At 72.9% G+C, this 57,671-nt stretch carries 40 protein-coding genes (1 of these 40 running past the window's edge); 16 read left to right on the top strand and 24 right to left on the bottom strand.

Annotated features, from left to right (window positions below; genetic code table 11):
- The 3 genes from ACZ58X_RS26005 to ACZ58X_RS25995 all read left to right on the top strand — a co-directional run.
- A protein-coding gene (locus ACZ58X_RS26005; protein ID WP_470336004.1) for a SigE family RNA polymerase sigma factor crosses the window boundary here: on the top strand, positions 1–202 show its 3' end. It extends 329 nt beyond the left edge of the window; 202 of the gene's 531 nt are visible here — the last part of the coding sequence; its start codon lies beyond the left edge, outside the window; the stop codon is at positions 200–202.
- Positions 199–1,002, top strand: a complete 804-nt coding sequence (locus ACZ58X_RS26000) for a hypothetical protein (RefSeq protein ID WP_470336003.1) — start codon at positions 199–201, stop codon at positions 1,000–1,002. Before ACZ58X_RS26005 ends, ACZ58X_RS26000 begins: the two co-directional genes overlap by 4 nt.
- A gap of 365 nt (positions 1,003–1,367) precedes the next feature.
- Positions 1,368–1,841 carry a hypothetical protein gene (locus ACZ58X_RS25995; RefSeq protein ID WP_470336002.1) on the top strand — a complete coding sequence of 158 codons (474 nt, stop codon included), beginning with the start codon at positions 1,368–1,370 and terminating at the stop codon, positions 1,839–1,841.
- Between the two features lie 139 nt (positions 1,842–1,980).
- Here the strand turns inward: ACZ58X_RS25995 and ACZ58X_RS25990 are convergent, their stop codons facing one another.
- The gene (locus tag ACZ58X_RS25990; protein WP_470336001.1) at positions 1,981–2,433 is read right to left on the bottom strand and encodes a MarR family winged helix-turn-helix transcriptional regulator; all 453 of its coding nucleotides are present in this window, start codon (positions 2,431–2,433) and stop codon (positions 1,981–1,983) included.
- On the bottom strand, positions 2,433–3,896 hold the full coding sequence (locus ACZ58X_RS25985) for an MFS transporter (RefSeq protein ID WP_470336000.1): 1,464 nt from the start codon (positions 3,894–3,896) through the stop codon (positions 2,433–2,435). The genes ACZ58X_RS25990 and ACZ58X_RS25985 overlap by 1 nt, the downstream gene beginning before the upstream one ends.
- Before the next feature lie 184 nt (positions 3,897–4,080).
- On the opposite strand from ACZ58X_RS25985, the gene ACZ58X_RS25980 reads away from it, so the two are divergent.
- Complete coding sequence (locus ACZ58X_RS25980) at positions 4,081–5,355, top strand: hypothetical protein (protein WP_470335999.1); 1,275 nt, start codon at positions 4,081–4,083, stop codon at positions 5,353–5,355.
- A gap of 242 nt (positions 5,356–5,597) precedes the next feature.
- Here the strand turns inward: ACZ58X_RS25980 and ACZ58X_RS25975 are convergent, their stop codons facing one another.
- The 5 genes from ACZ58X_RS25975 to ACZ58X_RS25955 form a co-directional block, all read right to left on the bottom strand.
- Entirely contained in the window at positions 5,598–6,209 is a 612-nt protein-coding gene (locus ACZ58X_RS25975) for an HAD family hydrolase (RefSeq protein WP_470335998.1), read from the bottom strand.
- Positions 6,210–6,259: 50 nt separating this feature from the next.
- Positions 6,260–7,459: a cytochrome P450 gene (locus ACZ58X_RS25970; RefSeq protein ID WP_470335997.1), complete on the bottom strand. Its 1,200-nt coding sequence runs from the start codon at positions 7,457–7,459 to the stop codon at positions 6,260–6,262.
- Positions 7,460–7,497: 38 nt separating this feature from the next.
- On the bottom strand, positions 7,498–9,102 hold the full coding sequence (locus tag ACZ58X_RS25965; RefSeq protein ID WP_470335996.1) for a prenyltransferase/squalene oxidase repeat-containing protein: 1,605 nt from the start codon (positions 9,100–9,102) through the stop codon (positions 7,498–7,500).
- A gap of 61 nt (positions 9,103–9,163) precedes the next feature.
- The gene (locus ACZ58X_RS25960; protein WP_470335995.1) at positions 9,164–9,394 is read right to left on the bottom strand and encodes a hypothetical protein; all 231 of its coding nucleotides are present in this window, start codon (positions 9,392–9,394) and stop codon (positions 9,164–9,166) included.
- 5 nt (positions 9,395–9,399) lie between these two features.
- Positions 9,400–10,674: a wax ester/triacylglycerol synthase domain-containing protein gene (locus ACZ58X_RS25955; protein ID WP_470335994.1), complete on the bottom strand. Its 1,275-nt coding sequence runs from the start codon at positions 10,672–10,674 to the stop codon at positions 9,400–9,402.
- Between the two features lie 347 nt (positions 10,675–11,021).
- Here ACZ58X_RS25955 and ACZ58X_RS25950 point away from each other — a divergent pair, with 347 nt between their 5' ends.
- Positions 11,022–13,208 (top strand): MMPL family transporter, encoded by a 2,187-nt coding sequence (locus tag ACZ58X_RS25950; protein WP_470335993.1) that lies wholly within the window; start codon positions 11,022–11,024, stop codon positions 13,206–13,208.
- A gap of 72 nt (positions 13,209–13,280) precedes the next feature.
- On the opposite strand, the gene ACZ58X_RS25945 is transcribed toward ACZ58X_RS25950, so the two are convergent.
- Positions 13,281–13,952 (bottom strand): hypothetical protein, encoded by a 672-nt coding sequence (locus tag ACZ58X_RS25945; protein WP_470335992.1) that lies wholly within the window; start codon positions 13,950–13,952, stop codon positions 13,281–13,283.
- A gap of 304 nt (positions 13,953–14,256) precedes the next feature.
- Between ACZ58X_RS25945 and ACZ58X_RS25940 the strand changes: the two genes are divergently transcribed.
- A complete protein-coding gene (locus tag ACZ58X_RS25940; protein WP_470335991.1) occupies positions 14,257–14,388 on the top strand; it encodes a hypothetical protein in 132 nt (43 codons plus the stop codon).
- Positions 14,389–14,633: 245 nt separating this feature from the next.
- Here the strand turns inward: ACZ58X_RS25940 and ACZ58X_RS25935 are convergent, their stop codons facing one another.
- Positions 14,634–15,203: a TetR/AcrR family transcriptional regulator gene (locus ACZ58X_RS25935; RefSeq protein ID WP_470335990.1), complete on the bottom strand. Its 570-nt coding sequence runs from the start codon at positions 15,201–15,203 to the stop codon at positions 14,634–14,636.
- A gap of 71 nt (positions 15,204–15,274) precedes the next feature.
- Here ACZ58X_RS25935 and ACZ58X_RS25930 point away from each other — a divergent pair, with 71 nt between their 5' ends.
- The 3 genes from ACZ58X_RS25930 to ACZ58X_RS25920 all read left to right on the top strand — a co-directional run bounded on the left by ACZ58X_RS25930 (position 15,275) and on the right by ACZ58X_RS25920 (position 18,393).
- Positions 15,275–15,760 (top strand): FBP domain-containing protein, encoded by a 486-nt coding sequence (locus ACZ58X_RS25930; protein ID WP_470335989.1) that lies wholly within the window; start codon positions 15,275–15,277, stop codon positions 15,758–15,760.
- A gap of 99 nt (positions 15,761–15,859) precedes the next feature.
- Positions 15,860–16,510: a hypothetical protein gene (locus tag ACZ58X_RS25925; RefSeq protein WP_470335988.1), complete on the top strand. Its 651-nt coding sequence runs from the start codon at positions 15,860–15,862 to the stop codon at positions 16,508–16,510.
- Between the two features lie 356 nt (positions 16,511–16,866).
- The gene (locus ACZ58X_RS25920; RefSeq protein WP_470335987.1) at positions 16,867–18,393 is read left to right on the top strand and encodes an FMN-binding glutamate synthase family protein; all 1,527 of its coding nucleotides are present in this window, start codon (positions 16,867–16,869) and stop codon (positions 18,391–18,393) included.
- 76 nt (positions 18,394–18,469) lie between these two features.
- Here ACZ58X_RS25920 and galT read toward each other — a convergent pair whose 3' ends face one another.
- Complete coding sequence (gene galT, locus ACZ58X_RS25915; RefSeq protein ID WP_470335986.1) at positions 18,470–19,573, bottom strand: galactose-1-phosphate uridylyltransferase; 1,104 nt, start codon at positions 19,571–19,573, stop codon at positions 18,470–18,472.
- Between the two features lie 255 nt (positions 19,574–19,828).
- Between galT and galK the strand changes: the two genes are divergently transcribed.
- Positions 19,829–20,971, top strand: coding sequence for a galactokinase (galK, locus tag ACZ58X_RS25910; RefSeq protein ID WP_470335985.1), 1,143 nt, complete (start codon positions 19,829–19,831; stop codon positions 20,969–20,971).
- Positions 20,972–21,051: 80 nt separating this feature from the next.
- On the opposite strand, the gene ACZ58X_RS25905 is transcribed toward galK, so the two are convergent.
- From ACZ58X_RS25905 to ACZ58X_RS25890, 4 genes are all read right to left on the bottom strand, one after another.
- Positions 21,052–21,858, bottom strand: coding sequence for a DeoR/GlpR family DNA-binding transcription regulator (locus ACZ58X_RS25905; protein WP_470335984.1), 807 nt, complete (start codon positions 21,856–21,858; stop codon positions 21,052–21,054).
- 235 nt (positions 21,859–22,093) lie between these two features.
- Complete coding sequence (locus tag ACZ58X_RS25900; protein WP_470335983.1) at positions 22,094–23,134, bottom strand: ABC transporter permease; 1,041 nt, start codon at positions 23,132–23,134, stop codon at positions 22,094–22,096.
- Positions 23,131–24,789, bottom strand: coding sequence for a sugar ABC transporter ATP-binding protein (locus ACZ58X_RS25895; protein ID WP_470335982.1), 1,659 nt, complete (start codon positions 24,787–24,789; stop codon positions 23,131–23,133). Before ACZ58X_RS25895 ends, ACZ58X_RS25900 begins: the two co-directional genes overlap by 4 nt.
- 124 nt (positions 24,790–24,913) lie before the next feature.
- Positions 24,914–25,963, bottom strand: coding sequence for a substrate-binding domain-containing protein (locus ACZ58X_RS25890; RefSeq protein WP_470335981.1), 1,050 nt, complete (start codon positions 25,961–25,963; stop codon positions 24,914–24,916).
- A 607-nt stretch (positions 25,964–26,570) separates the two neighbouring features.
- Between ACZ58X_RS25890 and ACZ58X_RS25885 the strand changes: the two genes are divergently transcribed.
- Positions 26,571–29,003 carry an RICIN domain-containing protein gene (locus tag ACZ58X_RS25885; protein WP_470335980.1) on the top strand — a complete coding sequence of 811 codons (2,433 nt, stop codon included), beginning with the start codon at positions 26,571–26,573 and terminating at the stop codon, positions 29,001–29,003.
- Between the two features lie 240 nt (positions 29,004–29,243).
- Entirely contained in the window at positions 29,244–31,418 is a 2,175-nt protein-coding gene (locus tag ACZ58X_RS25880; RefSeq protein WP_470335979.1) for an NEW3 domain-containing protein, read from the top strand.
- Positions 31,419–31,481: 63 nt separating this feature from the next.
- Here the strand turns inward: ACZ58X_RS25880 and ACZ58X_RS25875 are convergent, their stop codons facing one another.
- The 3 genes from ACZ58X_RS25875 to ACZ58X_RS25865 form a co-directional block, all read right to left on the bottom strand.
- Positions 31,482–44,870 carry a DUF7927 domain-containing protein gene (locus ACZ58X_RS25875; protein WP_470335978.1) on the bottom strand — a complete coding sequence of 4,463 codons (13,389 nt, stop codon included), beginning with the start codon at positions 44,868–44,870 and terminating at the stop codon, positions 31,482–31,484.
- 342 nt (positions 44,871–45,212) lie between these two features.
- Entirely contained in the window at positions 45,213–45,806 is a 594-nt protein-coding gene (locus ACZ58X_RS25870) for a fasciclin domain-containing protein (RefSeq protein ID WP_470335977.1), read from the bottom strand.
- A gap of 159 nt (positions 45,807–45,965) precedes the next feature.
- Positions 45,966–46,607, bottom strand: coding sequence for a TetR-like C-terminal domain-containing protein (locus ACZ58X_RS25865; RefSeq protein ID WP_470335976.1), 642 nt, complete (start codon positions 46,605–46,607; stop codon positions 45,966–45,968).
- Positions 46,608–46,719: 112 nt separating this feature from the next.
- Here ACZ58X_RS25865 and ACZ58X_RS25860 point away from each other — a divergent pair, with 112 nt between their 5' ends.
- Both ACZ58X_RS25860 and ACZ58X_RS25855 read left to right on the top strand, forming a co-directional pair.
- Positions 46,720–47,955, top strand: a complete 1,236-nt coding sequence (locus tag ACZ58X_RS25860; RefSeq protein ID WP_470335975.1) for an alpha/beta hydrolase family protein — start codon at positions 46,720–46,722, stop codon at positions 47,953–47,955.
- Positions 47,956–48,048: 93 nt separating this feature from the next.
- Entirely contained in the window at positions 48,049–49,254 is a 1,206-nt protein-coding gene (locus tag ACZ58X_RS25855) for an erythromycin esterase family protein (RefSeq protein WP_470335974.1), read from the top strand.
- A 34-nt stretch (positions 49,255–49,288) separates the two neighbouring features.
- Here the strand turns inward: ACZ58X_RS25855 and ACZ58X_RS25850 are convergent, their stop codons facing one another.
- Positions 49,289–50,047, bottom strand: coding sequence for a hypothetical protein (locus ACZ58X_RS25850; RefSeq protein WP_470335973.1), 759 nt, complete (start codon positions 50,045–50,047; stop codon positions 49,289–49,291).
- 55 nt (positions 50,048–50,102) lie between these two features.
- Positions 50,103–50,597 carry a suppressor of fused domain protein gene (locus ACZ58X_RS25845; protein ID WP_470335972.1) on the bottom strand — a complete coding sequence of 165 codons (495 nt, stop codon included), beginning with the start codon at positions 50,595–50,597 and terminating at the stop codon, positions 50,103–50,105.
- Between the two features lie 330 nt (positions 50,598–50,927).
- Here ACZ58X_RS25845 and ACZ58X_RS25840 point away from each other — a divergent pair, with 330 nt between their 5' ends.
- Entirely contained in the window at positions 50,928–52,232 is a 1,305-nt protein-coding gene (locus tag ACZ58X_RS25840; RefSeq protein ID WP_470335971.1) for a helix-turn-helix domain-containing protein, read from the top strand.
- 125 nt (positions 52,233–52,357) lie between these two features.
- On the top strand, positions 52,358–53,254 hold the full coding sequence (locus ACZ58X_RS25835) for a YhjD/YihY/BrkB family envelope integrity protein (protein ID WP_470335970.1): 897 nt from the start codon (positions 52,358–52,360) through the stop codon (positions 53,252–53,254).
- A gap of 30 nt (positions 53,255–53,284) precedes the next feature.
- Here ACZ58X_RS25835 and ACZ58X_RS25830 read toward each other — a convergent pair whose 3' ends face one another.
- The 5 genes from ACZ58X_RS25830 to ACZ58X_RS25810 all read right to left on the bottom strand — a co-directional run bounded on the left by ACZ58X_RS25830 (position 53,285) and on the right by ACZ58X_RS25810 (position 57,520).
- Positions 53,285–53,722 (bottom strand): DUF7144 family membrane protein, encoded by a 438-nt coding sequence (locus ACZ58X_RS25830; RefSeq protein ID WP_470335969.1) that lies wholly within the window; start codon positions 53,720–53,722, stop codon positions 53,285–53,287.
- A 107-nt stretch (positions 53,723–53,829) separates the two neighbouring features.
- Complete coding sequence (locus tag ACZ58X_RS25825; protein ID WP_470335968.1) at positions 53,830–55,047, bottom strand: hypothetical protein; 1,218 nt, start codon at positions 55,045–55,047, stop codon at positions 53,830–53,832.
- A gap of 250 nt (positions 55,048–55,297) precedes the next feature.
- Positions 55,298–56,104 carry a ferritin-like domain-containing protein gene (locus tag ACZ58X_RS25820; protein ID WP_470335967.1) on the bottom strand — a complete coding sequence of 269 codons (807 nt, stop codon included), beginning with the start codon at positions 56,102–56,104 and terminating at the stop codon, positions 55,298–55,300.
- Positions 56,101–56,907: a ferritin-like domain-containing protein gene (locus ACZ58X_RS25815; protein WP_470335966.1), complete on the bottom strand. Its 807-nt coding sequence runs from the start codon at positions 56,905–56,907 to the stop codon at positions 56,101–56,103. The genes ACZ58X_RS25820 and ACZ58X_RS25815 overlap by 4 nt, the downstream gene beginning before the upstream one ends.
- A gap of 196 nt (positions 56,908–57,103) precedes the next feature.
- Positions 57,104–57,520, bottom strand: coding sequence for a hypothetical protein (locus ACZ58X_RS25810; RefSeq protein WP_470335965.1), 417 nt, complete (start codon positions 57,518–57,520; stop codon positions 57,104–57,106).
- Positions 57,521–57,671 lie beyond the last annotated feature (151 nt).

Raw genomic sequence — 57,671 nt, 5'->3', positions numbered from 1 at the left:
ACTGGCCCGGCTGCCGTTCCGCAAGCGGGCCTGCGTGGTCATGCGGCACGCCTTCGACCTCTCGGAGAAGGACACCGCGGCGGCGCTGGGCATATCGGTCGGTACGGTGAAGAGCCAGACCTCGAAGGCCATGGCCGAGTTGAAGCAGCTGCTCGGCGAACGAGCCGTCGGCGAACTGACGACAGGAAGGAGGAACCGGTGAACGAGGAACCGGTGAACGAGCACATCTCCCGGCAGCTGCACGAGGCGGCCGAGGCCCATCTGCCCGACCGCGCCAGGATGCTGGCCCGCGTCCAGCGCGGCACGGCCGGTCCCGCCGTCCGTCACCGCACCCGGTCGGGCCTGAGGTCCTGGCCCAGGGCCGCCCTCGCCGGGCTGGTCACCGCCGGCGTCCTGGCCACCGGCAGCCTCGCCATGGCGGAGCTCTCCCACTCCCCGCTGTCGTCGGAGCCCACGGTCGCCCCGGCCGCGCCCTCCTCCCCCACCGTCCCGCCGGCACCGGAGCCCTCGACTCCCCCTCCCGGCGGGCTCCCGGCCCCGGCCACCGCCGCCCCGGCCACCGCCGCCCCGACCAGCCCGCACCCGAGCCCCTCGGCGAGCGCCCGGGCCCAGAGCGGCCCGCTCTGGTCGGCGGGATCGATCAACCCGCACAGCACCATCTACTGGAACGAGAACGACCTGCTCCTCAGGACCGGCCAGCCGCTCACCTCGCTCACCGTCGAACTACGCATCGTGCAGACCGGCGGCGTCCGGGACACCGGCAACTGGCGGACGATGTCGCCCGACGACTTCACGGTCACCGTCCATGAGTCCGGAGGCGCGCTGCTCTACCGCTGGGTCCTCAAGCCCGGCCGTACCGTACCGGCGGGACAGCACGAGTTCGCCGGGCAGTACAACCACGCCACCGGTGTGCGCGCGACCGCCGGCGACAGCTACCGCGTCGAGGCCCAGTCGGCGGGAGGCGCCGCCTCCGTCTGGGGAGGCTTCGCCCCGCCGGGCTGACGGCCTGAACGGCGGCCACCTGCTGATCACCACCGCCCGCCACGGCCTCGACCACCCGGGTGGCCCGGACGGATCCGTGCTCCGCTCGACCGTGCGAGCCCGGACAGCGTCCGCGCTGGTTCCGGCTGGTGGACGCGACGTGGACTGGTGGCGATCACCGTGCGGCGCCGGGCGGCCGTCGCCCGGCGGATGTGAGGCAACCTCAGACGGCGGGTCGGCTCGATCGCCTCGTCGAACGCGGCGCCGGAGGTCGCGACGACGGCCGAGGCGGGTGCGGCCAGCCGGGGCCGGGCCGGTGCGGCGGCCGACGGAGTCGTGGCCGTGGGTCGTGTCCTCGTGTCGGAGCGGTTGGATAGGTTGCGGTCATGGAGGAGACGGCAGATGAGGACGAGCGGGCCACCTTCGAGCGGCTGGCCCGGCGGGTCCGTGACGAGCTCGCCGCAGCCGGGCTGCCGGTGGTCGCGAATGATCTGGCACCCGAGCTGGCTGTCGGCGCAGAGGTCCATATCGACTGGCTGAACCGCATCTTCCCCGACGCGGAGCCCGAGGTGGTTGTGACCTGGAGGGTCGGCCCCCAACTGCGGCGCAACCTGATGGAGGACGCCTGGCAGCGGCGAGGAGTCACCGCGGCGATCCGGCAGTCGGGTGCGGTCCAGGCCGCGATGGCCGGCGCGGTGATCGCGATCCTGTCGGCGGCCGGGTTCACCGCCCGAGACCACCAGAACGACCTGAGCCCGTTCGATGTTCAGGTTCTCGCAGGCCCGGAGCCCGGCCGCAGGCCCGCCTGGGCCTTCCCGGAGGAAGACCTGACCCCGCCCGCCGGGTCCGCGACCGTTTGACCGGCGGGTTCAGTGGCGAATCCGGACCAGGCAGAGGTGCCCGGCTGCAAGTTGTCCTCCAGCACCCAAGAGGTCCGGCAGGTCGTCGGCTGGCTCACCCGTCACCCCAGAGCGAAGCCACCCGAGCCGGCCACCGCGCTCAGCCCAGGAGCTTCGTCACCACCCGGTCGAGCGCCCGGAGGTCCTCCGGCGGGAGGGCGAGCAGGGCGTCCGGCGGGGTGGTGAGGATGCCGGTGGCGAGCGCGGCCTTCGCCTCGCCCTCCTCCGTGAGGTGGACGAGCTTGGAGCGCCGGTCGGCGGGGTTGGTGATGCGCTCGGCGAGGCCGCGCCGCACCAGGTCGTCGACGATCACGGTGGTGTACGGCGGGTCGGCGGTCAGCCGTTCGGCCAGTTCCCGCAGGGTGATCGGGCCGCCGGCGAGGCGGCGCAGCGCCCGGACCCGGCCGAAGCTCATCCCGAGGGCCTCGGCGACGGCCTTGCGCCGGTTGTAGCGCTCCAGGACGAGCGCGCTCATCCCCTGCCAGACCCGGCCCGCCGTCCCGGGGTCGACCTCGTCCGCCTCCGGATGTCCGCCGGTGTCACTGCGCCCCATCAGGCGTCCACCCTCTCCTTCGCCGTTCTGTTCTCCCCGCCGACCTCCTCGGCGGCGAGCCGCTCCGCCGTGCGCTCGGCCGTCGCCCGGGCCCAGCGGCCGGAAGTGAGCGTACCGGCGATCAGCACGACGGCTCCGCAGCCGGCGATGATCCACCACGCCGTCCGCGCCGTCCCGGTGAAGGCCGCGGGGTCGGCGTGCGCGGCGCCCGCCATCAGGGCGCCGATCACGGCCACGCCCAGCGACTGGCCGACCTGTCGGCTGGTGGAGGCGACGGCCGCCGCCACCCCGGCCTGGGAGCGGGGCATCCCGGACACGGCGGTGTTGGTGATGGGCGCGTTGACCAGGCCGAAGCCGATGCCGAACAGCAGGAAGGCGAGCACCAGCAGACCGGTCGACAGGTGCTCGGAGTAGCTGACCGCCTGGATCACGGCGCTCGCGCTCAGGGCCGCACCGGCCAGCAGCAGCGGCGTCCGCGGGCCTCGCGCGGCCACCATCCGGCCGGACAGCGGGCCGGTCACCAGCGCCATGACGGCCATCGGCAGCATGTACAGCCCGGCGTGCAGCGGCTCCAGCCCGCGGACGTCCTGGAGGTAGAGGGAGCTGACGAACAGGAAGCCGCCGAGACCGGCGAAGGCGGCGACCGCGATCACGGTGGCGCCCGCGAACGGCGCGGAGCGGAAGAACCGGAGGTCGATCAGGGGGTCCGTGCGCCGGGGCTCGTACCGGAGCAGGCCCAGCAGGGCGGCCAGCGCCGCCGCCGTGCAGCCCAGCACCACGGGCGAGGTCCAGCCGCGCTGCGGCGACTCGATGATCGCGTACGTGAGTCCGGCGAGCAGTACGACGACCAGGGTCTGGCCGACCGGGTCCACCCGGCGGGGCCGGGCGGCCCGCGACTCCGGGACGTACCGGCCCGTCAGGAAGAAGGCGGCGAGGGCGATCGGGACGTTGATCCAGAAGATCGCCCGCCAGCCGGCCGACTCCACCAGCGCCCCGCCGAGGATCGGCCCGGCGGCCATGCTGATGCCCACGACGCCGCCCCACACGCCTATCGCCCGGGCGCGCTGGCGGGAGTCGGTGAAGGTGTTGCTGATGATCGACATCGCGACGGGGTTGAGCATCGAGCCGCCGACTGCCTGGAGCATCCGCGCCACGATCAGCCAGCCGAGCCCGGGGGCCAGGCTGCACAGCAGGGAGGCCGCGCCGAACACCACCAGCCCGATCCGGAAGACCCGGCGCCGCCCGATCCGGTCGGCGGTCGATCCGGAGAGCATCAGCAGGCTGGCCAGGACCAGGGTGTAGGCGTCGACCGTCCATTGCAGCCCGGACACCGAGGTGTGCAGGTCGCTCCGGATGGCGGGCAGGGCCACGTTCAGGATGGTGACGTCGAGACTGACCATCAGCAGGCTCATGCAGCAGATGGCCAGCACGAGCCAGGGCCGTGGACGGGCGGCGTCGGGCATGGGGTCACTCCCAGAGTTAATTGTGTTGGTGTAATCATTGTGCTCACACAACTATCCCGGAGGCAACTCCGCCCGCGATCAGCGCCCGGAGCCCAACTCCCGGGCGAGCACGTCCGGATGCGGTCTCCTCCTACGCCCCGACTCCCGATATAACGGGGACGAAGGGGACCGAGGAGGTTGCAGCATGCAGGCGAGGAAGCAGCAGGAGCAGGCCGGGCACGCCCAGCACGACCCGGGCACGACCCGCCGGGCCGACCCCCGGACCGGACGGGCCGGACAGGCGGGACGGGCAGGGCGGACGGGACAGCACGGCGGCGCCGTGCCCCCGCAGTCCGTCGCCGACCTCCAGCGCACTGTCGGCAACGCCGCGACCACCCGCGCGCTCCAGCGCGCGGCGGACGGCCGGGGCGGCGGCCGGCCGGTGGTGCAGCGGATGCTGGACGAGAACACCGTGGAGACCACGTGCGCGGCCGGCAGCTTCGACGGACGCACCGTCACCCCGGGCCGGCGGGCGGGCGAACTCCGGAAGATCGTGTGGCAGGACCACCTGGACGCCATCTCGGAGATCTGCAAGCGGCACAAGTACACCATCGCCATCCGGGAGACGGGCGAGTTCTCGATCCGGCGGATCGCGGAGGGCGCCAAGGCCAAGCCGCACACCATCCTGGAGAAGTCGATCAAGCCCGCCTCCGTCGGCAAGAAGTACGGGACCGGCCCGGGACAGGTCCAGGGCGACCCGGCGACGATCCTGGCCTGGCTGGAAGCCAACGACCTGAGCGGCTTCGTCGGCCACTGGAACGACCAGGGCCTGGCCGGCGTGCGGATCGACAACCCGCCCCCGACACTCGCCGCCGGAATCGTGCACACCGGCGCCAACGGCGAGCCGTACGTCCCGCTCGACATGCAACAGGCGGGCGGCGGACCGGCGTTGACGGCCCTCAAGGCCGATCCGAACTGGAAGCAGTACCTCTACACCGGGGACTACGACCTGCACGAGGTGTACTCCGCCCAGGGCGGTACGGGCGGCGGCCAGATCCCGGAGGCGACCATGGAGAAGGTCAAGCTGCTGAACCGGCTCAACGCGGGGATCGCCAGGAACACCCAGCAGGAGCCGGTGGCCCGGCACGGCACGGTGGCCCTGGAGCACGGCCGGCTGCACACCCAGCCCGGCTCCGACTACGCCATGTTCCAGCACGGCGACCAGGCCACCTACCGGATGAACCAGTACCTGGAGTCGACGGTGGCCCGGTTCGCCCAGCAACTGGTGCGGGCCGTCGCCACCGAGGCCGACGAACCGCTCGCCTGGTGCCGGATGGGCACCTGGTACGTCACCCGCAACCGCGAGGAGCACAAGGCGCTGCGCAAGCGCTGGGGCTTGAAGGTCCCCCACACCTGGGAGGACGAGAACGTGGACCGCACCGCCGAGGGCGGCTACCGCACGGCCCACTACACGGCCTGACCCCACCGCCCCCGCAGCCCGTACCCCCTGACCGCAGACCGGCCGGGGCCCCGATCGGCCTCGCCTCGCTGCGACGCCGAGACCGAGGGCCCTGCGGGTCACAGAGCCCCACCTCGCCGCACCGAGCCCCGGCCGGGGGTGTGCACCACGCGCAGCCGGGACGACGGAACGGCCGCCCTGCGGGGGCGGCCGTCCTTCTGTGTCTGCCCGCCGTCCCGGCGGGCAGGGGGCGGCTGTGTGCGTCACCGCCAGGGTCGGTGCCGGATGTCGATGACGTGCATGCCGGCGGCCGTGGCGGCGGTGACGCCCTCGTCGCTGTCCTCGTGGGCGAGGCAGCGGGCGGGCTCGGTGCCCAGCAGGTGGGCGGCGCGCAGGTAGGCATCGGGGGCCGGTTTGGGCTCGGCCACGTTGTCGCGGCCGACGATGGTCCAGGGGAGGTCGTCGAGTCCGACGACGGTGAGACCGTGGTGGACGATGTCGCTGTAGTTGGCGGAGACGACGGCGAGGGCGGCGTGTTCGGCGGCGGCGCGTGCGGCGGTGGCGGCCGCGGTGATCGGTTTGATCCGGTCGGTGTTCTCGAACCAGTAGGCGCGGGCTGCCTGGACGAAGGTGTCCTCGGGCAGGGCGGCCGGCGGGATTCCGAGGCGTCGGCGCAGTTGTCCGGCGGTGAAGGCGGGTTCGGCGGTGATCCAGGCGAGGGTGACGGTGATGCCGTGGGCGGCGAGTGAGGCCTGTACCGCGCCGTGGTTGATGTCGGCGGTGTCGGCGAGGGTGCCGTCGAAGTCGAAGGCGTAGACGGCGTACGTGCCATACGGGCCGTCCGCGCAGTGGTCCTCGGGTGCGGTGGTCGCCACCGATGATGTGGTCCCTTCCTGCTGGGGTGGCCGGCTGGGCGGGTGGCGGGTCATGGGGTGAAGTCCACGGGGAGGCGGGCAGGGCCGTGGACGACCCGGCGCGTGTGGGTCGGGATCTCGTCCGGATCGGTGGCCAGTCGCAGGTCGGGGAAGCGGTGCAGCATGGTGGTGAGCAGGGTGCGCAGTTCGATGCGGGCGAGTTGGTCGCCGATGCAGTGGTGGGGGCCGTGGCCGAAGCTGAGGTGCTTGGCGGCGTCCGGGCGCTGCGGGACGAAGTCGTCGGGGTCGGTGAACCGGGCGGGGTCACGGTTGGCGGCGGGCAGGTGGAGGACGACTCGCTCGCCCGCCTGGATGGGTTGTCCGGCGAGGGTGAGGGGTTCGCGGGCGACCCGGAGCAGGCCGAACTGCAGGACGGTGGCGTAGCGCAGGGTTTCCTCGATGACGCCGTCGATGAGTTCGGGACGGTGGCGCACGGTGTCCCACAGGCGGGGCGGGCGCAGCAGGAGGAGGGCGGCGAGGCCGATGACGTTGGCGGTGGTCTCGTGTCCGGCGATGAGGATGAGTTGGGCGAGGGCGGCGATCTCGTCGTCGGTCAGCGTGGTGTCGGCAGCCTGGGCCTGGAGGAGGCCGGAGATCAGGTCGTCGGCGGGTTCGGCGCGTCTGGTGCGGATGAGGTGGAGCAGGTAGTCCTTCATCTCGGCTTTGCTGGCGAGGAGTTGGTCGCGGGTGCGGTTGAGGGAGAGCAGTTCGGCGGTGAGGCGCTGGTACCGGTCGCGGTCGGTGTAGGGGACGCCGAGGAGTTCGCTGATCACCAGGGAGGGGACGGGCAGGGCGACGGTGGTCATCAGGTCGGCCGGGCGGGGTGCGGCGGCCAGGGCGTCGAGGTGCTGGTCGACGATGGCCTGGATCCGCGGGGCGAGCAGGTTGATGCGGCGGGCGGTGAACTGGCCGTTCACCAGGCGGCGCAGCCGGGTGTGTTCGGGCGGGTCGCTGGTGAGCAGGTCGCTCGGGCGTAGTGCGGCCATTTCCTCGGTGGTGATGAGGCTGGCTCGGATGTGGGAGTTGAGGTGGGGGCGGCGCGAGCTGAGCCGGGGGTCGGCGAGGGCGGCGCGGACGTCGTCGTAGCGGGTGGCCAGCCAACCGGGCGGGCCGTCGGGGAAGGCCAGCGGTGCCACGGGCAAGTCGGCGCGCAGGTGCTGGAGTTCGGCGGGTGGGTCCAGCGGGCAGGTTCGGTCGACGGGCAGGGGCATCGGTGCCCGGTCGGTGCTCGTCGGCGCCGGGCGCCCGGTCACCGCGTCTCGTCGCCGTCGAAGCCGGTCAGGGCGAGCAGGACCCAGGTGTCGGTGAAGACGGGCGCGTCGAACAGCAGGGGGCGGGGTGCGACCTGGTCGGGCAGCGCGGTGAAAGCGCCGTCGCTATCCTGCCGGGACAGCAGGTGGGCCAGGCCCGCCCGCACGACGGCGTCGTCCTGGGGGCGGCGGCCCATCGCGGCGAGGGCCATCAGCGAGTAGCAGGTGCTGGTGGTGTCGCTGGCATCGCCGGGCCGGTAGCCCCAACCGCCGTCGGCGTTCTGCGCCTGGGCGAGGAACCGGTGGGACGCGGCGTCGGCGTCGGCGATGCGCGCCTTGAGGGTGGTGCGGGTCGGCTCGGGCATGGAGTGCAGCGCCCACATCGCCCGCCAGATCGTGTTCGCCTCGCTCAGGCTCCAACTGCGCTCGAACGTGCCGTCCTCGTGCTGGGCGTCCAGCAGCCAGCGGGCCGCGCCGTCCAGTAGGTCGCCATGGCCGGTGCCGTTCCACACCAGCGCGCTGACCGCACCGGCGGTCATGCCGACCTCGGACGGGTCGCCCTGCATGTAGGTCGGGAAGCCGCCGTCGCGCCCGGCGATGCCCCGGAAGTACTGACCGGCGCGCAGCAGGGCTTCGTGGTGGCGCACGGGGTCGACGGCGGCGAGGCACGCGGCGGCGTAGGAGCTGGCGTCGACGTCGCTGTGCCGCATGTCCTCGCCGAACGCCCAGCCGCCGTCCGGCATCTGCCGGCCGATCAGGTAGTCGCACATGCGGTGCAGCGTCTCGCGGTCCGCGCCCGCCCGGGCCAGTGCCAGCCCTGCGGGGCCGGTGCTGAACACGTCCAGGTTCGACATGCTCGGCACGCCCCCGTCCGGGTTGCGGCACGCCAGCACTGCCGCCGTACCGGTCTCGACCAACGGGTGGCCGGGGGCGAACTCCTGGACGGCCAGCAGCGCCAGCAGGTGGGCCGCGGTGTAGTTCTCCCACACCGGCGCCCGGCTGGAGCCCAGCAGCTCCAGCAACCGCTCGCGCTCCCCGTCGTCGATCCGGGCGCCCGCACCGAGGCCGTGCGCGACCAGGACCCGCACGCTCAGCATGATCATCTCGATCCAGGTGACCGTGTTGTCCCCGCCGTCGCCGCCCCGGTCCGCCGCGCGGGGCGGGCGCAGCATCGACGCGTCGAACGGAACCGCACCTGCCACGGCCAGGTACACGTCGAACAGCAGCCGCTTGCGCGCCAGCGAGAAGTGGTCGAACCCGGCCAGCAGCTCGCCACCGACCACATCGGTACCGACCGTCCGGCCGTGCAGGACCGCCTGCGCCAGCGCCGTGTCGAACCCGCCCACCTGCGCCTGCGGGGCGGCCAGGTAGTCCGCGAGTTCCCGCTCCTGGCCCGGACGGCCGCCGCGCCGGCGCAGCAGCACGAGCAGCAGCGCCGACTCCAGCGTCCGGCTGGTGCACGGCCTTCGCACCGCGCCGTCCGGGCCGACGGCCGCGCTCAGGCTCGCCCGCACCCGCTTTCGGGCGGCCACGAACCCGTCGGCCATCGGCTCCAGCTCGCGGGCCGCGCCCGGGACGGTCATCTCGATCTCGCTTGTCGTCACCGTCAGCTCCTCGCTCTCCTCGGTCCACGCGGCCCGGCCCGTGCCGGACCTCGCCGCTCTCTCACAACCGCACACCGGCGGCTGTCAGGACCACGCCATTGAGAGCGAGCGAAACCCACACCGCCACCGGCAGCCTCTGGATCTTCGGAACTGGTCCGAAGAAGACCGACATTCGCACCTGATTGCGCGACCGCGACCATCCACTGCCCAAAGTCGCACCACGGCGCCGGGCCGGGCTCTCGATCGGCAACCCCCGCTCCTCGGTCGTACGCACGGCGGTCGTCACCGTCATCGGCCTCACGCTGTCACCCCCGTCTCACGAGCGAGCAGCAGTACTTCCTCGGCCCACAGTCGGCCGAGCCGCTCGGCGCCGGGAAGGGCCCGGTCCGCGACGAAGGCGATCCGGGCGGTGTCCCGATAGGTGCAGAGGCACACGGACAGGGGGTGGCGGTCGGGCAGGTGCATGTGCGGGATCAGCGCGGCGGCCTCGCTGTCCCCCAGGACCAGCTGGTGGGGAAAGGGTACGTGGGAGGCGATCAGCGGCGCGTACCACGGGCTGCTGAGAAGCTTCATCATCCCGAGCATGGCGCTGGGGCCCAGCCGGTCGAACAGCGCACGGCTCGTGCGGCGTCCGCGGACCGTGAGCACTTCACTGTCGTGGTCCGCGATCTGCTGAAGACGTCGTAGCGGTGACGCCTCGTGCCAGGGCAGGGGGATGCGCGCCAGGCCGAACTGGTTGCGCGCCGCACCGGGTTCGCCGAGCGCGCGGGTGCTGACCGGGACCATGGCGTGCAACGCTCGACGCGGCGGAGCCGGGGCGGGGCCGACGGGTGCCCAGCCTCGCAAGGTGGCAGCCAGGGCAGCCAGGTACACATCGTTGACGCCGCCGCCGACAGCCGATCCGACGTCTGCCATGAGCCGGCGCGGGACGTGGCCGGTCGACAGGACCTGCTGTCCGCCGCGTGGATGGCGCGCCGCCCACCACGGTGACGTGGGAAGCAGATCGGCTCCCACGGCGGCAGCCAGTCTCAGCATGTCGCGCGGCGGTACCCGCCCGACCCCCCGCACGGGCCCGCTCGCCGAGGGAGCGGTCACCAGTGGTCGGGGGCTGAACAGGGCAGCGATGGTGCGAATCGCGGCAAGGCCGTCCTGTGCGGCGTGGTGGACCCGGTAGCACAGCAGGTACTCGTCCTCGGCATAGCCGTCGACGAGCCAGAGATCCCACGGCGGGGCGCCGGCCGGCAGCGGCAGCGTACGCAGGAGGTCGACCGCCCCACTCGCTGCGCGCGGGCCCGGGACGACTCTCAACTGCCGTACGTGGCGGGTGAGATCGAAGCCGGGATCGGCCTCCCAGGTCGCACCTGGCCCGCTCCCGGCGATGCGTTGACCCAGGACGGGAAGCTGCTCCAGGCGGCCGCTCACATGCTCACGCAGAAAGGCCAGCCCGGGCGAGGCGCCGGACATGTGCGCGGCACCACCGATCTGCAAGTACGCGGTCGGCCGGTCGAGTTCGTAGGCGAGGAAGCACCGATCGATCGTCGCGAGCGGGTGGCTTCGAGCAGCAGCAGTCATTGGCACCTCGATCGGTCGTGGGGCCCACGGGCATGTCGGTGGTCGCCGTGATGTGGTTCGTCATGCTCGCATTCGTCGATGCGCGCAGGAGCGGGACGCCGTCGGCAAGGACGGGCTGTCACCCGCGCGGGGCAATCACGGGCCCGCGCCACGACGCGGGCGGTCGTGGTGATCCGCCGACCGCATTCCGTCGACTCCGTGGAACCGCGACCCACCGCAGGGGCCCGACCGGCGCACCCGATCGGGTGATGACGGCAGGGCATCCGGGCCGAACCGAGTGCGCCGCACTGCCGAGGCGCGGCGATCCCGTACAGGTGGGTTCTCGAGGCCGAACCAGGAGAAGTGTGATGCTCGCCGGATTCAGCGATCTCATCGTCCGCCGCCGCCGCGCCGTGCTGGCGGCGGCCCTGATGCTGATGTGCCTGCTGGGATGGTTCGATCTGGGGGTGTTCGGACACCTCACCAACGGCGGGGACACGCCGCTGGGGGCCGAATCCGCGGCGGCGACAGCGGCGATCAGGGAGAACTTCGGCCACGGCGGCGCCGATGCCGTCGCGATCTACCACAGCGACCGGTGGACGGCCGACGATCCGGCCTTCCGGGAGGAGGTCCAGACCTCGATCAGCTCCCTGCCGCCGGGAGTGGTCACCGGTTCCCAGGACTACTGGAACACCGGGAGCCGGTCCTTCCTCTCCGAGGACCGGCACTCCGCGGCCGTCGTCCTGGGCCTGGGCGGCCGTGACGACACCGCGAAGCTGGCCTCGTACCGTACGGTGCGCAGCGCTGTGCATCCCGACGGCATCGATGTCGCCTACTGCGGGCAGACGCCGTTCTACGCCGACACCACCGACCTCGCCCGCAGCGACCTGGCCCGAGCGGAACTCTTCTGTGCGCCGGTCCTCTTCGTCCTGCTGTGGCTCATCTTCGGCACCCTGACGGCCGCTGTGCTCCCGATGGCCGTCGCAGCCGCCAGCATGGTGGCCGCCACCGCGGCCCTGAGGCTGCTCACGCTGGTCATGCAGGTGTCCGTCTTCACCCTCAACCTGGTGACGATGGTGGCGACGGCGCTGGCCGTGGACTACGCCCTGTTCATCGTCGCGCGCTTTCGTGAGGAGCTCGACCGCGGCAGCGAGCCGGCTCGGGCGCTGGCGGCGACGATGGCATCGGCCGGGCACACGGTGCTCTTCTCCGGCCTGACCATCGCCGCGGCCATGCTCGCGCTGGTGGCCTTGCCCTTCGACTACACCCGTTCCGTCGGAGTTGCCGGAGCGGTGACCGTCCTTCTGGCGGTACTGACCTCGCTGACGCTGCTTCCCGCAGCGCTCGCCGTGCTGGGCCGGCGGGTCGACACGCTGCGGCTGCCCGTGCCCCGATGGCTGCGCGACCCCGTGGCGGCCGTACAGTCCACAGCGGAGCAGGGCGCCTGGGCGCGACTCGGCCGCTCGGTGATCCGGCGGCCCGCCCGCTACCTGGCGGTCACCCTGGTCGCGCTGGCGGCACTGACCCTGCCGATGACCCACGCGCGTTTCGGTGCCACCGACCACCGCACGCTTCCGCTGAGCGCACCCGTCCGTCAGGCCACCGAGACTCTCTCCCGCGACTTCCCCGCGCTGGGGCTGGACCAGATCCAGGTCGTCACCCAGTTCTCCCACTCCCTGGGCTCCCCGGCGGGAAGAGCGGCCCTCAAGACCTGGAAGCAGCAGCTCACCGCACTACCGGGAGCCGGCTCCGTGCACGTCACAGCAGCATCGGGCCGGCTGGCGGTGGTGATCGTCTCCGGGCCGAGAACCCCGGAGAGCGGCCCGGCAGCCGCCCTCGTCGAGTCCATCCGGGCGCTGCCCGCCCCCGACGGAGGAGCGTTCGATGTCGGCGGCCCGGCAGCCGTCACCGTCGACCTGCTGCAGACCATCCGGGCCCGGCTGCCACTGATCGGACTCTGTGTCGCCCTGACCAGCTTCGCGCTGCTGTTCCTGGCGTTCCGCTCGGTCGTGGTGCCGCTCAAGGCGCTGCTGACCACCGGACTCTCCTTGGGCGTCGCGTTCGGCGTCGTGACCTGGATCTTCCAGGACGGCCACCTCTCCCGCTGGCTGGCCTTCCAGCCCAACGGATACATCGGCGCCCTGGAGCCCGTCGTCATGCTGACGCTGCTGTTCGGCCTCTCCGTCGACTACGAGCTCTTCCTGCTCTCACGGATCCGCGAGCACTACCGCCGCACAGGAGACAACGAGGCAGCCATCGTCGCCGGGCTGCGCCGGAGCGGAGGGATCATCAGCTCCGCTGCGGTGCTGATGCTCACCGTCGTCGCAGCCTTCGCCACCAGTGGCGTCCTGATGGTCAAGGAGATCGCGATCGGTGTCTTCGTCGCGGTGGCCGTGGACGCGACCCTCGTACGGGCCCTGCTGGTCCCGGCGGCCCTCCGCCTGTTGGGCGATGCCAACTGGTGGGCGCCCGCCTGGCTGTCCGGCAGGTCGGCCGGTGTCCTGCCCGCGGCTGACGCGGGCACGACCACCCCGGCACTGACCGGGCGGGGGTAGGCGTCCGAGCGGCCGGTCCGGCCCCGGTGGCCCGGCACGGCTCCGTGCGACCGTGCCGGGCCACCGGCCGTTTCAGAGCAGCAGCCCGGCGAAGGTGATCTGGCCGGACCCGGACGCGCCGGCCAGCCCGCTCTTGCTGCACGCCTCGACCGTGGCGGCGTTGGCGGTGTCCCGGTCGGGCACGCCGAAGGCGGTGACGCTCTGGCCGGCCAGGAGTGAGCCCCCGGTCAGCGGGACCGTCCCGTTGAACTCTCCGGTGAACTGGTCCTCGTCCGCGTCGCTCTGGCCCGTCTGTGTACCGCTGGGATTGACCACGGTGGTGCCGAGGACGGTGCCGGTCTGGTCGACTCCGCTGTACCAGGTGATGGTGGCGCTGCCGGTGCCCGACACAGGCCCGTTGCACGAAGCGGTCCCGTCGGCGGTCACGGTGAACGAGCCGGACTTGATGTCCTTGATCTTGGCGTTGTTCTTGGCGGCCGCGCTCAGTCGGCAGTCCGTGAGCTTGCCGTCGGTCACCGTGCCGTGGATCGACGTCGGCGCGCTCGTCACCGACGGTTTGAAGGTGCCGGTGGCGGTGCCTTCGCATTCCACGGTCCAGTTCGCCGGGTCCGCCGGATGCGCGGGCAGTAGCCGGTGGGCGGACGCGCCGGTGCGGGCGGACGACGGCGTGGCGCCCTGTGCGTAGACGACGCCGGCCGTTGCGGCGGCGGCCACCAGCGCGCCGACCGCGGTCAGCCCCAGCACGCGCAGCCGCCTGGCACCTCCAGGTCGCGGAACGGAAGCAGGCGGGGGGCCGTCCTGGGCATCGCGCGCAGGGGGCGGCGGGGTGTAGTAAGGCATGGTGTAGCACTCCTTCGCGTACGCAAAAGGCCTCTCGCACTTTTGCCGTTACTACACAATGTGCGCGAATGGCTACCAACCGTCGCGATGGCGCGACCGTTCGTGTGCTGTTGATCGTGAGGCCCACGGGCAGCACCCTGTCCGAGTCGGCGAGGGTTCGCCCCGATCACGCCGAGCCGCAAGAGCTGTGGATCGGCCCGGTCTGCGGGTGGGTCGCCGGCGGGGCGGCTCCGAGCTCGGATCGGTGCTGCGCACGGCGGGCGGCGGCCTGCTGGTCGCCGTCACCCTCACGTGGGGCGCCCACCTGGCGAAGACCCTCCGTACCCGGGCAACCAGGTGAGGCCCCCTCGCTTACCGATCCTGCTCATCAATCGGTCGATTGATGAGCGACGCCGACTCGGTCGCGCACCGCGTCGTCGGAGCACGGACCACACTCTCGAATCGGACCGCGGTCGTACCGCTTGCCCGTTGTTCGCTTCCGGTCCGGCTCTCGGACCGGACACCATGCTGCTCGGCTCACGTGTGCCCGGCCGATCGGTGCTCGTCGACCTCGGCCGACGCTGGAGGGCCTGCGCCGAGCGTGCGTCAGGCCTTCGGCCAGGTGCGCAGCAGGGCGTCGAGGGCGTCCAGGATGCGCGACCAGGTCTCCTCGGTGGTGCGCGGGGTGTGCTGGAAGCTCCCGGCCCGCTCCAGGGCCACGTAGCCGTGGAAGGTGCTGCCGAGCAGGCGGACGGCGTCGGTCTCGTCCGGCTCCGCAAGGTGGTAGCCGCGCAGGATCGCGCGGGTCATCTGCGAGTGCCGGACGGCGGCGCTGCCGAGCGCCGTCTCGTGGTCGAGTTCGAGCTGCGCGGCGGCCCAGCGGCCGGGGTGTTCGCGGGCGTAGTCGCGGTAGGCGTTGGCGAAGGCGGCCAGGGCGTCCTTGCCGGCGCGCCCGGCCAGGGCCGCGGCGACCCGGTCGGCGAGTTCTTCCAGGGCGAGCAGGGCGATCCTGGTCTTGAGATCCTGGGAGTTCTTGACGTGCGAGTACAGGCTCGCGTCCTTGACGCCGAAGCGTCGCGCGAGCGCCGAGACCGTGACCTTGTCGAAGCCGACTTCGTCGGCCAGTTCCGCCCCTGCCCGGGTGAGTCGTTCCGCGTTCAGTCCTGCGCGTGCCATCTGCTGTCCTTCCATCGCCTGGGTCCATTATACGTTTGCCTAATCCTCCTAGGTAATTTACGTTGGACCCTATGAAGCCGCTGACCGAACCAGAGATCCGCTCCGCCTTCGTGAACTGCAGCAAAGGCGAGGCGAAGCGTCTGCACGTACCCCGCAACCTGACCGAACTGGCCTGGGACGACCTGGACTTCCTCGGCTGGCGCGATCCGCAGGCACCCGACCGCGCCTACCTCGCGGCCGAGCTGGACGGCCGGGCGGTGGCGGTCGCGCTGCGCTCCTCCGGCGCCGCCTCCTGGCAGGCCCGGCGCAGCATCTGCTCGCTCTGCGTGACCACCCACACCGGGGGCGTCTCGCTGCTGGTCGCACCACTGGCCGGGAAGGCCGGCAAACAGGGCAACTCCGTCGGCGCGTACATGTGCACCGACCTCGCCTGCTCGCTCTACGTGCGCGGCAAGCGGGACATCGGGACCCGACTCCACGAGTCGCTCACCGTGGAGGAGAAGATCCGGCGCACCGTGGCCAACCTCGCCGCGTTCGTCGCCAAGGTCACCGCATGACCGGGGGCGGGGCGCCGTCCGGGGGCGGAGGGTGCAGGTCCTAGCCTGAGCACGCACCTGCCGTTCCCCGATTCGCACCAGCCGGAGGTCGAGACCACCGTGAACCCTTTCCTGCGCAGAGCGATAGCCGCCCCGTTCCTCGCGCTCGCCGTCGCGGGCTGCTCGGCGGGCGGCTCCGGGGCTGCGGCCGGCGCGTCCGCGCCCGCCGCGAGCCCCTCCACGGCCCCGGCTGCCCCGGCCGGTGTGCCGACGCAGGCCCCGGCGGCCACGCCCACCCCGACGACGGGGACGACGGCGGGGACGACGGCGGCCGCGGACGGGCCGGCCCGGGTGCTGGAGGCCTGGCTGGCGGACGTCTACCGGGGGGACATCGACCAGGCGTGGGCGCTCACCCAGCTGCCCCCGACCGCAGCCGGCTCCTCCCCGCAGCAGGACCCGAAGGCGGCGTTCGCGCGGGTGGTGAACTCCCTGCACGAGAACTTCGTCCAGGCTGTTCACACCCCGGACTTCCGGGTCACCCGCGAGGCGCCGAGCACCGGCGGCCGGAGCGTGGTCACCGACGCGGACGTGACCGTGGACGGGCACACCCTGCGGCAGGCGATCCTGAGCACCGCGCGGGGCTCGGGCCAGGTGCAACTCGCCCTCACGTTCACCCTCGGCCAGGTCAAGGGCGAATGGCGGCTGGTGAACCTCGGCATGGACGTCGACGCGTCCGTCTCGGCCACCGGCACGGTCGCGGCCGGCGGCTGATCGTCGGCAACCGGCCCCGCCTCCAGGGTCGAAGCGAAGGCCGCCGGTCCGGAGCGCCGGACCGCGCTGCCGTCGGGCGCCGGGCCGCTCGCCGATCACTCTGGAACGCGGCAGGGGGCAGAACCGGTGGACCCCGGCATCGGCGGGGCTCCCCGACGTCGGAGGGCGGGTGCGCGGCCGGGCTCCAGCGCGAACCCGCCCCCTGCCCGCAGGGCGCTCCGGGAAGCCTCCTACGATCACATCGGATCCCCCGGCGGACGCCCATGCCTCCCGGCTGCGTGCCCGCCGCCCAACGCCCTGCACCACAGGACGACTCCGCCGACGGCGATGGAGTCGTGCACCGAGGAGGAACGTCCATGCGAGCCCGGAAGATCGGCGCGGCCGCCGCGACAGCGGTGGCGCTCCTGGCTGCCCGTGACCTCATCCAGAAGAAGCACGCGCTGCTCCGGAACTTCCCGGTGCTCGGGCACGCCCGGTACCTGCTGGAGACGATCGGCCCCGAGCTGCGGCAGTACATCGTGACCTCCAACGAGGAGGAGCGTCCGTTCAGCCGCGACCAGCGCACCTGGATCTACGCCTCGGCGAAGGAGCAGAACAACTACTTCGGCTTCGGCACCGAGGTCGACGTCGAGCACGTCCAGGGCCACGCCTACGTCAAGCAGCGCACCTTCGCCGGCCCCCTGCCGGACACCCACGACCCGCAGTCCCCGCTGCCCTCGGCCAAGGTGCTCGGCGGGCCGCGCGGCCGCGCCAAGGCGTTCCGCCCGGCGAGCGTGGTGAACATCTCGGCGATGAGCTTCGGCTCACTCTCCGGCGCCGCCATCAGCGCCCTCAACAAGGGCGCGGCGGAGGCCGGCACCATGCACAACACCGGCGAGGGCGGCCTCTCCCCGTACCACCGCCAGGGCGGCGACCTCGTCCTCCAGCTCGGCACCGCCTACTTCGGCTGCCGCAACGAGGACGGCACCTTCAACCTCGCCAAGCTCAAGGACGTCGTGGCCGGCGCCCCGGTCAAGGCGATAGAGATCAAGCTCTCCCAGGGCGCCAAGCCCGGGCTGGGCGGCATGCTGCCGGGCGCCAAGGTCACCCCGGAGATCGCCGCGATCCGCGGCATCCCGGTCGGCCAGGACTGCGCCTCGCCGTCCCGGCACTCCGCGTTCGGCGACGTCGACTCGATGCTGGACTTCGTCGAGCTGGTCGCCGCCGAGACCGGCCTGCCGGTCGGCGTCAAGAGCGCGGTCGGCGACCTGGGCTTCTGGCAGGAGCTCGCCGCGTTCATGGAGCGCGACGACCGCGGGGTGGACTTCGTGACCGTCGACGGCGGCGAGGGCGGCACCGGCGCCGCGCCCCGGATGTTCGCCGACTCCGTCTCCCTCCCGTTCCGGATGGGCTTCTCCCGGGTCTACGGCACCTTCGCCGAACGGGGCCTGACCGACGACCTCACCTTCATCGGCTCCGGCAAGCTCGGCCTGCCGGAGAACGCCGCGGTGGCCTTCGCCCTCGGCGCCGACATGATCAACGTGGCCCGCGAGGCCATGCTGTCGATCGGCTGCATCCAGGCCCAGAAGTGCCACACCGACAAGTGCCCCACCGGCATCGCCACCCAGAACCCCTGGCTGGCCCGCGGCCTGGACCCGGCCTCCAAGTCCACCCGCGCCGCCGTCTACCTGCGCACCCTGCGCAAGGAACTGCTCAAGGTCTCCTCCGCCGTCGGCGTCGCCCACCCGGGCCTGATCACCGCGAACGACATCGAGATCATGAACGGCGACTACGAGGCCCGCACCCTCGGCGGCGTCTACGGCTACAAGGACGGCTGGGGCGAGCTCGGCCCCGAGCTGGCCGCGGAGATCACCGCCCTGGTCACCACGAAGCCGACCGTCTGACCGGCGGGTCTCCCCGTGCACCGCGGCCTCCCGCCCCCACCGGGGCGGGAGGCCGCCGTCGTGCCCGGGGCCCGGATCAGGCGGGCCCGGCGGCCCGCAGCCGCTCGGCGGCGCCCTCCGGGCTGACGTCGGTGACGAAGGCGTCCAGCCCGGACTCCACTCCGGCCAGGTACTTGAGCCGGCCGGGCGCCCGCCGGACGGTGAACAGCTCCAGGTGGAGGGCGAGTTCGGCGCCGCCCTGGTCGGGGGCCTGGTGCCAGGCCGCGATGTACGGGGTGCGGTTGCGGGCCGCGCCGGGCCCGGCCGGGAACAGGGCGTCGAAGCGGCGCAGCAGGTCCAGGTAGAGGCCGGGGAACTCGGCACGCTCGGCCTCGTCCAGCGCGGTCAGGTCGGGGACCCTGCGGTGGGGGTAGAGGTGGACCTCGTAGGGCCAGCGGGCGGCGAACGGGACGAAGGCCGTCCAGTGCTCGCCCCGGAGCACCAGCCGCTCGGGGGAGCTCCGTTCGACGGCGAGCAGGTCCTCGAAGAGGTTGCGGCCGGTGCGGGCCCGGTGCGCCTCGGCGCGGGCGATCATCCGGGCGGTGCGGGAGGGCACGAACGGGAAGGCGTAGATCTGCCCGTGCGGGTGGGCGAGGGTGACCCCGATCTCCTCGCCGCGGTTCTCGAAGCAGTACACCTGCCGGACGCCGGGCAGGGCGGACAGCTCCGCCGTCCGGTCGGTCCAGGCGTCCAGGACGAGGCGGGCCCGGGGTTCGTCGAGGTCGGCGAAGGAGGCGTCGTGGTCGGAGGTGAAGCAGACCACCTCGCACCGGCCGACACCGGGCCGGAGGGTGTGCAGGGGTTCGTCCCGGGGCGTGACGTGGTCGGCGGAACCGGTGGCGAGCGAGGGGAAGCGGTTCTCGAACACCGCGACCTCGTAGTCCGGCGCCGGGATCTCGCTGAGCCGGCCGTCGCGCGAGGGGCACAGCGGGCACTCGCCGGCCGGCGGGTGGTAGGTGCGCTGCTGACGGTGGGCGGCCACCGTCACCCACTCGCCGAGCACCGGGTCGAGCCGGGTCTCGGAGAGGCTCGCGGCCGGTTCGAGCGGCCGCTCGTCCGGGGCCTCGCGGAGCGCGCCCGGCCCCTGGTCGAAGTAGACCAGTTCGCGGCCGTCGGCCAGCTTGGTGGCGGTTCTGTGCACCGCTGTACTCCTTACGCGTGGGGCGTCGGCCCGGCACTTTCGAGCTTCAACAGATTCAAACAGAGACGATCGCTTGTCAACAAGCATCGACGCTGGTGGCGGCTGCTTCCGGCCGCCGGCGCGACCCGAATGAACACGGGCATCGCAGATATTGACCGTGAGGGCGGTCATGTTTGATTATGTCGGAATTCGCTCCCGCGTGCCGGTACAGACCGACCGCGGGACCCACCGCGCACGCCAGGCATGGAGCTGCAGATGATCGACGAGGCCACCGAGTTCGAGGCCGTCCACGGCGTCCGCCCGAGCGGCGTCTGGGCCGCACCCGGCCGGGTGAACCTGATCGGTGAGCACACCGACTACAACCACGGCTTCGTCCTGCCCATCGCCCTCCCCCAGACCACCCGGGTGACCGCCCGCCGCCGCGAGGACGGCCGGCTGCGGCTGTTCAGCGCCCAGGGCGGCGGCACCATCACCGAACTCGCCCTGGACGGCCTGGAGCCCGGCGTGGTCACCAGCTGGGCCGGCTACCCGGCCGGCGTGTTCTGGGCGCTCGCCGAGGCCGGGCACGCCGTCGGCGGGGCCGACCTGTTCGTCGACAGCGACGTGCCGAGCGGCGCCGGCCTCTCCTCCTCCGCCGCCCTGGAGTGCGCGACGGCCGCCGCCCTGAACGACCTGTACGGCCTCGGCCTGAGCGCCCCGGAGCTCGCGGTGCTCGCCCAGCGGGCCGAGAACGCCTTCGTCGGCGTGCCCTGCGGCGTGATGGACCAGATGGCCTCCTCCTGCTGCACGGACGGCACCGCGCTGTTCCTGGACGCCCGGACGCTGGAGCAGCGGCACGTCCCGTTCGACCTGGCGGCGGCCGGCCTGCGACTGCTGGTGATCGACACCCGGGTCAAGCACGACCTCGGCGACGGCGCCTACGCGGCCCTGCGGGCCGGCTGCGAGCGCGCCGCCGAGCTGCTCGGCCTGCCCGCGCTGCGCGACCTCGCGGCCGCCGACCTCGGCCCGGCCCTGGACCGGCTGCCCGGTGAACTCCGGCCGCTGGTACGGCACGTGGTGACGGAGAACGGGCGCGTGCTGGCGGCCGTCGACCACCTGGTCCGCGGCGACCTCGCGGCGCTCGGGCCGGTCCTGACCGCCGGGCACGCCTCGCTGCGCGACGACTTCCGGGTCTCCTGCGCCGAGACGGACCTCGCGGTCGAGGCCGCCGTCGCCGCCGGGGCGCTGGGCGCCCGGATGACCGGTGGCGGGTTCGGCGGGTCCGTCATCGCCCTGGTCGGGGCCGAGCAGGTGGCCGAGGTCTCGGCCGCCGTGACGGCGGCCTTCCGCACCGCGGGCTTCGCCGCCCCGGTCACCTTCACCGCCGTTCCCTCGGCGGGCGCCCGCAAGGTCGGCTGAGCTTCCGCTGGGCTGAGCTCCGGGTGGGCTGAGCTTCCGGTGGGCCGGCCTCCAGGTCGGCCCACCGGAGGGAACCGGGATCAGCCGGTGGTCGGGACGACCAGGAGCTCACCGACCGCCTCGGCGAGCACCCCGCGGGCCGCCGCGGGCAGGGCGTCGTCGGTGATGAAGCAGTCGACCTCCGCCAGGGTCGCGAAGCTGCTCAGGCCGACGACGCCCCATTTGGTGTGGTCGGCCACCACGACGGTGCGGCGCGCGGAGGCGATCAGGGCCCGGTTGGTCTGCGCCTCGGCCAGGTTGGGCGTGGTGAGGCCGGCCTGCTCGCTCACCCCGTGCACGCCCAGGATCAGCAGGTCCACGTGGAGCGAGCGGACGGTCTGGTCGGCCAGCGCCCCCACCAGGGCCGCCGAGCGGGTCGGCGACCCGCCGGTCAGCAGCAGGGTCGGGACGTTCTCCCGGCCCTCGCTCCCCGCCGCCCACAGCAGGTCGGCGATCCGCAGCGAGTTGGTCACCACGGTCAGCTCCGGGACCTCCAGCAGCCGGGAGGCGACCGCGTAGGTCGTCGTGCCGGCCGACAGGGCCACCACGCTGCCCGGCTCCACCAACCGCACCGCGGCGTCCGCGAGCGCGGCCTTGGTGCCCTCCTCCAGGGCCGACTTGGCGTCGAAACCGGGCTCGAAGGTGCTGGCCGTCCCGGTCGCCACCGCGCCGCCGTGGACCTTCTCCACGGTGCCCTGGCGCACCAGCGCGTCGAGGTCGCGGCGGATGGTCATGTCGGACACGCCGAACTGCTCGACCAGCTCGGCGACCCGGATCGCGCCGGTCCGGCGGATCGCCTCCAGGATCAGCGCCTGGCGCTGGGCGGCGAGCAACGTCTGGTCAGCCACGGAGGACCTTTCGATCGAACGAGCGCGTACGGCCGGGGCGTCCCCGTCGGCGAGCGGCGGCGCGGCCGGAGCCTGCGTGATCCATTATCCCCGGGCCCGGGACCGACCGCGGCGAGGTGGCGGCGGCGCGGGAGCACACCCGTGTGGGGGCCGGGTGTGCTCCCGCCCGCGTCCCGGGGGACGGACCGACCGTCCGTCCCCCGGGAGTACGAGGGGTACCGGCAAGGGAGGGACGTCAGGCCGGCAGCCCGACCGCACGCTCCCGGTTGCGGCGCTGCTGGATCACCACCGCGGCCACCAGCAGCGCCCCCTGGGCGACGTTCTGCCAGAAGGCGTTGATGCCCTGCACGGTGAGACCGTTCTGCAGCGCGCCGAGCAGCGCGACCGCCAGCAGGGTGCCGCCGATGCTGCCCTTGCCGCCCTTGAGGGCGCAGCCGCCGAGCGCGGCCGCGGTGATCGACTGGAGCTCCAGCCCCTCGCTGCCGGAGACCGGCTGGCCGCTGCCGGTGCGCGCGGTGAGCAGCACGCCGGCCAGGGCGGCGACCGTACCGGAGAGGGCGTAGGCGGCGATCAGGTACTTGTTGAGGTTGATGCCGGCCAGCCGGGCGGCGGTGTCGTTGCCGCCGATGGCGTAGATGTTGCGGCCGATGTCGGTGTACGTCAGCAGGGCGTGCACGGCGACGGCGGTGAGGATCAGCAGCCAGACCATGGTGGGCAGTCCGGCGATCTTGCCCCGGCTGAGGAAGACGAAGACCGGGTCGTTGAGCACGTAGCCCTGGGCCCGGCCGTCCGAGACGAGTTGGGCGACGCCCTTGTAGGCGGCGAGTCCGGCGAGGGTGGCGATGGTCGGGTTGACCCGGCCGTAGATGATGACGACGCCGTTGAACAGGCCGATGCCGGCGCCGATGGCCAGCGAGGCGCCGATGCCGAGGTAGGGGTTGGCGCCGGTGGAGGTGAAGACCATGGCGCTGGTCACGGAGGCCAGGCCGGCCTGGGAGCCGACCGAGATGTCGAGGCCGCCGCAGATGATCACGACGGTCTGGACGACGGCCAGCAGGCCGGAGATGGTGGCGGCCTCGGCGATGACCTGGATGTTGTCCCAGCCGACGAAGTTGGGATTGAGCGTGCCGAACAGGGCGACGACGGCGACCAGGGCGCCGATCAGGCTGAGGTTCTGACCGCCGATCGCGGCGAGCAGGGCGCGCGGGCCGCCGGACCGTGCGGGCAGGGCTCCGGTGTCCGGCGCCGGGGCGGTCGGGGGCGTGGCGGTGGTCATCGGGTCTCTCCGGTCTGGGCGGGGGTGGCGGCGGCGCGGTCGTCGGCCGCGACTCGTCGGTCGTCGTCGGCACCGTGGTCGTCGGCACGGTGGTCGGCGGCACGGTGGTCGGCGGCGCCGAGGTCGTCGGCCATGGCGAGGGCGAGGACGGCCTCCTCGGTCGCCTGTTCGCGGCTGAGCTCGCCGGTGGTGCGGCCGTTCTGCATCACCACGATCCGGTCGGCGAGGCCGAGCACTTCGGGCAGTTCGGAGGAAATGACCAGGACGGCGGTGCCCTCGCGGGCGAGGTCGGCGACGATCTGGTAGATCTCCGCCTTGGCGCCGATGTCGACGCCCCGGGTGGGCTCGTCGAGGATCAGCAGGTCGGGCCGGCGGGCGAGCCAGCGGGCCAGGACGACCTTCTGCTGGTTGCCGCCGGACAGGGTGCGCACCTCCGCCTCGACGGAGGGGGCGCGGACCCGCAGCCGGTCGGCGTACTCCTGGGCGAGGGCCTTCTCCTGGCGCTGCTTGACGAACCGCCACCGGCTGAGCCGACGCAGGCTGACCAGCGAGGTGTTGTCGCGGATCGTGCGCTGCAGGAACAGGGCCTGGGCCTTGCGCTCCTCGGGCGCCAGTCCGATCCCGGCGGCGATGGCGTCGCGCGGGCTGCGCAGCCGCAGCACCTCGCCGTTGAGGGTGACCGTGCCGGAGTGGATCGGGGCGTCGCCGGCCAGCGCGAGGGCGAGTTCGGAGCGTCCGGCGCCGATCAGCCCGGCCAGGGCGACCACCTCGCCGGCCCGGACCCGCAGGCTGATGTCGCGCACGTCGTCGGTGGTGACGCCGTCGACGTCCAGCACGACGCGGTCGGTGGCGACCTGCTGGCGGACGAACAGCGAGGACAGGTCGCGGCCCACCATGAGCCGGACGAGCTCGCCCTCGTCGGTGGCGGCGGCCTGGACCACCCCGGCGACCCGGCCGTCGCGCAGCACGGCGATCCGGTCGGCGAGCTGGAAGATCTCCTTCATCCGGTGGGAGACGTAGACGACCGCGATGCCCTCGTCGCGCAGCCGTCCGATCAGCGCGAACAGCGCCTCGACCTCGTGCTCGGAGAGCGAGGAAGTGGGCTCGTCGAAGGCGATCGCGCGCGGTGCGACCGCGCCGGTCAGGGCCCGCATGATCTCGACCAACTGGCGCTGTGCGGCGGTGAGTTCGGAGCCGAGCAGGTCCGGGTCGAGCACCTTGTCGAAGCCCAGGCGGGCCAGGTCGGCGGTGATCCGGCGGCGCAGCTCGGCGCGGTCCAGGCGGCGCAGGGCGGTGCGCGGCAGCGAGCCGGCGTAGACGTTCTCGGCGACCGGGACGTGCGGGATGATCTCGGGTTCCTGCGGGATGATCCGGATCCCGGCCCGGCGGGCGTCCTGCGGGGAGTGCAGGTCCAGGGGCCGGCCGTCCAGCAGGACGCGGCCCTCGGTGGGGCGGTGGTCGCCGGTCAGGATGCGCAGCAGGGTGGACTTTCCGGCGCCGTTCTCGCCCATCAGCGCGGTGACCTGGCCGGGTGGGAAGGAGAGCGTGACGTCCGTCAGCGCCTGGACGGCACCGAAGCGCTTGGACACCCCTTCGGCGCTCAGGCCGGCGGAGCCGTCCGGCGGTGGGAGGGGCGAGGGTTCGGGTGGGGTCATCGGGGCCTCGTTGGCAGTGCGGTACGGGCGGGGGTGCGGACGGGCCGGGGAAGCGGCGGTGACGGTGCGGCGGAACCCGGTGGCTCCGCCGCACGACCGGCCCGACGCGGCGTCGGGTGCGGCGTCAGCTGCAGGACACGCCCGCGGACTGCCAGGTGGCGGCGTCGACCATCTTGGTCGGGGCGAAGGCCTCCTTGGGGAAGTCCTTGCCGTTCTTGAGCTTGTCGTACATGGTCTGCACCGAGAGGGCGCCGACGTCCTTGCCGTTGATGAACAGGGCGGCCTTCATGCCGGAGGGCTTGCCGGCGGACCAGTCCTTGCAGGCCAGGTAGGCGCCCAGGCCGACGCCGTCGATGTCGTCCGGGCTGATCCCGGCGTTCTGCAGGGCGGTGACGGAGCCCTGGACGTTCTCGTCGTTGCAGCCCCAGGTCACCCAGTGCTTGACGCCCGGGTTGGCGGTGATGGTGGCGGCCACCTTGTCCTGGGCGCCGGTCGGGGTGTTGTCGGTGGCGACGTCGATGGCCTGCACGCCCGGCACGGCCTGGTCGAAGGCGGCCTTGGCGGCCTTGACCCGGTCGCCGCAGACGGTGACGTCCTGCTTCCAGGCGGAGATGATCCGGGTGTCGGCGGCGTTCCAGCCGGCCTTCTTGAACTCCTCGGCCGCGCGCTGGCCGACCTGCTGGCCCATCTGCTGGCCGGAGAAGCCGATCCGGGGCACCAGGTCGCCGGCGGCGCACTGGGACGGGGAGGGGCCGCTCGCGCAGACCTGGTCGTCGGAGGTGAGCAGCGCGGCCTTGGCGTCCCGGGCCGTCTGGACCACCTGCGGGCCGACCGCCGGGTCCGGCACCACGATGATCAGGCCGTTGCTCTTCTGGGCGATCGCGGCCTGCACCTCGCCGACCGTCTTGTTGGCGTCGCTGCCGAGGTTCACCACCTTGAGGTCGGCGCCCAGCTCGGCGGCCTTGGCCTTGGCCCCGGCCGCCTCGTCCACGAAGTACTGCTGGTCACCCTGCTTCTGCAGGTAGGTGATCGAGACCTTGCCGGACACCGGGGCCACCGGCGCGTCGGCCCCGGAGGAGGAGGTCTGTCCGGTGGAACAGGCCGTCAGTCCGAACGAGGTGACCAGGCTCAGCGCGGCGAGCGAGGCCAGGCGGCCACGGAGGGTGAGGTGCATGGTGGGGGCTCCTGAGGTGTGAGACCGATCGACCGTAAGCAACAGAGTCGATCAGAAAACATCGCAATCAAACGCGATGAGGCAACAGGAAACGCCCAGTTCACACTGGAGTCAAGCGTGGGTTTACCTCCGGGGCACGATCGACACCGTCTCGTTATGCCACCCGTTCCCCACGGCGCGAGCAGACCGGTCCGACGGCCGGTTCCGCGCGCGCGAAAATGCCCGCACGGCGGCCCGAGGCTGCGCGGGTGTGTGGACATGCTCGGTCGAAGCCGACCGATCACGCTGGTCAGGGGCGTTCGAATGGAGTGTGCGAGGGCACTTACTAGCCGGTAGGTAGGTGCTCGGAACAGCTTCCGACAAAGGCGGGGTCACGTCAAGAGGGCGCCCGTACGGCAGCCCGCGCCCGGCGGCCCCGCCCCGGGGCGCCGGGCCCCCGGTCGATCGTGTGCGGCAGACCCCGACGGACGGTCGACGGCGTTGATTCTTTCCTCTTCTTGTTGATTACTGTTGGAACTCGGGTCTACGCTCCGCACCGGCCCGGCGTTCCGGCATGCTCCCGCCAACGCCGGTGCTCCCCTGCACCTTCCCACCACCGGAGACGCCCATGGACCGTAGACGCCTGCCCCCGAAGCTGCGCACCGCCCTCGGCGCCGCAGCCCTGCTGCTGGGCTCCCTCGGCAGCCTCGCCACGCCCCCCGCCGCCGAGGCGGCACCCGCCGCCGCCACCTCCGGGACCGCCGTCCGGACCGCCGTCACCGTCGACGGCACCCAGCCCGGCCTCGCCTTCGACGGGGTCGGCGCGATCTCCGGCGGCGGCGGCAACTCCCGTCTCCTGGTGGACTATCCGGAGCCGCAGCGCAGCCAACTGCTGGACTACCTGTTCAAGCCCGGCTACGGCGCCTCGCTCCAGGTGCTGAAACTGGAGATCGGCGGCGACACCAACTCCACCGACGGCGCCGAGCCCAGCATCGAACACACCAAGGGCACCGTCGACTGCCACCAGGGCTACGAGTGGTGGCTCGCCGAACAGGCCAAGGCCCGCAACCCGAACATCACCTTCTACGGCCTGTCCTGGGGCGCCCCCGGCTGGATCGGGAACACCGGCAACGGCGGCACCTTCTGGTCCCAGGACACCGTCGACTACCTGATGTCCTGGATGGGCTGCGCCGCGCAGCACCACCTGAACGTCTCCTACCTCGGCGGCTGGAACGAGCGCGGCTTCGACGCCACCTGGTACGAGCACCTCAAGTCCGCGCTGGTCTCGCACGGCTACGGCTCCACCAAGGTCGTCGCCGCCGACGACACCTGGGCGGTGGCCGACGCCATGGCCACCGATCCGGCGTTCCGCGACGCCGTCGACGTCGTCGGCGTGCACTACCCGTGCGGCTACCTGGGCAGCTTCACCAGCTGTCCCAGCACCCCCACCGCACAGGGGCTCGGCAAGCCGCTGTGGGCCAGCGAGAACGGTTCCGAGGACGCCGACGGCGGCGCCACGGCGGTCGCGCGCGGGATCAACCGGGACTACCTCGACGGCAGGATGACCTCCTTCATCAACTGGCCGGTCATCGCCGCGCTCTACCCCAACCTGTACTTCTCCAGCGACGGCATGTCGATCGCCAACCAGCCGTGGTCCGGCCACTACACGATCGGCAAGACCACCTGGGCGACCGCGCACACCACCCAGTTCGCCCGCCCCGGCTGGCACTACATCGACTCCGCCAGCGGCTACCTCGGCGGCGCGCGCACCAACGGCAGCTACGTCACGCTCAAGTCCACGAACAACCGCGACTACAGCACCGTCATCGAGACCATGGACGCCACCGCGGCCCAGACCGCGAGCTTCACCGTCACCGGCGGCCTGTCCACCGGCACCGTCCACGTCTGGTCCACCGACCTGGGCTCCGACAACCCCGCGGACTGGTTCGTCCACGCCCAGGACGTCACCCCGCAGGGCGGCTCGTACACCCTCACCCTCCAGCCCGGCCACGTCTACACCGTGACCACCACCACCGGCCAGGGCCGGGGCACCGCCACCGCGCCGGCCGCCGCCCCGATGGGCCTGCCCTACGCGGACGACTTCGAGAAGGCGGCCACCACCACCTCGCCGAAGTACTTCACCGACATGAACGGCGCCTTCCAGACCGTCCCGTGCGGCGGCGGCCGCACCGGAACCTGCCTGCGCCAGATGGCCCCGACCTCGCCGATCCGCTGGACCGACGAGCCGTACGACGCGCCGTACACGATCATGGGCGACGGCAGCTGGTCCAACTACACCGTCACCGCCGACACCCTGTTCGAGCAGTCGGGCAGCGTCGAGCTCCTCGGCCGGGTCAACCAGCAGGGCCGCAACAACAACGGCCTCAACGCCTACCACCTGCGGTTCAGCGACACCGGCGCCTGGTCCATCGACAAGAGCGACACCAGCTGGAACTTCACCACCCTCGCCCACGGCACCACCACCGCACCGGGCACCGGAAGTTGGCACACCGTCACGCTGTCGATGCAGGGCACCACCCTCACCGCCGGGATCGACGGCGTCACGGTGGGCAGCGCGACCGACGCCAGCTTCACCAACGGACAGGCCGGCCTCGGCGTGACGGGCTACCGGACCGACCAGTTCGACCGCTTCGGCCTCACGCCCGGCACCCCGACCACCCACACCGGCCCGATCGCCTCCGCCCTGGCCGGCAAGTGCGTCGACGCCGCCGGCGACTCCGGCGCCAACGGCACCGCCGTCCAGCTCTGGGACTGCGACGGCGGCCCCGCCCAGGTGTGGACCTGGTCCAACGGCACCCTCACCCACGGCGGCAAGTGCCTCGACGTGACCGGCGCCGCGACCGCCAACGGCACCCCGGTCGAGCTCTGGGACTGCAACTCGGGCCCCAACCAGCAGTGGACGCCCCAACCGGACGGCACCCTGCGGAGCACCCAGTCCGGCCGCTGCCTCGACGACCCGGCCCTCGCCACCACCAACGGCACCCGCCTGGAGATCTGGGACTGCAACGCCGGCGCCAACCAGCGCTGGACCCTGCCCTAGCGGCACCACCGCCCACGAAGCGGCCGGGCCCCGTGCGGTTCCATCGCACGGGCCCCGGCCGTTTCGCCGTGCGTCTGCCCATCGCGCTGCACGCCCCTGCTCCTAACCCCGTCAGATCTGCTTGTTCCTGACTGTTCCTGCCGTGGTCTTGTCAGAAATGAGCAGAGCCCCGTACAACTGATCCCGCCGAGGCAATGCCGTTCACCATGCCCTGACCCCGAGATTCCGTGAGGTCGAAGCGTGTCAACTCCCCTCCCCCGGTGGCTCCGTGCCGCCGTCGCCTGCTGCACGACGCTCGCCGCAGCGTCCACCGGAACGCTCCTGGCCCACCCCGCGGCCGCCGCCGCGCCCGCCCCGCCGGGCGCCACCGCCCAGTACCCCGACTACGCCCCCACCCCGCCCATGGGCTGGAACGACTGGTCCTACTACCAGTGCGGGATCGACGAGAAGACGATCCTCGACAACGCCCACGCCCTGGTCACCACCGGGCTGGCGAAGAAGGGCTACGACACCGTCACCATCGACGACTGCTGGATGTCCCACCAGCGCGACGCCAAGGGCACCCTGGTCGCCGACCCGAACCTCTTCCCGCACGGAATGGCCTACGTCGGGCGCCAACTCCACCAGCTCGGGCTCAAGTTCGGCATCTACGAGGACGCCGGGACCAGCACCTGCGGCGGCTACCCCGGCTCCCTCGACCACTGGCAGCAGGACGCCGACCTGTTCGCCTCCTGGGAGGTCGACTACCTCAAACTCGACGGCTGCAACGTGCCCACCACGTCGGGCGAGACCGAGGAACAGAGCTACCGCGACACCTACGCCGCGATGAGCAGGGCCCTGCTCAACACCCACCGCCCGATCGTCTTCTCGATCTCCGCCCCCGCCTACTTCCAGGGCGCGGCGAACTGGGACTCGGTGATCCGCTGGTCCGCCAAACTCGGCAACCTGTGGCGGGAGGGCGCCGACATCGCGCTCGGCCAGGCCCCCGGCCGCGAGAAGTGGGCCTCGATCAAGGGCAACTACGGGTACAACGTCGGACTGCCCGCGCTGCAGAGCCCCGGGCGCTGGAACGACCCCGACTTCCTGCTCGCCGGCGACTCCGGGCTCAGCCAGGACGAGATCCAGAGCCAGACCTCGCTGTGGGCGATGATGGCCGCGCCGCTGATCTCCAGCACCGACCTCACCCACCTCTCTCCCGCCGCGCTGACCGTGCTCGGCAACGAGGACGTCATCGCCGTCGACCAGGACCGGCTCGGCGTCCAGGGCCGGGTCGTCCAGCACGACACCGGCTACGACGTGCTCAGCAAGCCGCTGGCCGGCGGGGACCGCGCCGTCGCGCTCTTCAACTCCTCCGACACCGCGCAGACCATCACCACCACCGCCGCCCGGGCCGGCCTGCCCTCCGCCACCGGCTACGCCCTCCACGACCTGGTGACCAAGCAGGTCACCGCGACGACCGGCGTGATCTCCGCGGACGTGCCGCCGCACGCCACCGTGCTCTACCGGGTCCACCCCGGCGCCACCCACGGCGCGGCCCCCGCGACCGCCCTCACCTGGCAGGACGTCAGCACGGCACAGACCCCCGGCACGTACCGGATCACCCTGGCCGACCACGGCGCCGTCCCGCTGAACGACACCCGGCTGCGGGTCACCGCCCCCGACGGCTGGACCGTCACCCCGGCCGGCACCGCCCTGCCCCGCGTCGAACCCGGCGGAACGGCCTCGGCCACCGTGACGGTGCACGGCCCGCAGGGCACCCCCGGAACCACCGTCACGGCGATCACCGCCACCGCGAGCTACCGGGCCCGGCCGGCCGCCGTCGACACCGTCAGCGGCGACCGGACGATCGTGCAGACCGTGCCCTACCCCTCGCTGGCCGCCGCGTTCGACAACGTCGGCACCACCTCCGAGAGTGCCCCCGCACCCGGCGACTTCGACGGCAACGGCGACAGTTACTCGACCCAGGCCCTGGCCGCCGCCGGCGCCACCCCGGGCGCCACCGTCAACGCCAACGGCCTCACCTTCACCTGGCCGGCCGCGGCCCCGGGCACCCCCGACAACGTGTCCGCCACCGGCCAGCAGATCACCCTCACCGGCCAGGGCAAGGCCCTGGGCTTCCTCGGCGCCGAAGCCGGGTTCACCGCCGGCACGGTCACCGTCACCTACACCGACGGCAGCACCAGCACCGGCCAACTCGGCTTCCCCAACTGGTGCTGCTCCCCCACCGACGCCTACGGCGCGAAGACCGCCTTCACCACGGACCACCGCAACACGCCCACCGGCCCGGCCAACTACGGCACCAGCTACGGCGTCTTCACCAACACCGTCCCCCTGACCCCCGGCCGGACGATCCGCTCCGTCACCCTGCCCGACGCCCCCGCGATCCACGTGTTCGCCCTGACCGTCCAACCCTGACCCGCACCACCCGGGCCGTCGGGCGGCCGGTCGAACCGGCCGCCCGACGGTCAGCACCGCGGGTCAGCGGCGGGAGCGGCGGTCGCGACGGGCCGCGATCAGGCTGCCACCGACCGCCAGGAACACCACCGTCGCCAGCAGCGCCGCGAACGGGTTCCCGCTCCCGGTGGGCGGCAGCGGCGGCTTGGTCGTCGGGCTCGGGCTGGGCGAATTCCGGACGGTGGTGGTGGTCGAGCAGTTGCCCGCCACCGCCCGCCGGGAGCCGCTGCCGCCCGAGCAGTTGGAGCCGTCGGCGGTCAGGCGGTTGACCAGCGCCGTGCCGCCCGCGTCCGACTTCACCGTGACGGTGTAGGTGAGCGTCTCCGTCGCACCCGGCCGGATGTCCAGCGTCCACGTCAGCCGCGGCGCCGCGTAGGCCGTCCGCCCGCTGCTGGCCCGGGCGTCGGCGTCGTACACCGCGCCGTCCAGCACCCCGGAGAGGTCGTCGGTGACGACGGCCCCGAGGTACGTGCCACTGGCCCGGTTGGTCGCGGTGACCGTGTACGTGACGGTGTCACCGGCCTTCGGGTTCGCCGGGCTCGCCTGCTTGCCGAGCAGCAGATCGTGCTGGACGGTGATCGGCTCGGTCGGTGTCGCCACCGCCGTGTGCGCGGTCACGCTCGGATCCGGGCCGCCCGTCACCACCGCCGTGTTCACCGGGACGGCCGTGGCGTTCGGGTCCAGCGTGCCGGTCAGCGTCCAGGACACCGTCGTACCGACCGGGATCTCCACCGCCGGGCAGGTCGCCGTCCCGTCCGCGACCGGGCACGCCGCCCCGTCGGCGTCGGCCGTCATCGACGCGTCGTTCACCCCGGCGGGCACCTGGTCGGTGACGACCACGTTGCGGGCCACCGAGGGCCCGTCGTTGGTCACGGTGACCCGCCACTGGATCTGCTGCCCGGCGACGACCGGGGAGGTCAGCAGCACCTTGGCCACGGTCAGCCGGGCTTGCGCCGACGGCGACGAACTCGGCGAGGCCACCGCCGTGTGGGTAGGCGTCACCGTGTCGGGTCCACCGGTCACGGTCGCCGTGTTGACCGGCGTGACGGTGGCACCGGCGTCGAGCGTGCCACGCAACGTCCAGGACCGGGTGGCACCGACGGCGATCCCGACGGCCGGACAGGTGGCCGTCCCGTTCACGATCGGGCAGACCGTACCGTCGTCCGCCGCCATCGACGCGTTCAGCACCCCGCCCGGCACCCGGTCAACGACCACCACGTCCCGGGCGACGGACGGCCCCTGGTTGGTGACGGTCACCCGCCACTGGATCTGCTGCCCCGGCACCACCGGGTCGGTCAGCAGCACCTTCGACACCGACAGCTTCGCCTGCGGTTCCGGAGTGCCGCTGGGCGAGGCGGTGGCAGTGTGCACGGGCGTGCTCGGGTCGGGCCCGCCCGTGACGGTGACCGCGTTGGTCGGCGTGACGGTGGCGTCGGCGTCCAGCGTCCCGGTGAGCGTCCAGGTCACCGTGCCACCGGCCGGGATCTCCACGGCCGGGCAGGTCGCCGTCCCGTTCGCGATCGGACACGCCGTACCGTCCTGCGCCACCATCGACGCACCCGACACCCCAGCCGGCACCTGATCGGTCACGACGACGTTCCGCGCCCGCGAAGGCCCGTTGTTCGTGACCGTCACCCGCCACTGGATCTGCTGCCCGGGCACCACCGGGTTCGTCAGCAACACCTTCGACACGGTCAGATTCGCCTGCGGCGAGGGCGAGTTCGACGGAGAAGCCACCGCCGTGTGGACGGACGCCGTCGGATCCGGACCGCCCGTGACGGTCACCGAGTTGGTCGGCGTCACGATGGCACCGGCGTCGAGCGTCCCGGAGAGCGTCCAGGTCACCGTGCCACCGGCCGGGATCTCCACGGCCGGACACGTCGCCGTACCGTCCACGATCGGGCACGCCGTACCGTCCTGCGCCACCATCGACGCACCCGACACCCCAGCCGGCACCTGATCCGTCACCACCACATTGCGCGCCCGCGAAGGCCCGTTGTTCGTGACCGTCACCCGCCACTGGATCTGCCTCCCCGGCACCACCGGATCAGTGACCAGCACCTTCGACACGACCAGATTCGCCTGCGGCGACGGCGAGTTCGACGGAGAGGCCACCGCCGTGTGGGTCGAAGCTGTCGGATCGGGACCACCGGTGACGGTCACCGTGTTGGTAGGCGTCACCGTGGCATCCTGCGCCAGCGTGCCTGTCAGCGTCCAGGTCACCGTCTGCCCCACCGGGACCTCCACCGCCGGACACGTCGCCGTACCGTTCACGATCGAGCACGCCGTACCGTCCTGCGCCACCATCGAGGCGTTCAGTACCCCAGCCGGCACCCGATCGGTCACCGCCACATCGCGCGCACGCGAAGGACCATTGTTCGTGACCGTCACCCGCCATTGGATCTGCTGCCCCGGCACCACCGGATCAGTGACCAGCACCTTCGACACGACCAGATTCGCCTGCGGCGAGGGCGAGTTGGTGGGCGAGGCCACCGCCGTGTGGGTCGGCGTGCTCGGGTCCGGTCCACCCGTCGCCGTCGCCGTGTTCGTCGGGGTAACGACGGCATCGGCATCGAGCGTCCCGCTCAGCGTGTACGAGGCCATCTGCCCGACCTCCAGCGCGATCGCCGGGCAACCGGCGACGCCGTTGGCGATCGCACACTTGGTGCCGTCCTCGTCCGAAACCATCATGGCGCCGGTGACACCGTCCGGGACCCGGTCGGTGACCACGACGTTCCGGGCCCGCGAGGGACCGTTGTTGGTGACGGTCACCCGCCACTGGACCGTCCCGCCCGGCACCACCGGGTCGGTGACCAGCACCTTGGCCAGGCTCAGCCGCGCCTGCGGCGAGGGCGAGCCGGTGGGCGAGGCCACCGCCGTGTGGGCCGTCGTGCTCGGGTCCGGCCCGCCGGTCACGACCGCGGTGTTGCCGGGCACCGTCGTCGCGTCCTGGGCGAGGGTGCCGGCGACCGTGTACGTCACCGTTCCGCCGACCGGGATCTCGACCGCCGGGCAGGTCGCCACACCGCCGGAGACCGGGCAGTCCGCGTTCGTCGCGTCCGGCGTCAGCACGGCGCCGACGACGCCGTCCGGGAGCCGGTCGCTGACCACCACGTTCCGGGCCCGGCTCGGCCCGTCGTTGGTCACGCTGATCCGCCACTCGATCCGCTGTCCGGGCACCACCGGGTCGGTCACCAGCACCTTCGACACCGTAAGGCGGGCCTGTGGCACGACCGTCTCACTGGCCTCCGCGGTCGCCGTGTGGGCCGTCGCCGTCGGGTCGGGACCGCCGGTGACGACGGCGACGTTGGCCGGGGTGCTGGTCGCCGCCGGGTCGAGCGTCCCGGTGACCGTGTAGGACGCGGTGGCGCCGGCCGGGATCTCGACGGCGGGGCAGGTCGCCACGCCGTTGCTGATCGGGCAGGTCGAGCCGTCCGCATCCGAGGTCATCCCGGGGGCGTTGACCATCGCCGGGATCGTGTCGGTCACGACCACGTTCCGGGCCCGCGACGGCCCACCGTTGGTGACCGTCACCCGCCACTGGATCTTCTCCCCCGGCACCACCGGGTTGGTCACCAGCACCTTGGCGATGCTCAGGTTCGCCTGCGGCGAGGGCGAGTTGGTGGGCGAGGCCACCGCCGTGCGGGCGGTCACACTCGGGTCGGGGCCACCCGTCACCACCGCCGTGTTCGTCGGTGTCGCCGTCGCGTCCGGCGCCAGCGTCCCGGTCAGCGTGTACGAGGCGACCTGCCCGACCTCCAGCTCGATCGCCCCGCACACCGCCGTCCCGCCGGTGATCGGGCACCGGCCGGCATCGGCGTCCGATTGGAGCACCGCATCGGAGACTCCGTCCGGGATCCGGTCACTGACGACGACGTTCCGGGCTCGCGAGGGACCGTTGTTGGTCACCGACACCCGCCACTGGATCTTCTCCCCCGGCACCACCGGGTTCGTCAGCAGGACCTTCGACACGGTCAGACTCGCCTGCGGCGAAGGCGGGTTCGATGGCGAGGCCACCGCCGTGTGCGCCGTCGCACTCGGGTCGGGTCCGCCCGTCACCACCGCCGTGTTCGTCGGCGTCACCGTCGCGTCCTGCATGAGTGTGCCGCTCAGTGTGTACGTCTGCGACCGGCCGACCTCCAACTCGATCGCCGGGCAGGCGGCCGTCCCGTTCGTGATCGGGCAGACGGTCCCGTCGGCGGCGGTCATGCTCGCACCGCTGACACCGTCCGGGATCCGGTCCGTGACCACGACGTTCCGGGCCCGCGAGGGACCGCCGTTGGTGACGGTCACCCGCCACTGGATCTGCTGCCCGGGCACCACCGGGTTCGTCAGCAGCACCTTCGACACGGTCAGCTTCGCCTGCGGCGAGGGCGAGTTGGAGGGCGACGCCACCGCCGTGTGGACGGACGCCGTCGGATCCGGACCACCGGTGACGGTCGCCGTGTTGGTCGGCGTCACCGTCGCGTCCGGGCCGAGGGTCCCGGTGAGCGTCCAGGTCAGCGTCTGCCCGACCGGGATCTCCACTGCCGGGCAGGACGCCGTCCCGTTCGTGATCGGGCACGCCGTACCGTCCTGCGCCACCATCGACGCGTTCGACACCCCGGCGGGCACGTGATCGGTCACGATGACGTTCCGCGCCCGCGACGGACCGTTGTTCGTGACGCTCACGCGCCACTGGATCTGCTGGCCCGGCACCACCGGGTCGGTGACCAGCGCCTTCGACACCGACAGATTCGCCTGCGGTGAGGGCGAGTTCGACGGCGAAGCCACCGCCGTGTGCGCCGTCGCACTCGGGTCGGGTCCGCCCGTCACCACCGCCGTGTTCGTCGGCGTCACCGTGGCGTCCGGGCCGAGGGTCCCGGTGAGCGTCCAGGTCAGCGTCTGCCCGACCGGGATCTCCACCGCCGGGCAGGTCGCCGTCCCGTTCGCGATCGGACACGCCGTGCCGTCCTGTGCCGCCATCGACGCGTTCGACACCCCAGCCGGCACCTGGTCCGTCACCACGACGTTCCGCGCCCGCGAAGGACCGCTGTTCGTGACGGACACCCGCCACTGCACCAGCTGGCCGGGCACGACCGGGTTGGTCAGCAGCACCTTCGACACGGTCAGCTTCGCCTGTGGCAAGGGCGAGTTGGAGGGAGACGCCACCGCCGTGTGGACGGACGCCGTCGGATCCGGACCACCGGCGACGGTCGCCGTGTTGGTCGGCGTGACCATGGCGTCCTGCGCCAGCGTGCCGGAGAGCGTCCAGGTCAGTGTCTGCCCGACCGGGATCTCCACCGCCGGGCACGTCGCGACACCGTTACTGATCGGGCAGTTGGCCCCGTCAGCATCCGCCGCCATCGAGGCACCGTTCACCCCAGCCGGCACCTGGTCCGTCACCACGACGTCCCGCGCCCGCGAAGGCCCGTTGTTCGTGACGGACACCCGCCACTGAATCTGCTGGCCCGGCACCACCGGGTCGGTGACCAGCACCTTCGACACGGTCAGATTCGCCTGCGGCGCAGGCGAGTTCGACGGGGACGCCACCGCAGTGTGCGCCGTGGCCGATGGGTCGGGGCCGCCGGTGACGACCGCTGTGTTGGTCGGCGTGGTCATCGCGTTGGAGTCGAGCGTGCCGGAGAGCGTCCAGCTCAGCGTCTGCCCGGCCGGAATCTCCGCCGCCGGACACGTCGCCACCCCGCTGCTGATCGGGCAGTTGGCCCCGTCGGCATCCGCCACCATCGAGGCACCGTTCACCCCAGGCGGCACCTGGTCCGTCACCACAACGTCCCGCGCCCGCGACGGCCCGTTGTTCGTGACGGACACCCGCCACTGCACCTGCTGGCCCGGCACCACGGGGTCGGTGAGGAGAACCTTCGACACCGTCAACCTCGCCTGCGGCGCGGGCGAGTTCGAAGCGGACGCCACCGCAGTGTGCGCGGTCGCAGCCGGATCCGGGCCACCGGTGACCACCGCCGTGTTCGTCGGCGTGGTGGTCGCGTCCGGTGCCAGCGTGCCGGTCAGGGTCCAGGTCACGGACGAGCCCGCGGGGATCTCCACCGCCGGGCAGGTCGCCGTCCCGTTCGCGATCGGGCACGCGGTCCCACCGGAGGCCGTCATGCTCGGGTCGTTCACACCGGCCGGAACGTTGTCCGTGACAACGACGTTCCGCGCCCGCGAAGGCCCGTTGTTGGTGACGGTCACCCGCCACCGAATCTGCTGGCCCGGCACCACAGGGTCGGTGAGCAGCACCTTGGAGATGGTGAGGCCCGCCCGTGGCGTCGGCGACGACGTCGGCGACGCCACCGCCGTGTGCGCCGTCGCGCTCGGGTCGGGACCGCCCGTCACCACCGCCGTGTTGGCCGGGGTCGTCGTCGCATTGGGGTCGAGGGTGCCGTTGAGTGTCCAGGTCAGCGTCTGCCCGGCCGGAATCTCCACCGCCGGACACGTCGCGAGCCCATTGGCGATCGGGCAGTTGGCGCCGTCGGCGTCCGCCGTCATCGACGCACTGTTGACACCGGCCGGCACCTGGTCCGTCACCACCACGTTCCGCGCCCGCGAGGGACCGCTGTTGGTGACCGTCACCCGCCACTGGATCTGCTGGCCCGGCACGACCGGGTTCGTCAGCAACACCTTGCCGATGCTCAGCCCGGCCTGCGGGGTCGGCGACGAAGTCGGCGACGCCACCGCCGTGTGGCTGGAGGCCGTCGGATCAGGACCACCGGTCACGGTGACACCGTTGGTGGGCGTCGTGGTGGCGTTCGGGTCGAGCGTCCCGGACAGCGTCCAGGTCATGGTCTGCCCGGCCGGGATCTCCACCGCAGGGCACGTCGCAACGCCATTGGCGACCGGGCAGGTGGAACCGTCCGAGCCAGTCATCGAAGCGCCGCTCACCCCGGCCGGCACCTGGTCCGTCACCACCACGTTCCGAGCCCGCGACGGGCCGCTGTTGGTGACGCTCACCTGCCACTGGATCTGCTGCCCCGGCACGACCGGACTCGTGACCAGCACCTTCGATACGGTCAGATTCGCCTGCGGTGACGGCGAGTTGGACGGAGAAGCCACCGCCGTGTGCGAGGACGCCGTCGGATCCGGACCACCCGTCACCGTCACCGTGTTCGTCGGCGTCGTCGTCGCATCGGAAGCAAGCGTGCCCGTCAAGGTCCAGGTCACCGTCTGGCCCGCCGGGATCTCCACCGCCGGACACGTCGCCACACCACCACTGATCGGACAGCTGACCCCACCCGCATCGGCCCGCATCGAGGCATCGTTCACCCCGGACGGCACCTGGTCCGCCACCACCACATTCCGTGCCCGCGAAGGCCCGCTGTTCGTGACGCTCACGCGCCACTGGATCTCCTGCCCCGGCACCACCGGGTTCGTCAGCAACGCCTTCGACACGGTCAGATTCGCCTGCGGTGACGGCGAGTTGGACGGAGAAGCCACCGCCGTGTGCGTGGAGGCCGTCGGATCCGGACCACCGGTGACGGTCACGGTGTTGGTCGGCGTCACCGTGGCGTCCTGCGCCAGCGTGCCGGAGAGCGTCCAGGTCATCGTCTGCCCGGCCGGGATCTCCACCGCCGGACACGTCGCGACACCGTTGGCAATCAGGCACGTGGAGCCGTCCGAGCCCGTCATCGAAGCGCCGCTCACCCCGGCCGGCACCCGATCCGTCACCACCACGTTCCGCGCCCGCGACGGCCCGTTGTTGGTCACCGACACCTGCCACTGGATCTGCTGACCAGGCACCACCGGGTTCGTCAGCAGCACCTTCGACACGGTCAGATTCGCACGCGGCGACGGCGACGTGCTCGGCGAGGCGACGGCGGTGTGCGCGGTGGTGGACGGGTCGGGCCCGCCGGTGACGACCGCCGTGTTGGTCGGCGTGGTCGTCGCGTTGGAGTCGAGCGTGCCGGAGAGCGTCCAGGTCATCGTCTGTCCGGCCGGGATCTCCACCGCCGGGCAGGTCGCGACACCGTTGGCGATCGGGCAGGTGGAACTGTCGGAGCCCGTCATCGAGGCACCGCTCACCCCGGCCGGCACCTGGTCCGCCACCACCACGTTCCGCGCCCGCGACGGCCCGGTGTTGGTCACCGACACCTGCCACTGGATCTGCTGACCAGGCACCACCGGATCGGTGAGCAGCACCTTCGAGACGACGAGCTCGGCCTGCGGCGACGGCGTCGAGGTCGGCGAGGCGATGGCGGTGTGCGTGGACGCCGACGGGTCGGGCCCGCCCGTGACCGTCACGGTGTTCGTCGGCGTCACGGTCGCGTCCGGTGCCAGCGTGCCGGTCAGGGTCCAGGTCGCGGAGGAGCCCGCAGGGATCTCCACTGCGGGGCAGGTCGCCGTCCCGTTCGCGATCGGGCACGTGGTCCCGCCGGAGGCCGTCATGCTCGGGTCGTTCACACCGGCCGGCACCGTGTCCGTGACGACGACGTTCCGAGCGCGCGAAGGCCCGTTGTTCGTGACGGTCACCCGCCACTGGATCTGCTGCCCAGGGATCACCGGATCGGTGAGCAGCACCTTCGAGACGACGAGCTTGGCCTGCGGCGTCGGCGAGGCGCTCGGGGAGGCCACCGCGGTACGGGCGGTGGCCGACGGGTCGGGGCCGCCCGTCACCACCGCCGTGTTCGTCGGCGTCGTCGTCGCGTCGGGCGAGAGCGTGCCGGTCAGCGTCCAGGTGAGGGTCTGCCCGGCCGGGATCTCCACGGCAGGGCAGGTCGCGGTGCCGCTGCTGACGGGGCAGTTGGCGCCGTCGGCGTCCGCCGCCATCGAGGCGTTGGTGACGCTCGCCGGTACCTGGTCGGTGACGACGACGTTCCGGGCACGCGAGGGACCGTTGTTGGTGACGCTGACGCGCCACTGGACCTGCTGGCCCGGCACCACCGGGCTGGTCAGCAGTACCTTGCCGATGCTCAGCCCGGCCTGCGGCGTCGGCGTCGCGGTCGGCGAGGCCACCGCCGTGTGGGTGGAAGCCGTCGGGTCAGGACCGCCGGTCACCGTCACGGAGTTGGTCGGCGTGGTGGTCGCATTGGGGTCCAGCGTGCCGCTGAGTGTCCAGGTCATGGTCTGGCCCGCCGGGATCTCCACCGCCGGGCACGTCGCCACTCCCCCGCTGACCGAGCAGGTGGAACCGTCCGCCCCCGTCATCGTGGCGTTGGTCACCCCGGCCGGCACCCGATCCGTCACCACCACGTTCCGCGCCCGCGAAGGCCCGCTGTTGGTCACCGACACCTGCCACTGGATCTGCTGCCCCGGCACCACCGGGTTCGTCAGCAGCACCTTCGACACGGTCAGATTCGCCTGCGGCGACGGCAAGTTGGACGGAGAAGCCACCGCCGTGTGGGTGGAAGCCGCCGGATCCGGACCACCCGTGACCGTCACCGTGTTCGTCGGCGTCGCCGTCGCATCGGAAGCGAGCGTGCCCGTCAACGTCCACGTCACCGTCTGCCCGGCCGGGATCTCCACCGCCGGACACGTCGCCACACCACCACTGATCGGACAGGCCGCTCCACCCGCATCGGCCCGCATCGAGGCATCGTTCACCCCGGGCGGCACCTGATCCGTCACCACCACGTTCCGCGCCCGCGAAGGCCCGCTGTTGGTGACGGTCACCCGCCACTGGATCTCCTGCCCCGGCACCACCGGGTTCGTCAGCAGCACCTTCGACACCTTCAGATTCGCCTGCGGCGACGGCGAACTCGACGGCGACGCCACCGCCGTGTGCGTGGACGCCGTCGGATCCGGACCACCCGTCACCGTCACCGTGTTCGTCGGCGTGGTGGTCGCGTTCGGGTCCAGGGTCCCGGAGAGCGTCCACGTCATCGTCTGCCCGGCCGGGATCTCCACCGCAGGACACGTCGCCACACCACCACTGATCGGACAGGCGGAACCGTCCGAACCGGTCATCGAAGCGCCGCTCACCCCGGCCGGCACCCGATCCGTCACCACCACGTTCCGCGCCCGCGAAGGCCCGCTGTTGGTCACCGACACCTGCCACTGGATCTGCTGCCCCGGCACCACCGGGTTCGTCAGCAGCACCTTCGATACGGCCAGGTTCGCCTGCGGCGAAGGCGAGTTGGAGGCCGAGGCCACCGCCGTGTGCGTGGACGCCGCCGGATCCGGGCCACCCGTGACCGTCACCGTGTTCGTCGGGGTCGCCGTGGCGTTCGGGTCCAGCGTTCCCGTGAGCGTCCAGTTCAGCGCCTGGCCGGCCGGGATCTCGACGGCCGGGCAGGCGGCGACGCCACCGCTGATCGGGCAGGTGGTGCCGTTCGGCCCGGTCATGGTGGCGTTGTTGACGCCGGCCGGGATCTGGTCGCTGACCACGACGTTCCGGGCCCGCGACGGGCCGGAGTTGAAGACGTTGATCCGCCACTGGATCTGTTGGCCGGGCACCACCGGGTTGGTCACCAGCGACTTGGAGACCTGGAGGCCGGCCTGCGGCGTGGGCGTGCCGGTCGGCGAGGCCATGGCGGTGCGGGTCGAGGCCGACGGGTCGGGCCCGCCCGTGACCGTGACGGTGTTCGTCGGGGTGGTGGTGGCGTTGGGGTCGAGCGAGCCGCTGAGCGTCCAGCTCAGGGCGGAGCCCGCCGGGATCTCGACCGCCGGGCAGGTCGCGACACCGCCGCTGATCGAACAGGCGGCCCCGTCCGCGTCCGCCTTCATCGAAGCGCCGCTCACCCCGGCCGGCACCTGATCCGTCACCACCACGTTCCGCGCCCGCGACGGACCGCTGTTGGCGACCGTCACCCGCCACTGGATCTGCTGCCCCGGCACCACCGGGCTGGTCAGCAGGGATTTGGAGACGGTCAGGTTGGCCTGCGGCGTCGGCGGGGCGCTCGGCGAGGCCACCGCCGTACGAGCCGTGGCCGACGGGTCGGGGCCGCCCGTCACCACCGCCGTGTTCGTCGGCGTCGTCGTCGCGTCGGGCGAGAGCGTGCCGCTCAGCGTCCAGCTCGCGGACGAGCCCGCGGGGATCTCCGCCGCCGGGCAGGTCGCGACGCCGCCGCTGATCGGACAGGCGGCCCCGTCCGTGTCCGCCTTCATCGAAGCGCCGCTCACCCCGGCCGGCACCTGATCCGTCACCACCACGTTCCGCGCCCGCGACGGACCGCTGTTGGCGACCGTCACCCGCCACTGCACCTGCTGCCCGGGCACCACGGGGCTGGTCAGCAGCGTCTTCGAGATGGTCAGGCCGGCCTGCGGCGTGGGCGTGCCGGTCGGCGAGGCGACGGCGGTGCGCGAGGAGGCCGACGGGTCGGGGCCGCCGGTGACGACGGCGGAGTTGGCGGGCGTGGTGGTCGCGTCGGGGTCGAGTGTGCCGCTGAGCGTCCAGCTGGCGGTGCCGTTGACCGGGATGGTGACGCCCGGGCAGGTGGCGGTGCCGTTGCTGATCGGACACGCCGAGGAGCCCTGGTCGTTGACCATGCCCGCGCCGGTGACCCCGGCCGGGATCCGGTCGGTGACCTGGACGTTGCGGGCCGTCGAGGGACCGGTGTTGGTGACCTTGACCTGCCACTTGATCTGCTGGCCCGGCACCACCGGGTTGGTCAGCAGGGTCTTGGAGACGACCAGGTTCGCCTTGCGGTCCGGCGGGATCGGGTTCGTGGCGCTGGTGCAGTTCGGTGAGCAGGTGGGGTCGGTGGCGCCGGTCGGCGGTGTGACGGTGGCCCGGTTGTCCAGGGCCCCGTTGGCGTCCGCCGGCACCGTGCCGGTGAGGGTGTACGTCACCCGGCCGCCCGCCGGGATGTCGACGGTCGTGTCGATGTTGCCGGTGCCGGACGCGGTGCTGCCGCAACTGCTCCCGCCGGCGGCCGTGCAGCTCCAGGTGAAGTTCTGGATCGAGGTGGGCAGGGTGTCCCGGACGGCGGTGCCGACGGCGTCGGAGGGGCCGTCGTTCTTCACGACGATGGTGTAGGTCAGCGGCTGCCCGGGCACGTAGGGGTTCTTGTCGGGCGTCTTGGTCACCGACAGTCCGGTGGTCACCCGGCCCGGGGTGTCGACGGTGCTGGAGCAGGTCGGACCGCAGTTCGGGTCCGTCGTGGCGCTGGGGCGGGTCACGGTCGCGGTGTTCGACAGGGTGCCCGTGGTCCCGGACGGGACCGTGCCCGTCACCGTGTACGTCACGGAGTCGTTCACCGCGATCGTCGCCGTGGTGTCGATGCTGCCCGTGCCGCTCGCGTCGCCGCAGGCGCTGCTCGCGGAGCCGGCCGAGCAGGTCCAGGTGAACCCGGACAGTGCGGAGGGCAGCGCGTCCCGCACCGCCGCGCCGACGGCCGGCGCCGGGCCGGCGTTGCTGACCACGACGGTGTAGGTGAGGGTCCGGCCCGGGACATAGGTGGTCGGGGAGGCCGTCTTCGCGATGGACAGGCCGGTCTGCGTCACCCACTCCAGGGTGACCTCGCCGTTGCCGCCGTTGGTGGTGCCGCCGCCGTTGCCGATGCCGGAGCCGTAGAGCGCGTCGCTGCGTCCTGCGGCCAGGCCGCCCTGGCCGTTGGCGGCGCTGTTGGCGCCGGCGCTGGTCTGCGCGTTGGTCACCCCGGTGCCGCCGGTGTAGCCGGAGCCGCCACCGCCCATGCCGTTCAGCTCCAGGGAGCTCGCGCCCTGGCAGGCGCCGCCACCGCCGCCGTACAGGCCGCCGCCACCACCGCCGCCGCCCTCGTTGTTGTTGGGCGCGCCGCTGCCGCCGAGGAAGCGGCTGCCCGCCGTGGCGCTGCCGCAGCTGGTCTGGGTGGCGGCCGCACCGCCGGCGCTCTGGGTGCCGCCGCGGCCGGAGCTCGCCGGGCGGTTGTCCTGGCCGCCGGTGGTCCCGCCGCCGCCGCCCGCGGCGGGGGTGCCGGTGTCGGCGCCCGGCGAGGAACCGCCGCCGCCGCCGGCGATCAGGAGCGGGGTGCCGCCGTAGTTGCCGTTCCACACGGCGCTCATGCCGCCGCCCGTGGCACCCGTCGCCAGGCCGCTGCCGGCCCCGCCCCGCCCACCGGCCCCGCCGCCGCCGTACACCGCGGTGGTCCGGTTCATCACCCCGCCCTGCCCGGAGGTGACGGTCAGGCTCTGGCCGGGTGTCACCGCGATGGTGCCGGTGGTGTAGCCGCCGCCACCGCCGCCGAACTGGCCGGTGTAGTAGGCGCTCGGCGAGCCGCCGCCACCGCCGCCCCAGAGCCGCGCGTAGACGCTGGTGACGCCGGCGGGCACGGTGAAGGTCTGGTCGCCGCCGCTGTACGTGAACCGGGTGCAGTTGGTGAAGTTGCCGGTCGGCGTGCACGCCACCAGCGCCCGCTGCTCCTCGGACGGCTCCTGCGGCGCGTACCCGGGCGGGGCCGCGGCCAGCGCGAGCCCGCCCTGGGGCACCAGGCAGAGCAGCGCGAGCACACCGCGCATGGCCGTCGGGAACCGACCGCCGAGCAACGACCTCACCGGAGCCATCCGGCGTCTCCTCTCGCGACCGCCCACCCACGGCGACGTGGGTGGGCGGACAACACGATCGTCACGCGAATGCCCGCGTGCGTGTCAGGAGAATTGCCGAGGTCAGCGGCCGCACGGATGACCCGACATCGTGTCATCGTATTTTCGGGTCGGAATGCGCGCTTTCGGCCCAGCGCCGGACATCGTTCGGCGCAGCAGGCGGCTGGTGGGCAGCGGACGGACGGCGGACGGCAGGCGCTGGCGACTGGTGGGCGGCGGACGGACGGCCGGGAAGGCGGAGGCCCCGCGGGCGAAACGAAAGGCGGGCCGGTCCAGGGGACCGGCCCGCCACGGGAGGGGGCGTCAGCCGAAGGCCGGCACCGTGTCCAGGACCGCCAGCCGGGCGTTGGCCGTCTTGATGCTGCCGCAGAGCACCTGGGCGCCGCCGATGCGGTAGTCCTCGCCGCTGCCGCTGGCCTTGATGACGGCGCCCTGCAGCGAGTTGTACTGCTTGTCCTGGAGGTCGTCCTTGCGCAGGTCGCGGACGACGATGAGCTTGCGGACCAGGTCACCGGCGCCCTGCTGGGTGCCGAGGGCCTTCTTCTGGTCCTCCGTCAGCTTGGCGAACGCGGCGTCGTTCGGGGCGAAGACGGTGACGTTCTCCATCGAGTCGAAGATGTCCTTGGCCTTGGCGGTCTTCACCAGCGCGGACAGCTGGGAGAGGTCCTTGGTCTGGTCGATCGCGGTCAGTACGGGCGTGCCGCCCAGCGCGTCGAGGCTGCCGGCACCCTGGCCGGGCAGCGCCGCGCACGCCTGGCCGAAGGCCTTCTCCGGCGGCGGGGGCGCGACGGCCACCGGGCCCGCGCCGTCGACGCCGGCGCCGCTGCAGCCGGTGAGCGGGGCGAGGACGAACGCCAGGGCCACGAGCATGGCGGGGCGGTGGGTACGACGGCTCATTGCGGAGCTCCTCCTAGGGGGAACCGGTCGAATCGCGCCGGATGCGCCGATACGCCCCAGATAGTGGCACCACGCCGGACCGCCCGACGGGAGGTCAGGCCCGTACCGCCCCGCCCGTCACCCGTCCGCCGCCGTGCGGGCGGCCCACAGCGCGCCGCGTCAGGCGCGGAAGGCCGCGAGCAGTTTGTCGGTGAGGCGGTCGAGGTGGTCGGGGGCGGTCGGGGTGTGGACGACGGCGAGGCGCCAGTAGAGCGGGCCGACCAGGAGGTCGAGGGCGATCCCGCGGTCCACGTCGGCGGGGAGTTCGCCGCGGTCGACCGCCCGTTCCAGGAGCTGGGTGGCCCTGCCGCGGCGCGCGTCGCGGACGTTGGTGAGCAGGGCCTCGGCCAGTTCGGGGGTGCGGCCGGCCTCGGCGAGCAGGTCGGGGATGATCCGCGCGGGGAGCCGCTGCTTGAGCGCGTCCGCGACCTCGGTGACGAAGGCCAGGACGTCGCCGCGCAGGGTTCCGGTGTCGGCCGGTCCGGAATCGGCGACGGCGACGGCGGAGACCAGGTCGACGGTCATCTCCAGCTTGGAGGCCCAGCGGCGGTAGATGGCCGCCTTGCCCGCGCCGGCGCGCTTGGCCACCGCCTCCAGGGAGAGCCGGGCGTAGCCGACGGCGGCGAGCTCCTCGAAGAACGCCTCGGCGATGGCCTCGGTCACCGAGTCCTGGAGGACCGGTCCGCCGGGGAGCCGACGGGCGGGGGTGGAGGCGCCGCCGGGGGCGGGGGTCGGCGGCTGGGGCGCGGGGGTGCTGGGCATGCTCCGAACCTACACGAGCCGGAACGGTTGCGTCTCGACTGGGCGAGGTCTATCGTCGGCGTCGAAGGCGAGACGGAACGGTTCCGTCTCGACAATCGGTCTGGGGTGCACCATGCGTTTCCTGTACGAGGACGAGTCCTTCTCCTTCGAGGCCCTGCGCGCGGCCGGCTTCGCCAACGACGGCGGCGCCGACCTGGGCGAGGTCCTGACCACCCTCCGCAAGGTCGGCGAGGGCGACGAGGAGGCCTGGCTGCGCGAGTGGAAGCGGACCGCGCAGCGCGTCCACGCCATCGGCACCGGCGCCCTCGCCGCCGGCCACCGGGTCAGCGCCCGCGAAGCCCTGCTGCGCGCCTCGAACTACTACCGCACCGCCGAGTTCTACCGCCGCGACGACCCCGCCCACGACCCCGAGGTCAAGGCCCTCTCCGCGCTCTCCCGCGAGACCTTCGCCACCGCCGCCGGACTGCTGGACCACCCCGTCGAGGCCGTGCGCATCCCCTACCAGGACACCACCCTCCCCGGGTACCTCTTCCTGGTCGACGACTCCGGCCTCCCCCGCCCGACCGTCGTCTTCACCAGCGGCTTCGACTCCACCCTGGAGGAGGGCTACTTCGTCATCGGCGCGGCCGCGCTGCGCCGCGGCTACAACGTGCTGGCCTACGACGGCCCCGGCCAGGGCGCCGTGCTGCGCGAGCAGGGACTCACCTTCCGGCCCGACTGGGAGGCCGTGGTCACCCCGGTGGTCGACTACGCCCTCACCCGCCCGGAGATCGCCCCCGACCGGATCGCCCTGTTCGGCTACAGCCTCGGCGGGTACCTCACCGCCCGCGCCGCCGCCCACGAACACCGGCTGGCCGCCCTCGTCCTGGACGACGGCCTGTACGACTACCACGACGCCCACACCCGGGTCATGCCGCCGTTCCTCCGGGACTGGGTCCAGACCGGGCGCGACGACCTCGCCGACCCGGTGCTGAGCCTGATCATGCAGGCGAGCACCCAGCTGCGCTGGGCCCTGCGCAACGGCGTGTGGGCCTTCGGCGCCGCCTCCGCCTCGGACTACATCCGCCGGACCGCCGCCTACACCCTCGAAGGCGTCGCCCCGCTCATCGACTGCCCCACGCTCGTCCTCGACGCCGAGGACGACCAGTTCTTCCGCGGCGAGGCCCAGCGGGTCGCGGCCGCCCTCACCTGCCCGCACACCCTGATCACCCTCCCCGAGTCCGAAGGCGCGGGCGAGCACTGCCACATGGGCGCCATGGCGCGCTTCCAGCAGGTCACCTTCGACTGGCTCGACACCACCCTCGCCCCGCTCGGTCGAGCGGCCTCCGGGGCCGGACAGACCGGCTGACCCACCGCCACGAGGCCGCCGGGGAGCGGTGAGGACCCGCCGCCCCGGCCGGCCCTTGACCTCACGTCAGCTTGAGGGTCGAGACTGATCGACATGCCGAACACCACCGCAGCTCCCCGCCAGCACCCCGACGCCCTGCCCCTGCCCCTGCCTCTGCCCGCCACCGACCTCGACGCGATCGCCGGGCGGCTGGCCGCCGGGGCCACGGTGGTCGGCCTCGGCGAGTCCACCCGCTTCTCCCGGGAGACCTTCGGGGTGCGGGACCAGCTCTTCCGCCGACTCGTCCGGGACCACGGCTTCCGCGCCCTGGCAGTCCAGGACGGCGCGGGGGTCGGCGAGACCCTCGACGCATACGTGCGCGGCGGCGCGGGCACCGCGGCGGACGCCCTGGCCGGGGCCTGGCGGCCGGGGCGCACCGAGGAGACGGCCAGCGCCCTGGAGTGGATCCGGGCCTTCAACCATGACCACCCGGACGACCCGGTCCGGATCCTCGGCGTGAAGCCGGACCAGGCCGGGGACGCCGACTACGACGCCGTCCTGGCGCACGTGCGCACGGCGGCCCCGGAGCGGCTCACGGAACTGGCGGCCCACCTGGAGCCGATCCGGACGGCCCACCGGACCGACGAGCACGTGCAACGGGCGCGGGGCATCCACCCCGGCCGGCCGTTCGCCGAACACGCCCGCGACGCAAGGGCGTTGGTCGAGTCCCTGCCCGGCGCCGGCACCGACACCGACACCGACACCGGTGACGCCGTCGCCAGGATGCGGCTGATCGTGGACTTCCACGAGCACAGCGTCGCCGGGCGCGGCAATTACGCGGGCGAGGCCGAACTGTGGGCGGGGACCATCGCCGGATTCCAGCAGCGCACCGGCCTGCGCACCGTCTACTGGGACGGCATCGCGCACACCGCGGCCACCGCAACGGTGCTCGGCGTCGCACCCGAGCGCGGCCCGCAGGCCACCGCCGGCAGCCTGCTCCGGGAGCGCTACGGCGCGCGGTACGTCTCGGTGGCGATCGGCTTCCACCACGGCGACCTCGGCGCCGTCGTCGCCCCCGCCCCGGCCGCAGACCTGGTCGACGCGAAGCTCGGCGAGCCCGGCCTGCCCGCCCGCTGGCTGGACCTGCGCCGGGAGGACGTCCGCCGCGAGTGGGACGGCCCGGCCAAGGCCCGGGTGATCAGCGGCATCTACACCCCGGAACGCGACGCCGTCGAGCACCTGGCCGTGGACTCGCTGGCCGACGCCTTCGACGTGCTCGTGCACCTCCGCCGGACTTCCCCGGTGCACTGGCTGCCGTGAACGGCCCGCCGGCGTGCCCTGCCGCACCGGTCGTTCAGCCGAAATCCGGATCGACCGGCGGCCACGGGTAGCCCAGTTCCTCGACGTTCGAACCGCCCCAGACCTGGGCCGTGGCGCGGGGATCGGCCGCGGTCAGCCGGGCCTCCAACTGCTCGGCCTGGGCCGACGGATCGTCGGCGGAGACCGCGAGGGTGATGCCGAACTGGACCCAGGGCAGGCCCGTTTCGTAGCGGTCACGGGGGTGCAGAAGGAGGAGGTGGATCCGGTCGGGATTCTCCCGGTGGGTCCAGACGGCGTCCACCTCGCAGTCCCACCTGAGCAGCCAGTCAGCCCGGCTCCTGAGCCGCCCTTCGAGCAGCCGCGCGACCGCTCCGGTCACCGTCTCCCAACCGCGGTCCGCCTCGGCCCGCCGCACCTCGGTCTCGTACGACCCCGCGTCGAAGCGCAGGTCCGGCAGGCCGAAGTCCGGGAAGGCCGGGTCGCGCCAGCCTGCCCAGACGACCTGCTCCCCGTCGCGCCGGACCGTCACGTACAGCGCGCCGCAGCACCGTTCGTAGCCGCACCCGCTCCAGGCGAGCCGGACCTCGTGGGGCGCCGCCGTGGCGTGCAACGGCCCGTCCGGGCCCAGCAGATGGCGGGGACCGACCCCCGCGTACCGGGGGCCGCCGACGACCTGGGGGGACACCTCCGCCAGGAGGTCCCGACCGTTGACGATCGGCCGGACCTCCAGGCGGCGGTCCTCGGGCAGTGGGTGCAGGAGCCTCAGGTCGAGGACGTCCGGTTCCTTGGGCATCGGCCAAGGATCGAGGAACCGGCCGCGGTTGTCATGCGAATTGTCCGGGCTCCGGTCAGGCTACGGAGGCCCGTGCGGGATCGACCGGGTCGATAGCCTGCTCGTCGAAACGGACCTCGAGTGCTTCGAGCCCGCTCTCCCGCCGGAAGTCCTTCTCCGCCTCGGTGATCGGCAACAGCCACAGGATGCGGGCATGGGCTCCGCCTTCCCAGCTGCACACCTCGAAGTCCGGCCCGAAGGGGTACGGCAGGCTCACCAGGTAGTGGTCGCAGGCGGATCCGTCGAGCCACGGGCGGCCGATCGGGACGGTGTGTCCGACGTCGAGTCGCTGGCGCACCGGTCCGCAGTGGTAGTACGCGTTGACGGTGATGCTCTCCAGGTTGATCCATTCGTCGCGCGGCGCCGCGAGGAAGAACTCCGTGCCGTGGCCCTCGTGCTGGGTCGCCTCCCAGCACCCCGACGTCACGTACAGCCACCAGTCGCCCGGATACGCGGGATGGACCCGGAACACCCGGAACCCGGGCACGCGGTCCTCGATCGGCCCGTCCACACCCGGGACCTCGTCGATGACGCGACCGGGGAGTGTCCGACGGAGGTGGTCGAGGAGAGCGGTGCGTGCTGCGGTGTTCGGCATCCGCTCATGATGCCCGAGCCCGCCGGCGCCGATCGACGGGGGTCGGCACCGGCAGATCACTCGATCCTCACCGGATCCGATCCGCGCGGGAGTCGGATTCACCGGCGCTCGCGCAACCGGTCGTGCCGACTGCCACGTCCATCAGCACGATGGGTAAGGTGGGACGCCGGCACGGGCCCTGAACAGCGGTGACGCGCCAGGGGACCGGGTCGGCGGGGGCGGGACGCGGGGAACGGGGGACGTCGGGTGTCGGACGGAACTGGGGCTGCGGGGACGGAGGAGTTCGCGCGGCTGCTGAGCGAGCTCAAGACGCGCTCGGGGCTGAGCTACGGGACGCTGGCCAAGCGGCTGCACACCAGCACCTCCACGCTGCACCGCTACTGCAACGGGACGGCGCTGCCGCACGAGTTCGCGTCGGCGGAGCGCTTCGCGCGGTTGTGCCGGGCGAGCCCCGAGGAACTCGTGGAGCTGCACCGGAGCTGGATCCTGGCCGACGCGGCCCGGGGACGCCGGTCCGAGCAGCGGGCGCCGCAGACCGCTGCGGCGGAGGTGGCTGCGGAGGCCCCTGCGGTGGCGGCGGAGCCGGTGGCCGAGGTGACGCCGGTGGTCGACGTCGCGCCGGTGCGGCCCGCGCCACCGCGGCGGCGGCGCAACGCGCTGATCGTGTCCGCCACGGCCGTGGCCCTGGTCGCCGCCGTACTGGTCGTCGCACGACCCACGGTGGGCGGCGGCGAGGACGAGGCGAAGGGCGGCCGGCAGGCCGTCGGCGCGACGGCGACACCGACGGCGCCAACCACAACGACAGCGACGACCGCCACGACCACGGAGAGCACGGCCACGACCGGCACGCCGGAGCCGGTACCCGGTACCCCCGCTGCCGCCGTCGCCGGGACGACGCCCCCGAGCCCGACCGCTGCCCCCACTCCGGCCGGCGCCCCGACCGACAGCGGCCCCGCGCCGCTCACCGTCGGCACCCGCCCGTACGTCTACGCCGACCCGTGCAGCCAGCACTTCCTGGTGAACAGCGGGCCCGCCCAGGTCGGCCCGCCGGCCCCCGAGCGCGACGCGCCGCGCTGGGCCGCCGCCTACGGCGCGGTGTCCTCCGGCGAGCAGGAGGTCGCCCTCACCGTCCAGGGCACCGGAACGGACACGGTCGTCCTGCTGGGGCTGCACGTGCGGGTCACCGCCAGGGGCGCGCCGCTGGCCTGGAACGACTACTCGATGGGTGTCGGCTGCGGCGGCGGGGTGGACAGCAAGTCCTTCGACATCGACCTCGACCGGGGCAGTCCCGTCCTCACCGTCAAGGGCGGACAGCGCGACTTCCCGTACAAGGTCAGCAAGTCCGACCCGGAGGTCTTCTACGTCACCGCCCACACCAAGGCGCACGACGTCCGCTGGGACCTCGCCCTGGACTGGTCCAGCGGCGAGCGCCACGGCACCGTCCACATCGACAACGGCGGCACGCCCTTCCGCACCAGCGCCGACGTCAACCGCCCGGGCTTCGACTACCCGTTGGGCGGCGGCGAGTGGATCAAGCGCGAGGGCGGCTGAGCACCACGTGGTCGCCCTCCCCCGGCCGTTGCGCCGAACGGCGGCGTACCCGAGATGCCGGTGACCGCACCGTCGCCCAGTCTTGGACGGAATCCGAGACGTCGACGACGGGGCGGGAGGGCGAGGTGGCGGAACACCGCGGTCGGCCGGGCCGCGGTCGCTGGTTCCGCACCGGGTCCGCCTGGCTGCGGGGGCGGACGGCCCCCCTGCGTGACGCCCCGTTCCCCCGCCGGCTCGCGGCTCAGCTGCTGCACATCCACGTGCTGGACACCGCCACCCGCCTCGCGGCCCAGGCGTTCCTCACGGCCATCCCGGTGATCTTCGTGCTGGCCGCCTTCATGCCCGACGAAGTGCGCAGCAGCGTCGCCGACTCCCTGCGCACCGTCCTGGGACTGCACGGCGCCGCCTACGACGAGTTCGCCCAGGTGCTCCGGGCCGACAGCGGGACCGCCGCCGAGACCTACGGCGGCCTCGGCATCCTGGTGACCCTGCTCGCGGCCACGAGTTGCAGCCGGGTGCTGCAACGGCTGTGCGAACGGAGCTGGCACCTCCCCCACCTGGCCGGACGCCTGGCGGCCTGGCGCTGGCTCGCCTGGCTGCTGGTGTGGCTCACCGCCCTGATCGTCCAGGGCCAGGTGCGCACCGGGTTCGGCCTGGGCGACGTCCTCGGGGTGTTCCTCTACCTGGTCAGCGCGGTCCTGCTCTGGTGGTGGACCCAGCACCTGCTGCTCGGCGGCCGGGTGCCCTGGCTGCCGCTCCTGCCGGGGGCCGTGCTGACCAGTACGGCGCTGACGGCGCTGGCCTGGGGGTCGCGGCTGTACGTCCCCCGCTCGCTGAACCGCAGCGTGGCGCAGTTCGGCCCGCTCGGTCTCGTCTTCACCCTGCTGAGCTGGCTGATCGTGGTGTTCACCGCGATCACGCTCGGCATCGGCATCGGCTACGTGCTGGCCGGCCAGGGCCGGCTGGCCCGGCTGCTGGCGACTCCGGGCCCGGCCCCGGCGGCCCCGGCGGACGAGGAGTGAGCGTCCTCGGCGCTCGGGCGTCGTCGGCACTCAGGCGTCGTCAGCACTCCGGCCGGCCGGTCCGGTGCACAGCGCCCAGATGACGAATGCGTCGATCGCGATCAGGACGAGTGCCCAGAACGGGTAGTAGGGCAGCCACAGGAAGTTGGCGACCATCCCCATGACCGCGACGACGATGCCGACGCCACGGGCCCAGGGGGCGCCGCTGAACAGGGCCACGCCCGCGGCGGCGACGACGAGTCCGAGGACGATGTGGATCCAGCCCCAGCCCTCGGTGTTCATCGAGTAGACGTAGTGACGGGTGACGACGATCAGGCTGTCCTTGGTGACGGCGGCGATCCCCTGGAAGACCGCCATCGTGCCGCCGGCGATGAGCATGACCGCGGCGAAGACGGTCCACCCGGTCGCGAAGGGGCGGTGTTCGGCGGGCCGACCGGTAGGGCCCGGTTCGGTGACTCGGCTGGTCATGGCGTGGACTCCTTCGACGACGGCCGCCTCGTTCCGGCACGCGGACGGGGACGGGACACGAGGCGGAAGGGCGGGAAGGACGGACGGGCCGGGCAGCGGCCCTGCTCTCACCGTAGGACCGAACCGTCCGGCGCGCCCGGGTCGCCGGTGCCGACCCGGCCGAACGCGGCGAGCAAGGCCAGGACGACGAGCACCGCGAGCAGGACCGCGACCAGCAGCAGCACGGTCAGCGCGGTCGGGTCGTCCCACAGGGCGAACACCAGCGCCAGCACCAGGGCGGCCGCGCGGGCGACCCACCGGCGGTGGGCGGCGGTCCAAGTACCGGCCCGGCCCGCGCGCACGCCGTGGGCGTCGCCCCAGTGGGCGACGGCGTCCGCAGTGCGGTCCGCCCGGCCGCGGGCGGCGCGCGGCAGCCGTCCCGAACCGCCCAGGTAGGCGCCGAGCGCCAGCGCCACGCCCAGCACGATCGCGGTGCGCAGGCTGATCCGCAGGAAGTGCAGCAGGGTGTCGAAGACGGCCGCGGCGGCGGCCGGGGACTGCACGGCGGGCGGCAGGTGGTCGAGGTAGTAGTGACGGGCGGCCACCAGGGCGAGGGCCACCAGCAGGCAGGCCCCGGCCGCGCCGAGGCCGGTGGACACCAGGGACCGGCGTCGGCGCCGGGTCAGCAGGACACCGGCGGCGGCGAGCGCCGCGGTGAGCACGGGCAGCCAGTTGCCGACCACGTCGAGGGAGTGTGCGGCGCCGCGGACCTCGGCCAGCTGGTCGGACTGGAACAGCACCATGCGCTGGTCCACGTCCGGGATCCGCTCGGCCGGGCTCAGCCCCTCGGCCACCAGCGTCTCTTTCAGCCGGTCGACGACCGAGCCGAGATCGAGAGTGACCGTGCCGTCGGAGACCTCGACGGCGCCCCGCCCGTGCCCGGTGAGGGCCTGGACCACGGCGGTGTGGGCGACCCGGTTGGCCTGGGTCCACACCGTACCGAAGGTGTCGCTGTGCACGACCTCGGTGGCCGCCTTGGTGACCACCTGGTTCACCGCGTCGTCGAGCTTCGGGCCGAGCGCCCTGACCGCCGAGGCGACCCTCGGCGGCAGCCCCCGGGTCTGCAACCAGGCAGCCAGGTCGGAGGTGACCGCCGGACCGTCCACCCGCACGTCCACCGCCTGGGTGATCCGGGCGACCGCCGCGTCCTGGATCGCCGGATCGGTGGCGAGCGGGGCGACCGTCGCCACGTACCGGCCGGTGTCCAGGGCGATGTCGTGCACCCAGACGGTGACCAGCGACACCGGCACCAGCACACAGGCCAGCGCGATCAGGACCGCTGACACCGTGCTCCGCACGAGCCGTCCCGCCCGGGAGGCTCGGCCCGGCCCGGCCGGGGGCTCCGGCGGCTCGTTCATCGGGGCTCCCAGCACTCCGGGCGGCGGTGGCACCGCTGACCACCATTGGCCCGCAGGGCTCGGGGGCCGGCATTCCGGGGTGAGCCGTCCGGGCGAGGGGAGGGCGCGCGCCGGCCCGGTCGGCGGGGTGTCGGGTGCCGGTGGGCCGGGCGCGCGCCCGGTCTGGGGACGGACGGGGTCAGACGGTGAGCAGGGTGGGGCTGGCGGCCTTGTCGGTGGGCAGGAAGTCGTCCGGGACGGGGTACTGGCCGAGCACGTAGTTCAGGATCGCGGCGTGCATGGCCTCGACCGGCGCGATGCTGGCCGCGGTGGCGATGCCGGCCGGGCTGGTGACGTTGTAGGTCGCGAAGAGGTAGGTCTGGGCGGCCTGGTCCTCCAGCTCGAGGGCGAGCTTGGCGACATCGCCGACGGAGGTGGCCTTGCCGAGCGCGGCCAGGGTGTCCGGCTGGTTGGACAGCGGCACGTCGGTGATCGCGGGCAGGCCGGCACCGGTGAGGACGGCGTTCCAGGCCTTGGCGTGGTCGGCGTGCTGGGCCATCGCGGTGGTGACGAAGGTCGCCACCGCCGGGGGCACGGTGCCGAGCTTGCCGGCCTTGGCGGCGTCCAGGGTGGCCTGGTAGGCGCCGACGGCCTGGTTCTCCAGGGCGGTGGCCAGCGCGACGACCTGGAGGTCCCCGGTGTACTTCCCGGACGCCGACGCCGAGGTGGGCATCGTGCCGGCCGGGCTGGACGGTGCCGGGTCCTTGACGTCCTTGCTGCTGGAGCACGCGGCCAGGACGAGGGCGGCGGCGGCCCCGCCCGCTCCGAGGAGGAACCGGCGCCGGCCGGCGTCGATCTGCCCGGCGGCGCGGATCTCCCCGACCAGGTCGCGGGCGGCGGCCTGCATGACCGGCAGGGTGGCGTGGTGGGCCTCGTCCATGTCCCTGGTCAGGCGGGCGAGTTCGGCCTCGCCGATGGCGGGCTCCCAGCTGCGGTCGGTGCTCACTTCACGGCCCCTTCGGTGATCGGGGAGGCGTTGTCGGTCTTGTAGAAGGCGTCGGGGAAGCCCACGCTGCCCGCGGCCGCGGGCAGCTTCGCCGGGTCGACCGGGATGGTGATCAGGTCGGCGGCGTTGCCCGCCAGCAGCGCCTGCACGGCGAGCAGGACGGCGCGGTGCTGGGCCTCGACCGGGGCGACCGAGGCGAACAGCTTGCGCAGGTCGGCGTTGCTGACCTGGCCGACGTTCTTGGTGTACGTCTGGGCGGCGACGTCCTCCAGCGTGATGGCGAGCTTCACCACGTCGGCCGGGGTCTTGATGGTGGGCAGCGTCTGGTCGACGACCGCCTTGTACTTCGGGTCGGGGTCGTTCTGCGCCTGCCCGCCGGCGGTGGTCGCGGCGGCGTTGAAGGCCTTGGCGTGGGCCTGGTGCTGCTCGGTGGTCTTGGCGATGAACGCGGCCACCGTCTTGTTGCCGTCCTTGATGAACGGCAGTGCGGCGGCGGTCTGGTAGACGCTGACCGCCAGGTTCTCGATCGAGGCGGCGGTCTGCAGCGCCCTGATGTCGTCGGCGGACGCGGAGGCGGAGGCCGACGGCGAGGCCGCCGCGGCGCGCACGGCGCTCAGCAGACCGGCCCCGCCGGCCAGGGCGCCGAGGGTCGCCCCGCGCTGCCACCAGCGGCGCGGGGGCTCGGCGGCCTCCGCGAAGTCGGTCAGCGCGCCGCGGGTGATCCGCAGTGCGTCGCTGTTCAAGTCCTGTGACTGCTCGGTGAGTTCTTCCAGCAGCCGGGTGTCGATGTGCTCGCTGGCCATCATGTCCCGTCTCGGCCCGGCGGCCGGCCGAATGCCGGACCGCTCTGCCCTGACGTTCGGCACGCTCGCCCACCCGGCTTGGCCCGATACCCCGAACGGCCTCCGAATTCACCCCTGGGGGTGAGCTGCGGGGACGAGGGGTGACCGCGGCCGCCGCTCTGCCGGGGCGGGCGGAACCGCCCCGGCGGATGTGCGGTCAGGCGCCGTCGAGGATGCCGGCGATCTTGTCGGCCATCGCGGCCTGGGCCGGGTTGGCGCCGGGGCGGGCGAGCTGGGCGGCCCGCATCGCGACGGTCAGGGTGGCGCGGAAGTTGCCGGTCTCCTCGGGGGCCTTGGCGTTCAGCAGTGCCAGGGAGCGGCGGATGGCGTCGAAGACCCGGTCGGCGATGTCGGCGGTGGAACTGCCGTCGAGCTTGAGGCCCTTGGGCTTCTCGGCGAGGACGCGGCCGGTGAGGCCGGTGGCGGAGCTGAGGGCCTTGCCGGCGGCCGTGCCGGCCTTGGCGGAGGAGATCGCGCCGGGGTCGGAGGCGGCCATCAGGACGACGACGCCGTGGGCGGCGGTCTGGAGGGTGAGCCTGTCGTCGGCGGTCAGGACGGCGGTGGTGTCGGACATGGTGGGTTTCCTTCTCTCCGGGTTCGGTGTGGAGCAGGGGCTGCCAGTGGTCGAGCGGATGCTCTTATGGATGTCAAGCAGCGGTTGTGAGCTTCTCGGCGGTGATCGGTGAGGTGCTGGGTGCGGTCAGGACTTGGTAGATCTCGCGGGC

The organism is Kitasatospora sp. NPDC040550, assembly GCF_055594965.1.
This window is presented reverse-complemented; position numbering and strand designations above follow the sequence as displayed.

Bases quoted from the DNA above. Each gene is read 5' to 3' on its own strand.
- ACZ58X_RS25995 (WP_470336002.1), top strand. From the start codon at position 1,368: ATGGAGGAGACGGCAGATGAGGACGAGCGGGCCACCTTCGAGCGGCTG.
- ACZ58X_RS25990 (WP_470336001.1), bottom strand. From the start codon at position 2,433: ATGGGGCGCAGTGACACCGGCGGACATCCGGAGGCGGACGAGGTCGAC.
- ACZ58X_RS25985 (WP_470336000.1), bottom strand. From the start codon at position 3,896: ATGCCCGACGCCGCCCGTCCACGGCCCTGGCTCGTGCTGGCCATCTGC.
- ACZ58X_RS25980 (WP_470335999.1), top strand. From the start codon at position 4,081: ATGCAGGCGAGGAAGCAGCAGGAGCAGGCCGGGCACGCCCAGCACGAC.
- ACZ58X_RS25970 (WP_470335997.1), bottom strand. From the start codon at position 7,459: ATGCCCCTGCCCGTCGACCGAACCTGCCCGCTGGACCCACCCGCCGAA.
- ACZ58X_RS25960 (WP_470335995.1), bottom strand. From the start codon at position 9,394: ATGACGGTGACGACCGCCGTGCGTACGACCGAGGAGCGGGGGTTGCCG.
- ACZ58X_RS25955 (WP_470335994.1), bottom strand. From the start codon at position 10,674: ATGACTGCTGCTGCTCGAAGCCACCCGCTCGCGACGATCGATCGGTGC.
- ACZ58X_RS25950 (WP_470335993.1), top strand. From the start codon at position 11,022: ATGCTCGCCGGATTCAGCGATCTCATCGTCCGCCGCCGCCGCGCCGTG.
- ACZ58X_RS25935 (WP_470335990.1), bottom strand. From the start codon at position 15,203: ATGGCACGCGCAGGACTGAACGCGGAACGACTCACCCGGGCAGGGGCG.
- ACZ58X_RS25930 (WP_470335989.1), top strand. From the start codon at position 15,275: ATGAAGCCGCTGACCGAACCAGAGATCCGCTCCGCCTTCGTGAACTGC.
- ACZ58X_RS25920 (WP_470335987.1), top strand. From the start codon at position 16,867: ATGCGAGCCCGGAAGATCGGCGCGGCCGCCGCGACAGCGGTGGCGCTC.
- galK (WP_470335985.1), top strand. From the start codon at position 19,829: ATGATCGACGAGGCCACCGAGTTCGAGGCCGTCCACGGCGTCCGCCCG.
- ACZ58X_RS25900 (WP_470335983.1), bottom strand. From the start codon at position 23,134: ATGACCACCGCCACGCCCCCGACCGCCCCGGCGCCGGACACCGGAGCC.
- ACZ58X_RS25895 (WP_470335982.1), bottom strand. From the start codon at position 24,789: ATGACCCCACCCGAACCCTCGCCCCTCCCACCGCCGGACGGCTCCGCC.
- ACZ58X_RS25890 (WP_470335981.1), bottom strand. From the start codon at position 25,963: ATGCACCTCACCCTCCGTGGCCGCCTGGCCTCGCTCGCCGCGCTGAGC.
- ACZ58X_RS25885 (WP_470335980.1), top strand. From the start codon at position 26,571: ATGGACCGTAGACGCCTGCCCCCGAAGCTGCGCACCGCCCTCGGCGCC.
- ACZ58X_RS25875 (WP_470335978.1), bottom strand. From the start codon at position 44,870: ATGGCTCCGGTGAGGTCGTTGCTCGGCGGTCGGTTCCCGACGGCCATG.
- ACZ58X_RS25870 (WP_470335977.1), bottom strand. From the start codon at position 45,806: ATGAGCCGTCGTACCCACCGCCCCGCCATGCTCGTGGCCCTGGCGTTC.
- ACZ58X_RS25865 (WP_470335976.1), bottom strand. From the start codon at position 46,607: ATGCCCAGCACCCCCGCGCCCCAGCCGCCGACCCCCGCCCCCGGCGGC.
- ACZ58X_RS25860 (WP_470335975.1), top strand. From the start codon at position 46,720: ATGCGTTTCCTGTACGAGGACGAGTCCTTCTCCTTCGAGGCCCTGCGC.
- ACZ58X_RS25855 (WP_470335974.1), top strand. From the start codon at position 48,049: ATGCCGAACACCACCGCAGCTCCCCGCCAGCACCCCGACGCCCTGCCC.
- ACZ58X_RS25850 (WP_470335973.1), bottom strand. From the start codon at position 50,047: ATGCCCAAGGAACCGGACGTCCTCGACCTGAGGCTCCTGCACCCACTG.
- ACZ58X_RS25830 (WP_470335969.1), bottom strand. From the start codon at position 53,722: ATGACCAGCCGAGTCACCGAACCGGGCCCTACCGGTCGGCCCGCCGAA.
- ACZ58X_RS25815 (WP_470335966.1), bottom strand. From the start codon at position 56,907: ATGGCCAGCGAGCACATCGACACCCGGCTGCTGGAAGAACTCACCGAG.
- ACZ58X_RS25810 (WP_470335965.1), bottom strand. From the start codon at position 57,520: ATGTCCGACACCACCGCCGTCCTGACCGCCGACGACAGGCTCACCCTC.